Source organism: Lysobacter sp. SCRH-1R, from assembly GCF_057747855.1.
Genome location: NZ_CM173227.1, coordinates 2,325,983 through 2,380,740, shown reverse-complemented (window position 1 = coordinate 2,380,740; position 54,758 = coordinate 2,325,983). Strand labels below are relative to the sequence as shown.

The 54,758-nt window shown below is 68.4% G+C and carries 56 protein-coding genes and 1 tRNA gene (2 of these 57 running past the window's edge); 29 read left to right on the top strand and 28 right to left on the bottom strand.

Going from position 1 to position 54,758, the window contains the following annotated elements:
• Together AC3ANK_RS10750 and AC3ANK_RS10745 are read left to right on the top strand one after the other, a co-directional pair.
• A protein-coding gene (locus tag AC3ANK_RS10750) for a YadA-like family protein (RefSeq protein WP_484171131.1) crosses the window boundary here: on the top strand, positions 1-817 show its end. It extends 3,275 nt beyond the left edge of the window; the window shows 817 of its 4,092 coding nt (coding positions 3,276-4,092); the start codon falls outside the window, past its left edge; it ends in the stop codon at positions 815-817.
• A gap of 83 nt (positions 818-900) precedes the next feature.
• Positions 901-2,724 carry a S8 family peptidase gene (locus tag AC3ANK_RS10745; protein ID WP_484171130.1) on the top strand — a complete coding sequence of 608 codons (1,824 nt, stop codon included), beginning with the start codon at positions 901-903 and terminating at the stop codon, positions 2,722-2,724.
• 441 nt (positions 2,725-3,165) lie between these two features.
• Here the strand turns inward: AC3ANK_RS10745 and AC3ANK_RS10740 are convergent, their stop codons facing one another.
• Genes AC3ANK_RS10740 through AC3ANK_RS10730 form a run of 3 tightly spaced genes read right to left on the bottom strand, consistent with a single transcriptional unit; the run spans position 3,166 to position 6,140 of the window.
• Positions 3,166-4,059, bottom strand: coding sequence for an NAD(P)/FAD-dependent oxidoreductase (locus AC3ANK_RS10740; protein WP_484171129.1), 894 nt, complete (start codon positions 4,057-4,059; stop codon positions 3,166-3,168).
• A complete protein-coding gene (locus AC3ANK_RS10735; protein WP_484171128.1) occupies positions 4,056-4,844 on the bottom strand; it encodes a DUF72 domain-containing protein in 789 nt (262 codons plus the stop codon). The genes AC3ANK_RS10740 and AC3ANK_RS10735 overlap by 4 nt, the downstream gene beginning before the upstream one ends.
• A 27-nt stretch (positions 4,845-4,871) precedes the next feature.
• Positions 4,872-6,140 (bottom strand): patatin-like phospholipase family protein, encoded by a 1,269-nt coding sequence (locus AC3ANK_RS10730; protein ID WP_484171127.1) that lies wholly within the window; start codon positions 6,138-6,140, stop codon positions 4,872-4,874.
• Between the two features lie 102 nt (positions 6,141-6,242).
• Between AC3ANK_RS10730 and AC3ANK_RS10725 the strand changes: the two genes are divergently transcribed.
• Positions 6,243-7,028 carry a DUF8198 family protein gene (locus AC3ANK_RS10725; RefSeq protein ID WP_484171126.1) on the top strand — a complete coding sequence of 262 codons (786 nt, stop codon included), beginning with the start codon at positions 6,243-6,245 and terminating at the stop codon, positions 7,026-7,028.
• A gap of 9 nt (positions 7,029-7,037) precedes the next feature.
• Here the strand turns inward: AC3ANK_RS10725 and AC3ANK_RS10720 are convergent, their stop codons facing one another.
• Positions 7,038-7,313: a polyhydroxyalkanoic acid system family protein gene (locus AC3ANK_RS10720; protein ID WP_206860794.1), complete on the bottom strand. Its 276-nt coding sequence runs from the start codon at positions 7,311-7,313 to the stop codon at positions 7,038-7,040.
• Between the two features lie 105 nt (positions 7,314-7,418).
• Here AC3ANK_RS10720 and AC3ANK_RS10715 point away from each other — a divergent pair, with 105 nt between their 5' ends.
• Positions 7,419-8,213, top strand: a complete 795-nt coding sequence (locus AC3ANK_RS10715) for an FHA domain-containing protein (RefSeq protein ID WP_484171125.1) — start codon at positions 7,419-7,421, stop codon at positions 8,211-8,213.
• On the opposite strand, the gene msrQ is transcribed toward AC3ANK_RS10715, so the two are convergent.
• A complete protein-coding gene (msrQ, locus tag AC3ANK_RS10710; protein ID WP_206860792.1) occupies positions 8,182-8,829 on the bottom strand; it encodes a protein-methionine-sulfoxide reductase heme-binding subunit MsrQ in 648 nt (215 codons plus the stop codon). The genes AC3ANK_RS10715 and msrQ overlap by 32 nt on opposite strands.
• Before the next feature lie 155 nt (positions 8,830-8,984).
• The gene (gene msrP, locus AC3ANK_RS10705) at positions 8,985-9,953 is read right to left on the bottom strand and encodes a protein-methionine-sulfoxide reductase catalytic subunit MsrP (RefSeq protein ID WP_206860791.1); all 969 of its coding nucleotides are present in this window, start codon (positions 9,951-9,953) and stop codon (positions 8,985-8,987) included.
• Between the two features lie 184 nt (positions 9,954-10,137).
• Here msrP and serC point away from each other — a divergent pair, with 184 nt between their 5' ends.
• The 5 genes from serC (at position 10,138) to AC3ANK_RS10680 (ending at position 16,572) form a co-directional block, all read left to right on the top strand.
• Entirely contained in the window at positions 10,138-11,223 is a 1,086-nt protein-coding gene (gene serC, locus AC3ANK_RS10700) for a 3-phosphoserine/phosphohydroxythreonine transaminase (RefSeq protein WP_206860790.1), read from the top strand.
• A 106-nt stretch (positions 11,224-11,329) separates the two neighbouring features.
• Complete coding sequence (gene pheA / locus AC3ANK_RS10695) at positions 11,330-12,502, top strand: prephenate dehydratase (protein WP_206860789.1); 1,173 nt, start codon at positions 11,330-11,332, stop codon at positions 12,500-12,502.
• The gene (gene hisC, locus AC3ANK_RS10690) at positions 12,499-13,683 is read left to right on the top strand and encodes a histidinol-phosphate transaminase (protein ID WP_206860788.1); all 1,185 of its coding nucleotides are present in this window, start codon (positions 12,499-12,501) and stop codon (positions 13,681-13,683) included. The genes pheA and hisC overlap by 4 nt, the downstream gene beginning before the upstream one ends.
• A complete protein-coding gene (aroA, locus tag AC3ANK_RS10685) occupies positions 13,680-14,990 on the top strand; it encodes a 3-phosphoshikimate 1-carboxyvinyltransferase (RefSeq protein WP_484171124.1) in 1,311 nt (436 codons plus the stop codon). The genes hisC and aroA overlap by 4 nt, the downstream gene beginning before the upstream one ends.
• Before the next feature lie 97 nt (positions 14,991-15,087).
• A complete protein-coding gene (locus AC3ANK_RS10680) occupies positions 15,088-16,572 on the top strand; it encodes an O-antigen ligase family protein (protein ID WP_206860786.1) in 1,485 nt (494 codons plus the stop codon).
• A gap of 22 nt (positions 16,573-16,594) precedes the next feature.
• Here the strand turns inward: AC3ANK_RS10680 and AC3ANK_RS10675 are convergent, their stop codons facing one another.
• Positions 16,595-17,242, bottom strand: coding sequence for an energy transducer TonB (locus AC3ANK_RS10675; RefSeq protein WP_484171123.1), 648 nt, complete (start codon positions 17,240-17,242; stop codon positions 16,595-16,597).
• A gap of 135 nt (positions 17,243-17,377) precedes the next feature.
• Between AC3ANK_RS10675 and serS the strand changes: the two genes are divergently transcribed.
• Positions 17,378-18,670 (top strand): serine--tRNA ligase, encoded by a 1,293-nt coding sequence (serS, locus tag AC3ANK_RS10670; RefSeq protein WP_484171122.1) that lies wholly within the window; start codon positions 17,378-17,380, stop codon positions 18,668-18,670.
• A gap of 272 nt (positions 18,671-18,942) precedes the next feature.
• Here serS and AC3ANK_RS10665 read toward each other — a convergent pair whose 3' ends face one another.
• Positions 18,943-19,524: an FMN-dependent NADH-azoreductase gene (locus AC3ANK_RS10665; RefSeq protein WP_206860783.1), complete on the bottom strand. Its 582-nt coding sequence runs from the start codon at positions 19,522-19,524 to the stop codon at positions 18,943-18,945.
• Positions 19,525-19,628: 104 nt separating this feature from the next.
• Between AC3ANK_RS10665 and AC3ANK_RS10660 the strand changes: the two genes are divergently transcribed.
• Both AC3ANK_RS10660 and AC3ANK_RS10655 read left to right on the top strand, forming a co-directional pair.
• Positions 19,629-20,657, top strand: coding sequence for a LysR family transcriptional regulator (locus AC3ANK_RS10660; RefSeq protein WP_206861599.1), 1,029 nt, complete (start codon positions 19,629-19,631; stop codon positions 20,655-20,657).
• A 139-nt stretch (positions 20,658-20,796) separates the two neighbouring features.
• Positions 20,797-20,886: transfer RNA gene (locus AC3ANK_RS10655), tRNA-Ser, on the top strand.
• A gap of 122 nt (positions 20,887-21,008) precedes the next feature.
• Here the strand turns inward: AC3ANK_RS10655 and AC3ANK_RS10650 are convergent.
• The 4 genes from AC3ANK_RS10650 to AC3ANK_RS10635 form a co-directional block, all read right to left on the bottom strand.
• Positions 21,009-21,227 (bottom strand): hypothetical protein, encoded by a 219-nt coding sequence (locus AC3ANK_RS10650; RefSeq protein ID WP_484171121.1) that lies wholly within the window; start codon positions 21,225-21,227, stop codon positions 21,009-21,011.
• Positions 21,228-21,236: 9 nt separating this feature from the next.
• On the bottom strand, positions 21,237-21,590 hold the full coding sequence (locus AC3ANK_RS10645) for a hypothetical protein (RefSeq protein ID WP_484171120.1): 354 nt from the start codon (positions 21,588-21,590) through the stop codon (positions 21,237-21,239).
• A gap of 309 nt (positions 21,591-21,899) precedes the next feature.
• Positions 21,900-22,136 (bottom strand): RuvC family protein, encoded by a 237-nt coding sequence (locus AC3ANK_RS10640; RefSeq protein WP_206860781.1) that lies wholly within the window; start codon positions 22,134-22,136, stop codon positions 21,900-21,902.
• A gap of 209 nt (positions 22,137-22,345) precedes the next feature.
• Complete coding sequence (locus AC3ANK_RS10635; RefSeq protein WP_484171119.1) at positions 22,346-22,849, bottom strand: OB-fold protein; 504 nt, start codon at positions 22,847-22,849, stop codon at positions 22,346-22,348.
• A gap of 310 nt (positions 22,850-23,159) precedes the next feature.
• Here AC3ANK_RS10635 and AC3ANK_RS10630 point away from each other — a divergent pair, with 310 nt between their 5' ends.
• The 8 genes from AC3ANK_RS10630 (at position 23,160) to AC3ANK_RS10595 (ending at position 26,612) form a co-directional block, all read left to right on the top strand.
• Positions 23,160-23,360 carry a hypothetical protein gene (locus tag AC3ANK_RS10630; protein WP_484171118.1) on the top strand — a complete coding sequence of 67 codons (201 nt, stop codon included), beginning with the start codon at positions 23,160-23,162 and terminating at the stop codon, positions 23,358-23,360.
• Between the two features lie 64 nt (positions 23,361-23,424).
• On the top strand, positions 23,425-24,027 hold the full coding sequence (locus AC3ANK_RS10625; RefSeq protein WP_206860778.1) for an N-6 DNA methylase: 603 nt from the start codon (positions 23,425-23,427) through the stop codon (positions 24,025-24,027).
• Entirely contained in the window at positions 24,024-24,233 is a 210-nt protein-coding gene (locus AC3ANK_RS10620) for a helix-turn-helix transcriptional regulator (RefSeq protein WP_206860777.1), read from the top strand. The genes AC3ANK_RS10625 and AC3ANK_RS10620 overlap by 4 nt, the downstream gene beginning before the upstream one ends.
• A gap of 38 nt (positions 24,234-24,271) precedes the next feature.
• Positions 24,272-24,574 (top strand): type II toxin-antitoxin system HigB family toxin, encoded by a 303-nt coding sequence (locus AC3ANK_RS10615; protein WP_206860776.1) that lies wholly within the window; start codon positions 24,272-24,274, stop codon positions 24,572-24,574.
• Positions 24,571-24,930, top strand: coding sequence for a helix-turn-helix domain-containing protein (locus AC3ANK_RS10610; RefSeq protein WP_206860775.1), 360 nt, complete (start codon positions 24,571-24,573; stop codon positions 24,928-24,930). The genes AC3ANK_RS10615 and AC3ANK_RS10610 overlap by 4 nt, the downstream gene beginning before the upstream one ends.
• 553 nt (positions 24,931-25,483) lie before the next feature.
• Positions 25,484-25,984, top strand: a complete 501-nt coding sequence (locus AC3ANK_RS10605) for a glycoside hydrolase family 24 protein (RefSeq protein ID WP_206860774.1) — start codon at positions 25,484-25,486, stop codon at positions 25,982-25,984.
• The gene (locus tag AC3ANK_RS10600; protein ID WP_206860773.1) at positions 25,984-26,295 is read left to right on the top strand and encodes a hypothetical protein; all 312 of its coding nucleotides are present in this window, start codon (positions 25,984-25,986) and stop codon (positions 26,293-26,295) included. Before AC3ANK_RS10605 ends, AC3ANK_RS10600 begins: the two co-directional genes overlap by 1 nt.
• Positions 26,292-26,612, top strand: a complete 321-nt coding sequence (locus AC3ANK_RS10595) for a hypothetical protein (RefSeq protein WP_206860772.1) — start codon at positions 26,292-26,294, stop codon at positions 26,610-26,612. Before AC3ANK_RS10600 ends, AC3ANK_RS10595 begins: the two co-directional genes overlap by 4 nt.
• Here AC3ANK_RS10595 and AC3ANK_RS10590 read toward each other — a convergent pair.
• Both AC3ANK_RS10590 and AC3ANK_RS10585 read right to left on the bottom strand, forming a co-directional pair.
• A complete protein-coding gene (locus AC3ANK_RS10590) occupies positions 26,609-27,169 on the bottom strand; it encodes a hypothetical protein (RefSeq protein WP_484171117.1) in 561 nt (186 codons plus the stop codon). The genes AC3ANK_RS10595 and AC3ANK_RS10590 overlap by 4 nt on opposite strands.
• A gap of 112 nt (positions 27,170-27,281) precedes the next feature.
• Positions 27,282-27,584 (bottom strand): LysR family transcriptional regulator, encoded by a 303-nt coding sequence (locus AC3ANK_RS10585; RefSeq protein WP_484171116.1) that lies wholly within the window; start codon positions 27,582-27,584, stop codon positions 27,282-27,284.
• Positions 27,585-27,623: 39 nt separating this feature from the next.
• On the opposite strand from AC3ANK_RS10585, the gene AC3ANK_RS10580 reads away from it, so the two are divergent.
• The 3 genes from AC3ANK_RS10580 to AC3ANK_RS10570 all read left to right on the top strand — a co-directional run bounded on the left by AC3ANK_RS10580 (position 27,624) and on the right by AC3ANK_RS10570 (position 29,936).
• Complete coding sequence (locus tag AC3ANK_RS10580) at positions 27,624-28,319, top strand: FMN-dependent NADH-azoreductase (protein ID WP_484171115.1); 696 nt, start codon at positions 27,624-27,626, stop codon at positions 28,317-28,319.
• A gap of 144 nt (positions 28,320-28,463) precedes the next feature.
• Positions 28,464-28,673 carry a hypothetical protein gene (locus tag AC3ANK_RS10575; protein WP_206860770.1) on the top strand — a complete coding sequence of 70 codons (210 nt, stop codon included), beginning with the start codon at positions 28,464-28,466 and terminating at the stop codon, positions 28,671-28,673.
• 135 nt (positions 28,674-28,808) lie between these two features.
• Positions 28,809-29,936 carry a DUF1254 domain-containing protein gene (locus AC3ANK_RS10570; RefSeq protein WP_484171114.1) on the top strand — a complete coding sequence of 376 codons (1,128 nt, stop codon included), beginning with the start codon at positions 28,809-28,811 and terminating at the stop codon, positions 29,934-29,936.
• A 353-nt stretch (positions 29,937-30,289) separates the two neighbouring features.
• Here the strand turns inward: AC3ANK_RS10570 and bamE are convergent, their stop codons facing one another.
• The 11 genes from bamE to AC3ANK_RS10515 all read right to left on the bottom strand — a co-directional run bounded on the left by bamE (position 30,290) and on the right by AC3ANK_RS10515 (position 44,123).
• Entirely contained in the window at positions 30,290-30,676 is a 387-nt protein-coding gene (bamE, locus tag AC3ANK_RS10565; RefSeq protein WP_484171113.1) for an outer membrane protein assembly factor BamE domain-containing protein, read from the bottom strand.
• 407 nt (positions 30,677-31,083) lie between these two features.
• Positions 31,084-31,869, bottom strand: coding sequence for a TSUP family transporter (locus tag AC3ANK_RS10560; protein WP_484171112.1), 786 nt, complete (start codon positions 31,867-31,869; stop codon positions 31,084-31,086).
• A gap of 157 nt (positions 31,870-32,026) precedes the next feature.
• A complete protein-coding gene (locus AC3ANK_RS10555; RefSeq protein ID WP_206860767.1) occupies positions 32,027-32,503 on the bottom strand; it encodes a hypothetical protein in 477 nt (158 codons plus the stop codon).
• A gap of 51 nt (positions 32,504-32,554) precedes the next feature.
• On the bottom strand, positions 32,555-35,839 hold the full coding sequence (locus AC3ANK_RS10550) for an error-prone DNA polymerase (RefSeq protein ID WP_484171111.1): 3,285 nt from the start codon (positions 35,837-35,839) through the stop codon (positions 32,555-32,557).
• Entirely contained in the window at positions 35,836-37,290 is a 1,455-nt protein-coding gene (locus tag AC3ANK_RS10545) for a Y-family DNA polymerase (protein WP_484171110.1), read from the bottom strand. Before AC3ANK_RS10545 ends, AC3ANK_RS10550 begins: the two co-directional genes overlap by 4 nt.
• Positions 37,291-37,299: 9 nt before the next feature.
• Entirely contained in the window at positions 37,300-37,941 is a 642-nt protein-coding gene (gene imuA, locus AC3ANK_RS10540; protein ID WP_484171109.1) for a translesion DNA synthesis-associated protein ImuA, read from the bottom strand.
• Entirely contained in the window at positions 37,941-38,561 is a 621-nt protein-coding gene (gene lexA / locus AC3ANK_RS10535) for a transcriptional repressor LexA (protein WP_206860763.1), read from the bottom strand. The genes imuA and lexA overlap by 1 nt, the downstream gene beginning before the upstream one ends.
• Before the next feature lie 204 nt (positions 38,562-38,765).
• On the bottom strand, positions 38,766-39,773 hold the full coding sequence (locus AC3ANK_RS10530) for a hypothetical protein (protein ID WP_484171108.1): 1,008 nt from the start codon (positions 39,771-39,773) through the stop codon (positions 38,766-38,768).
• 2 nt (positions 39,774-39,775) lie between these two features.
• Positions 39,776-42,046: a type VI secretion system Vgr family protein gene (locus tag AC3ANK_RS10525; protein WP_484171107.1), complete on the bottom strand. Its 2,271-nt coding sequence runs from the start codon at positions 42,044-42,046 to the stop codon at positions 39,776-39,778.
• 285 nt (positions 42,047-42,331) lie between these two features.
• A complete protein-coding gene (locus AC3ANK_RS10520; RefSeq protein WP_206860758.1) occupies positions 42,332-43,141 on the bottom strand; it encodes an isocitrate lyase/PEP mutase family protein in 810 nt (269 codons plus the stop codon).
• A gap of 52 nt (positions 43,142-43,193) precedes the next feature.
• Entirely contained in the window at positions 43,194-44,123 is a 930-nt protein-coding gene (locus AC3ANK_RS10515; RefSeq protein ID WP_206860757.1) for a M28 family metallopeptidase, read from the bottom strand.
• Between the two features lie 118 nt (positions 44,124-44,241).
• Here AC3ANK_RS10515 and AC3ANK_RS10510 point away from each other — a divergent pair, with 118 nt between their 5' ends.
• Complete coding sequence (locus AC3ANK_RS10510; protein WP_206860756.1) at positions 44,242-44,889, top strand: response regulator; 648 nt, start codon at positions 44,242-44,244, stop codon at positions 44,887-44,889.
• 139 nt (positions 44,890-45,028) lie between these two features.
• On the opposite strand, the gene rne is transcribed toward AC3ANK_RS10510, so the two are convergent.
• Positions 45,029-48,277, bottom strand: coding sequence for a ribonuclease E (gene rne, locus AC3ANK_RS10505; protein ID WP_484171106.1), 3,249 nt, complete (start codon positions 48,275-48,277; stop codon positions 45,029-45,031).
• A gap of 441 nt (positions 48,278-48,718) precedes the next feature.
• On the opposite strand from rne, the gene AC3ANK_RS10500 reads away from it, so the two are divergent.
• Positions 48,719-49,717 carry an RluA family pseudouridine synthase gene (locus AC3ANK_RS10500; RefSeq protein WP_206860754.1) on the top strand — a complete coding sequence of 333 codons (999 nt, stop codon included), beginning with the start codon at positions 48,719-48,721 and terminating at the stop codon, positions 49,715-49,717.
• Positions 49,718-49,750: 33 nt separating this feature from the next.
• On the top strand, positions 49,751-50,050 hold the full coding sequence (locus AC3ANK_RS10495; protein ID WP_484171105.1) for a HigA family addiction module antitoxin: 300 nt from the start codon (positions 49,751-49,753) through the stop codon (positions 50,048-50,050).
• A gap of 3 nt (positions 50,051-50,053) precedes the next feature.
• On the opposite strand, the gene AC3ANK_RS10490 is transcribed toward AC3ANK_RS10495, so the two are convergent.
• Positions 50,054-50,482 (bottom strand): energy transducer TonB, encoded by a 429-nt coding sequence (locus AC3ANK_RS10490; RefSeq protein WP_484171104.1) that lies wholly within the window; start codon positions 50,480-50,482, stop codon positions 50,054-50,056.
• Positions 50,483-50,506: 24 nt separating this feature from the next.
• Complete coding sequence (locus tag AC3ANK_RS10485) at positions 50,507-50,848, bottom strand: 4a-hydroxytetrahydrobiopterin dehydratase (protein WP_206860751.1); 342 nt, start codon at positions 50,846-50,848, stop codon at positions 50,507-50,509.
• A 121-nt stretch (positions 50,849-50,969) separates the two neighbouring features.
• Here AC3ANK_RS10485 and AC3ANK_RS10480 point away from each other — a divergent pair, with 121 nt between their 5' ends.
• The 3 genes from AC3ANK_RS10480 to AC3ANK_RS10470 form a co-directional block, all read left to right on the top strand.
• Complete coding sequence (locus AC3ANK_RS10480; protein WP_206860750.1) at positions 50,970-51,566, top strand: NfuA family Fe-S biogenesis protein; 597 nt, start codon at positions 50,970-50,972, stop codon at positions 51,564-51,566.
• 19 nt (positions 51,567-51,585) lie between these two features.
• Complete coding sequence (locus AC3ANK_RS10475) at positions 51,586-53,385, top strand: transmembrane repetitive protein (RefSeq protein ID WP_484171103.1); 1,800 nt, start codon at positions 51,586-51,588, stop codon at positions 53,383-53,385.
• A 585-nt stretch (positions 53,386-53,970) separates the two neighbouring features.
• Positions 53,971-54,758, top strand: partial view of a BON domain-containing protein gene (locus tag AC3ANK_RS10470; RefSeq protein ID WP_484171102.1) — the 5' portion only. 517 nt of this gene lie beyond the right edge of the window; only the first 788 of its 1,305 coding nucleotides appear in the window; the start codon lies at positions 53,971-53,973; its stop codon lies beyond the right edge, outside the window.

Here is a 54,758-nt window from a genome sequence, read left to right as displayed (position 1 = left end):
CGCCGGCGGCGAACGCCAGATCGCCAACGTCGCCGCGGGCACGCGCGACACCGACGCGGTGAATCTCGCGCAGCTGCGCGCGCTGGGCAGCGAGTCGTTCGCCACCACGCAGGCGGTCGCGAACGCGCTCGGCGGCGGCGCGACGTTCGGCGCCAACGGGCAGTTCATCGCGCCGAGCTTCAACGTGATGGGCTCGTCGTTCGGCAATGTCGCCGACGCACTCGGCGCGCTCGACGACGGCATCGCCGCGCTGGATGCACGCGTGGACGGACTGGAAGCAGGCAGCGCATCGCCGGAATCGAGCGCACGCACGCTGCGCGCGAACGCGACGGCGGCGACGCTCGAAGAGACCCCGGATGCGAAGCAGGCGGTGCAGGGCACGCCGACGGCGTCGCGCGAACGCGTCGCCGCCGCCAAGTCCGACGCCGATGCCAGCGCGCGCGAGGTGCAGGCCGCCAATGCGAAGACGCTGACGGATGCGAAGGCCTACGCCGACGCGCGCGTGCAGGAAGCCCTCGCCGTGCCGATGGCCGCCGTCGACGACCTGCGCGCCGAAGTCGGCGAACGCTTCCACGAGCAGGAACGCCGCATCGACCGCATGGGCGCGATGAACGCCGCGATGGTGAACATGGCGACCAGCGCCGCGGGCGTGCGCACGGCAAACCGCATCGGCGTCGGCGCCGGCTATTCCGGCGGCGAATCGGCGCTGTCGGTCGGCTACCAGCGCTCGTTCGACGACAAGGCCACGCTGACCTTCGGCGGCGCCTTCAGCAGCGACGAAAGCTCGGTCGGCGTCGGTCTCGGCTTCGGCTGGTGACGCACGACGGTTTCCCGACCGGGCGCGCATTTTCGCGGATCCACCACCGCCCGGCCTTTTTCTTCCTCCAGGAGGTTCGAACGATGCATCCCCGTTTCCGTGTCACGCTCCGCCCGCTCGCGGCGTTCGTCGCGCTCGCGCTGGCCGCGCCGTTCGCGCATGCCGACGGCGACGACTGCCGCCACGACCGGCTGATCGTGCGCTATCGCGACGACACCGCCGCGCGTTTCGACGCACGATCGCACGCGCAGCCGCTGCACGATGCGATCCGTCGCGCCGGTCTGTCCAACGCGCGCAGCGCGGCACCACTGAGCGCGCGCACGCTGCGTCGCACGGCCGGCGGCGCCGAAGTGGTGAAGCTCTCGCGCCGGCTCGATCGCGTCGAAACCGCGGCGCTGCTGCGCAGCCTGCAGGCCGATCCGTCGGTCGCGCATGCCGAAGTCGACGACGTGCTGCGCCACACCGGCGTGGAGCGTCGCAGCGTCGCGCTTGCGTCGCCTCGCATGGCCGTGCGGGCCACGCCGGACGACCCGTACTACGCGCAATACCAGTGGCATTTCCACAATCCCACCGGCGGCATCCGCGCGCCGGCCGCGTGGGACGTGGCCACCGGCGAGGGCGTCGTCGTCGCGGTGCTCGACACCGGCATCACCGCGCACAGCGACCTCGACGACAACGTGCTGGAAGGCTACGACTTCATCACCGACGCCTTCATCTCGCGCCGCGACAGCGACGAACGCGCGCCCGGCGCGCACGACCTGGGCGACTGGAACGACGACGCGTCGCAATGCCCCGTCTCCGACAGCAGCTGGCACGGCACGCACGTGGCCGGCACGGTTGCCGAGAAGACCGGCAACGGCGTCGGCATGGCCGGCGTGGCGCACGGCGCGAAGGTGCTGCCGGTGCGCGTGCTCGGCCGTTGCGGCGGGTACGAGTCGGACATCGCCGATGCGATCGTGTGGGCGTCCGGCGGCCATGTGGACGGCGTGCCCGACAACACCACGCCCGCCGAAGTGATCAACCTCAGCCTCGGCGGCGCGGGCGTGTGCGACGCGCAGTCGCCGATGCAACTGGCGATCAACGACGCGATCTCGCGCGGTACCACCGTCGTGGTCGCGGCGGGCAACGACAACGCGAACGCGGCGAACTTCACGCCGGCCAGCTGCACCGGTTCGATCACGGTCGGTGCCACGCGTATCACCGGCGCTCGCGCGTCGTATTCGAACTTCGGCGCGCGCATCGACCTGGCAGCGCCCGGCGGTGGCGGCGCGGTGGACGGCAACCCCGGCGGCTACATCTGGCAGGCGTGGCACGACAGCCCCACCGCACCGGTGGAGGGCGCGGAAACCTACGTCGGCTACACCGGCACGTCGATGGCGGCGCCGCACGTCGCGGGCGCGGTCGCGCTGCTGCAGAGCGTCGCCGAAACGCCGCTCACGCCGGCGCAGGTGAGGACGCTGCTGGTCGACACCGTGCGCGCGTTCCCCGCCGGCATGCCGTCGGCGACGCCGCTGGGCGCGGGCATCCTCGATGCGGCGGCAGCGATCGAGCAGGTCGCCAATCCCTGCGAAGGCGACGACTGCGGCCCGCCGGACGCCGCGCCGATCAGCAACGGCGTCCCGATCACCGGCCTCGGCGGTGCGGCGGGCGAGGGCGTCCTTCTGGCACTGACCGTGCCGGCCGGGGCGAGCGGCCTGAGCATCCTGTCGTACGGCGGCATGGGCGACGTCACGCTGCTCGCCAGCTTCGAGGAGGAACCGACGGTGGAGAACGCCGATTTCCGCTCCGCCCGCCCGGGCAACAATGAAACCCTGCGCATCCCGACGCCGCAGGCGGGCGTGTACTACATCAAGGTGGTGGGATCGAAGACGTTCAGCGGGGTGAGCGTGCTGGCGAAGCACCAGTAAACGCGAGCGAACCCTCACCACGAATGCGGCTCCTGTAGCCCGGGTAAGCGAAGCGCACCCGGGGCGCTTCGCCCCCGCCCCCGCGAATGCGGGGGGGGCGTTTGCGCGCCAATGGCGCGTATCCCGCCGCCGTCACCCCGGGTGCGGCCTTCGGCCTTGCCCGGGCTACAAACGCTCGCTGCGGACGACGCTTCGGCTCAGGCGAAAGTCGCCCCCAAACCGGTGGTGCACGGCCGTCGCCGCGACCGTCGCGTGCCCGGCCGCGACGAATGCGGCTCCGGTAGCCCGGTAAGCGAAGCGCACCCGGGGCGCTTCGCCCCCGCCCCCGCGAATGCAGGGGGATGTTTGCGCGCCAATGGCGCGCACCCCGCCGCCGTCACCCCGGGTGCGGCCTTCGGCCTTGCCCGGGCTACAAACGCTCGCTGCGGACGACGCTCCGGCTCAGGCGAAATTCGCCCCCAACCGGTTGTGCACGTCCGTCGCCGCGATCGCCGCATGGCCCGTCGCGACGGAAATCTGGTTCAGCGCGCTCACCACGTCGCCGATGGCGTACAGGCCTTCGATCGAGGTCATCTGGTGCGCATCGACGATCAGCGCGCCTTCCTCGTCGCAGTCGGCACCGGCGCCCACCGCGAGCGACGAGCGCGAGATCAGCCCCAGCGTCGGATACAGCACGTCGAACGCACGCGTGCGGCCGTCGAATTCGAACACGCAGCGCTGTCCGTCGAACGACAGCGACGAAGGCACCGGCGTCAGCTCGACGCCATCGCGCGCCAGCCCGGCGCGGATGTTGTCGTCGATGCCGTCCGTGGTCGAAGGCACCAGCGCCACGTTCGACGAGTACGTACGCAGGAAGCGTGCGTGCGACGCCGACTTGTCGGCCGGGCCGTGCACGGCGATGGTCGTGTCGATGGCCTCGAACGCGTCGCAGATCGGGCACATGCGGATCGCGCCGCAGTCGATCGCCTGTTCCAGCCCGTCGACGTCCGGTGCCACGTCCTCGCAACCGGTGGCGAGGATGACGCAGCGCGCACGCAGCTCGTCGTCGCCATGGCGGATGAGGAAGCCGTCGCCGTCGCGATGCAGCGCTGTCACTTCGGCGGCGATGGTGTCCACGCCGAATTTGCGCGCCTGGTCGCGCATGCGTTGCAGCAGTTCGTCGCCGCCGACGCCCTGCGGGAAGCCGGGGCAGTTGCGGCTGCGCGGGATCCAGCCCGCGCGCGTGAGGCCGTTGTCGAACACGCGGACGCGGCGGCGATAGCGCGCCAGGTACGTCGCCGCGGTCAGTCCGCCCGGTCCGCCGCCGACCACGATGCAGTCCAGCACGTCGCTCATGCGCGTCTCCGTTTCGTCGCCGGATCGGCGAGCAATGCCTGCAAACGCGCCGCGTCCGTCACCGCATGCCCGTGCGCGGTGTTGTCGAAGATCGCCCAGCGCGTGCCGCGTCCTGCGCGCAACGCGTCGGCCAGCGTGCGCAGCGCGGCGTCGTCGTAGGCGCTGTAGTAGACACGCGGGGCACCGTGCCAGCGCCAGTAGCGCAGGCGCGCATCGCCGCCGGGTTCGCGTGATGCGCCGTCGGGAACCGGCGGATCAGCCGCCACGCGCGCGATGCCGTGCCGCTGCCACAGCGCGTCCGCGCGGGGCGTGAACCACGACGCATGGCGCGCCTCGCACGCGATGCCGACGTCGAAACGCCGCCGCAGCATCGCGAAGAACGTCGTCGCGATGCGTGCATCGAACATCAGGCTCGGCGGCAGCTGCACGAGCAGGACGGCGAGCTTGCGGCCGAGGCCGTCGACTTCGCCGGCGAAGCGGTCGAGTTCGCGCGCGACGCCGCGCAGCCGTGCGTCGTGGGTGATCGTGCGCGGCAGCTTCACCCCGAAGCGGAAGCCGGCCGGCACGGTTGCCGCCCAGCGCGCATAGGTCTGGCGCCGGTGCGGGCGGTGGAAGGAGGAGTTGATCTCCGCCGCATTGAAGCGCGTGGCGTAGCGGGCGAGCATCGAATCACCCGCGCCGAACAGCGACCGGGAAGCCGCCGGCAGCGACCAGCCGGCGCAACCGATGTAGACGTTGCGGGATGCCGCACGCATGGAGGTCCGCCGCGATGCACATGTGGCCATCGCACCATCGGACGCGTCGAAGCGGTGTCAGGGCGCGCGGCGGCGTGCGTTCGCGCCGCGTGCGGCGGGGCGGCGGGGCTCGAGGCGACGATCGACGTCGTCCAGTGCGCGGCGCAGGCGGGCGGTGGCGTCGTTGTCGCGCGGCGGCGGGGCGAGGCCGTCGAGCAGCGTGCGCGCCTCGTCGTTCACCACCTCCATGCGCAGGGCCAGCCCGTTGGCTTCGAGCACGGGCGCCAGTTCGTCCGCGCGGCGACGCAGGTCGGCCATGGTGTTGCGCCAGGCGATCTCGCAGATGCGCTGGCGGGCCGAGAAACTGAAGGCGTTGGTGAAGAACAGCTCGGCGTCGCCGGCGTTGGGTTCGAAGATCAGCTGGTCGGTGTCCGGATACTGCTGCGCGTAACGCGCCAGCCCGACCTGCATGCGCGATTGCAGCAGCGTGCGGAAGGTCTGCGAGAGCACCGCCGGCAGGCCGCCGGCGGCGAGGCTGCGGTCGTGGCTCACCGGCCGGCCGCTTTCGTCGTGGGTGAAGGGCACCAGCGGATTCAGGCCGATCATCAGGTCGACCCCGCGATCGAGCAGCACCGAGGCGTGCATCGTCCGCCGCAGCGCGCCGTCGACGAAGTGCCGGCCGCCGATCTCCACCGGCGGATACAGGCCGGGCAGGGCGGCGCTGGCCTGCACGGCGACGGAGATCGGCACCTCGTCCCAGCCGGGCGTGCCGAATTTCACCGCCTCGCCGCTGTCCAGGTCCACCGCGACCACGCACAGCTGCGTGTCGAGTTCGCGGAAATCGTTGCTGCGGCCGCGGCGCGAGAACACGTCCTGCAGGAACAGCTCGACGCGGCGGTTGTCGAACAGTCCGGTCGGCACCAGCGCGCCGAAGTGCATCAGCAGGTCCGACCAGCGCGCCTCGTTGCGCGAGAACAGCAGCTCCTGCCACCACTGCGCCGCCAGCCGGGGCAGCCGGACGGCGCGGCGCAGGTATTCGAAGATCGCCGGGCGCAGGAAGGTTTCCGGGCGGAACTGCACGTCGGTGCTGTCGCCGGTGATGAAGATGCGGCACATCTGCGCGGTGTCGATGCGGTTGGCGAGCCCGGCGGCGAGGAACGCGCCGCTGCTCACGCCGACGTAGCCGTCCAGGCGGGTGAGGTCCAGGCCGTCGATGGCCTCGTCCAGGGCGCGCAGGGCGCCGAGCTCGTACATCCCGCCGATGGGCCCGCCGCCGGCGATCGCCAGGCCGATGCGGGCCTGGCGGCCGGTGCGCGCGCGTTGCCGGGCCGGGTGGAGTGACAGCATGCGGGCGAGAGCGTCGGAGGTCGGCCGAGTGTAGCCGTCCGCCGCGCAGGCCGCGTCGCGACGGCTTGCGGGCGGGGCGCGGGCCGCCGATCATCGGCCGGGATGCCGCCGCGCCCGAGCCCCGTCCGCCGTCAGTCGCGCGCCGTCCCATCGCGGCGCCGCCCGCTGCGGGAGCGGCCCCTGCGCGAGCGGCTCGACCGGCTCCTGCGCGAGCACCAGGCGCTGCACGATCCGGCCGTCGAACCGCGCAACCGCCTGCCGTGGCTGCCGGAACTCCGCCGCTGGCAGGCGCGCCGGCTGGAGGCGAGCTTCGACCGCTTCCTCCGTGATCCGCAGCGCCGGCCCGCCGCACGGTTCTTCCTGAGCGACGTCTACAACGAACACGACTTCGCCCGGCGCGACGCCGACATCGCCCGCGTCCTGCCGATGATGCAGCGCCTGCTGCCGGAGACCCTGCTGTCCACCGTGGCCGACGCGATCGAACTGGGCCTGCTCACCCACGCGCTGGACCTGCGCATGGCGCAGGTGCTGGGCCGGATCGCGGAGCCGCACGGGCGCCTGGACGCGGCGCTGTACGCGCACGCCTACCGCATCGCCGGGCTGCCGCGGTTGCGCGCCTGGCAGATCGACCTGATCGCCCGCGTCGGCACCGGCCTGGAGCATGCGTTGCGCATGCCGGGCGTGTCGATGCTGCTGCGCCTGTCGCGCGCGCCGGCGCGTGCGGCCGGGCTGTCGGAACTGCAGGGCTTCCTGGAGCGCGGCTTCGAGGCCTTCGACCGCCTTGGCGACGCGCGCCGTTTCATCATTGAGATCGAGCGCGACGAACGCGAGGTCTCGCGCCGGCTGTTCGCGGGCGATCCGGATCCGTTCGACGGGACGATGGGGTAGCGGTGAGCGTCAGGTGAAGCGTTCGTCGAGCACGCGGCGGATCTCCGCCTCGATCGGCCCCTTCATCGCGCTCAGCAGGAAGCCGAGCTTGGCCGTGACGTGCAGTTCGCTCGGCGCCACGGCGATGTGGCCGTCCACGCCGCTGCGGCTGAAATTGAGCGTGTCGCCGCTCCAGCCGTAGATCATGCCGAAGCGGTCGGCCAGTTTGTCGGCCACGTCCTGCACGGCCTGGCGCGCCTGTTCCGGCGGCAGCGAATGCGCGTGGCGGATATCGATGTTCGACATGTGGGCTCTCCGGAAGTGGCCGGTATTGTGCGCGCCGCACGCGATGCATTCCAAGTGTGCGGGCCCCTGCCGAAGGTGCGCGGGCTTCTGCTAGATTGCGCGGACGTGACTGCCCTCCGCCTGCGCTTCCAGAACCGCGAACATGCCGACCTGTCCCTCGGGCCGGGCGTGCATGCCATTGGCTACGACCGCAACGGTCAACTGGCGCAGGTCGCGCCCGATGCCGCCGTCGCGCAGTTCTGCGTGGACCGTCGCGGCGTCTGGCTGCAGGTGCGCGAAGGCGCGCCCGGCCTGCACGTCAACGGCCGTCCGGTGAAGCGCATGGCGATGCTGCGCGTCGGCGACGCGATCTTCATCGACGGCGTGGAGCTGGTGCTGCTGGGCGGCGATCCGCTGCCGGCGCCGGCCGACTATGGATTCGCTGGCGGCACCGACTCGCGCATGCTGCTGCGCGGCGTCGCCGGTCCGCACCACGGCCGCAGTTTCACACTGGACGCGCCGCGACTGGTGGGCCGCGCCGGCGAGTGCGACATCCGCGTCGGCGATCCCGATTTCGCCGACCGCCACGCCCGCCTGGAAGCGCATGCCGATGGCGTGATCCTGCGCGACATGGGCTCGGTCGAAGGCAGCCTGGTCAACGGCCGGCCGGTGCGGCATGCGCTGCTGCAGGCGGGCGACCAGGTGGTGTTCGGCAGCCAGCACCGGTTCGTGGTCGAGGCGCCGATGCAGCGCAGCGTCGCGCCCGACGCGCCGGCGCCCAAGCCGCGCGTGCCGGTCGTGGAGGAGACGCGCGCGGCGCCGACGATCCAGCGCTCGGCGCGGCGCATTCCGTGGCTGCTGCTGGCGGCGATCCTGCTGTCGGCGGCGCTCAGCCTGCTGCTGCTTTACGGCGCGCGCTGAGCCTGCGCTTGTTCAGCGCGTTCCAGCCGCGCCAGCCCAGCAGCACCGCGAGGATCCCCGCGTACAGCGCGGGCTCGCGGACGTCGGATTTCACCAGCCACCAGAAGTGCAGCACCGCCAGCACGCCGATGGCGTAGACCAGCTTGTGCAGCCGCGCCCAGTTGCGGCCCAGCCGGCGGATCGCCGCCTGCGTCGAGGTCAGCGCCAGCGGCACCAGCAGCAGCCATGCGGCGAATCCGACGGTGATGTACGGCCGCTTGGCGATCTCCTCGAAGATCTGCGTCCAGTAGCCGCGCAGGTCGAGCACCAGGTAGGCGCTGAAGTGCAGCGTCGCGTAGGCGAACGCATACAGCCCCAGCAGGCGGCGGAAGCGCAGCAGCACCGGTTGTCCGGTGATCTGCCGCAGCGGCGTGATCGCCAGCGTCATCATCAGAAAGCGCAGCGCCCACAGGCCCAGGCGGTGCTCGATCTCGGCCACTGGATCGGCGCCGAGGCCGCCGCTGCCGGTCAGGAACTCCGCGCGGATCTGCCAGGCGAGGATCGCGGCCGGGGTGAGCGCGAGGGCGTGGACGAGGGTTTTGGTGGCGATGAGCGGGTTCGAGGCGCGTGGCGGCATGTGCTTTTTCTCCCTCCCGTTCAAGGGGAGGGCCGGGGTGGGGAGGGTGTCAGTCGGTGGGAGTGCAGCACGAAGGTGGAGAGCGGACACCATCCCCACCCAACCTCCCCGTGAAGGGGAGGGCTTCAAAGCGCCGCGCTTTCAGGACCACTGCGTCAGAACCACTTCTTCAGATCCAGCCCGCGATACATCCCGCCGACCTGCTCCGCGTACCCGTTGAACATCCGCGTGGGAATGCGTTCGGCAAACAGCTTGCTCGCGGTGCCGGCGATGCGGCGTTCGGTCTTCTGGCTCCAGCGCGGATGGTCGACGCTCGGATTGACGTTGGAGAAGAACCCGTACTCGCTCGGCTGTGCCTGGTGCCAGGCGGTCTCGGGCATCTTCTCGACGAAATCGATCGCGACGATCGACTTGATGCTCTTGAAGCCGTACTTCCACGGCACCACCAGCCGCAGCGGCGCGCCGTTCTGCTGCAGCAGCGGCTTGCCGTAGATGCCGGTGGCCAGCAGCGTCAACGGGTGCATGGCCTCGTCGATGCGCAGGCCCTCGCGGTACGGCCAGTCCAGCGACGGCCAGACCACGCCCGGCGTCTGCTTCGGATCGGCGATCGTGGTGAAGGCGACGTACTTCGCCTGCGCGGTCGGTTCGAAGCGCTTGAGCACGCCCGCCAGCGGCACGCCGAGCCACGGGATCACCATCGACCAGCCCTCGACGCAGCGCAGCCGGTACACGCGCTCTTCGGGCGTGAAGCCCTTCAGCAGGTCCTCCAGCGACACCTTGCCGGGTTTGGCGCAATGACCGCCGACGGCGACCGTCCACGGACTCGTGCGCAGGGTGCGCTTCGCCTTCGACGGGTCGGCCTTGCCAGTGCCGAATTCGTAGAAGTTGTTGTAGGTGGTGATGTCCTCGTAGCGCGTGGGCGTCTCGTCGGTACGGAAGCCCGAACGCGCCTGTCCGGGCGTGATCGCCACCTTCGGCGGCGCCGGCGGTTCCGCCTGGCCGCAGCCGGACAGCGTCATCGCCGGGGCGATGGAGAGCGCCGCGAGCAGCCGTCGGCGTTCGCGATAGACCGATTCGTCGGTGATTTCGGAAGCGGGAATCTTCAATGCATCGCGCAGTGACATGGCGGTTCCGGTTTTCGCGTTGTGGGATCGCGGGGAGGGCGGTTGCGTGGCCAACCATGCGCCCCGTCCACTATAGAGGGGCCGGATGCGCAAAAAGTTGCCTCCGAAACCATGAATCCGCAGGCTGCTGCAGTGCGGCATACTGCGTCGCTCACCCCTTCTTCGCCTTGCTGACCGGAGCCCCATGTCCCGCGCCTTCAATTTCGCCGCCGGCCCCGCGACCCTGCCCGAACCGGTGCTGCGCCAGGCGCAGGAGGAAATGCTGGAGTGGAACGGCGTCGGCGCCTCGATCGTCGAGATCAGCCATCGCGGCACGGAATTCATGGAAGTCGCGCGCCAGGCCGAGGCCGACCTGCGCACGCTCATGTCGATTCCCGACGACTACGCCGTGCTCTTCCTCGCCGGCGGCGCGACGTTGCAGCAGGCGCTGATCCCGCTGAATTTCGCCGAACCCGGGCAGGCCGCCGACTACGTCGTCACCGGCCACTGGGGCAGGACCGCGATCAAGCAGGCGCGAACCTACGTCGATGCGCGCATCGCCGCGGATGGCGAGGCGAACGGCTTCCACGACATTCCGCCGCGCAGCGAATGGCGCCTGACGCCCGGCGCGGCCTACGTGCACTACACGGCGAACGAAACCATCCACGGCGTGGAATTCCGCGATATTCCCGACGTCGGCGACGCGCCGCTGTTCGCCGATTTCAGTTCCTCGATCGCCGCCGAAGCGCTGGACGTTTCGCGCTTCGGCCTGATCTACGGCGGCGCGCAGAAGAACCTCGGGCCGGTCGGCGTCACGGTGGTGATCGTGCGGCGCGACCTGCTCGAACGCGCGGGGCAGCCGCGCGCGGACATCCTCAACTACCGCTCTCACGCGGCGGGCGAATCGATGCTCAACACGCCGCCGACGTGGAACTGGTACCTCGCAGGGCTCGTGTTCAAGTGGATGCTGTCCGAAGGCGGCGTCGAGGAATTCGCACGTCGCAACGCGCGCAAGTCGGCGATGCTGTACGACGGCATCGACGGCTCCGGCGGTTTCTATCGCAACGACGTGGCGCCTGCCGCGCGCTCGCGCATGAACGTGCCGTTCTTCCTGCACGATGCCGCGCTCGATGCGACGTTCTTGAAGGAATCCAAGGCCGCGGGGCTGCTGGCGCTGAAGGGCCATCGCGTCCTCGGCGGCATGCGCGCGTCGATCTACAACGCGATGCCGGAAGCGGGCGTGCGCGCGCTCGTGGATTTCATGCGCGATTTCCAGTCGCGATACGGATAAGGCTCTTCTAGCCCGGGTAAGGCCGCAGGCCGCACCCGGGCCAGGTGCCGGATCCCGGGTGCGCTTCGCTTACCCGGGCTACAGAAGCAAGAACACGGACAACCCCATGAAGAAGACCGGCAAGGCCGCACCGAAGAAGCAGGCCACGAAGAGCGCCTCCACCCGGGCCGCCGCTGCGGTTGTGCAGGCGAGCGACGCCGCACCGCTCGACCTCGCCACCCTGCGCGAACGCATCGACGGCATCGATCGCCACATCCAGTCGCTGATCGCCGAGCGCGCGCAGTTCGCCAACCAGGTCGGCAAGGCCAAGGGCAAGCTCGCCGCGGCGGTCGATTACTACCGTCCCGAACGCGAGGCGCAGGTGCTGCGCCGCGTGGTCGATCGCAACGACGGTCCGCTCAACGACGAAGTGCTGGTGCGGCTGTTCCGCGAGATCATGTCCGCGTGCCTGGCGCAGCAGGAGCCGCTGAAGATCGGTTACCTCGGCCCGGAAGGCACGCATTCGCAGCAGGCGGTCTACAAGCATTTCGGCCATTCGATCCACGGCCTGCCGCTGGCGAGCATCGAGGAGGTGTTCCAGGAAGTGGAGGCAGGGCACGCCGATTTCGGCGTCGTGCCGGTGGAGAACTCCACGCAGGGCACGATCCAGTCGACGCTCGACATGTTCCTGACCTCGAAGCTGAAGATCTGCGGCGAAGTCGAACTGCGCGTGCATCAGCACCTGTTGTCGCGCAACGGGCAGATCGAAGGCATCGAACGCGTGTATTCGCATCCGCAGTCGTTCGCGCAGTGCAAGGCGTGGCTGCGCCAGTACCTGCCGAAGGCGGAGAAGATCCCGGTGTCGAGCAACGCCGAGGCCGCGCGTCGTGCGCGCAGCTCCGATGATGCGGCCGCCATCGCCGGCATCAGCGCGGCGAATGTCTACGGCCTGAAATCCATCGCCGGCCCGATCGAGGATCGTCCCGACAACACCACGCGCTTCCTGGTGATCGGCCGGGAACTGTTCCCGACGTCGGGCAACGACCGTACCTCGCTGCTGGTGTTCATCAAGGACCAGCCCGGCGCGCTGTACCACGTGCTGGCGCCGTTCGCGAAACACGGCCTGAGCATGAACCGCATCGAATCGCGCCCCGGACACACCGGGCTGTGGCAGTACGCGTTCTTCATCGACATCGGCGGCCACGTGCACGAGGAAGCGATGCGCTGCGCGCTCGATGAACTCGCCGAATACGCGCAGGAAGTGAAGGTGCTGGGTTCCTACCCGGTCGCCATCGCATGAACGCCGTACGCGATCCCCAAGCCGACGCGATGCAGGTCACGCGCGACGAAGCATGGTTCGCGGCGCGTGCCTCGCGAGGCGTGCAGGGGTTGAAGGCGTACGATCCGGGGCACGATCTGGTGGCGTTCCGGAAGCGGTTCGGCGAGGCGAATCTCGTCGAGTTGGGGTCGAACGAGAATCCCTATGGCCCATCGCCCGATGCGCGCGCCGCGATCCTCGACCAGCTGCATGCGCTGCATCGTTATCCCGATCCGCTCGGCGCCGACCTGAAGCGCGCGCTCGCGGTGAAGCACGGCGTCGATACGCAACAGATCCTGCTCGGCAATGGTTCGCACGAACTGCTGATGCAGCTCGCGCAGGTGTTCGCGGGGTCCGATGACGAGGTCGTGTTCTCGCGTTACGGCTTCGCCGTGTTCGCGCTCGCGACGCAGGCCGCCGGCGCCACGCTGCGCATCGTGCCGGCCTTGCCCGACGATCATCCGGCGATGCCGCTGGGCCACGACCTGGACGCCATCGCGGCGGCGATTTCCGATCGCACCAAGCTGGTCTATCTCGCCAACCCGAACAATCCGACCGGCACCTGGTTCGGCCGCGAGGCGTTCGCCGCCTTCATGGCGAAGGTGCCGGCGCACGCGATCGTGGTGATGGACGAGGCCTACGCGGAAATGGCCGACGCGGACGCCGACGCGGCGACCGCGCTGCCGTTGCTCGCGACCTGTTCGAACCTCGCGCTGACGCGCACCTTCAGCAAGGCATACGGGCTGGCGGGGCTGCGCGTGGGCTATCTGATCGGCGCGCCGGGTCTCGTCGCGGTGATGGAACGCCTGCGCGAAAGCTTCAACGTCAACGGCCCCGCGCTCGCCGCGTGCGAGGCCGCGCTGGGCGACACCGCGCATCTGCAATGGGCGCGCGATCGCAATGCCGAACAGCGCGCCGCGCTCGCCGAGGCGTTCGAACGGCGCGGCCTGCGCGTGTATCCGTCGCAGACGAACTTCGTGCTGGTGCGCTTCGGGCCGCAGACGGTGCGCATCGAAGCGGAGCTTGCGAAGCGTGGCGTCGTGCTGCGACCGATGGGCGGTTACGGCCTGCCGGAATGCCTGCGCGTCACCGTCGGTACGATCGACGAGAACCGCCGCCTGCTCGCGGCCGTCGACGACGTGCTCGCGCAGGTGAACGCATGAGCCGGCAGCACTGGATCGCGCGCCGGGGCGAGCCGTTGCGCGGGACGATCCGCGTGCCCGGCGACAAGTCGGTGTCGCATCGCGCGGTGATGCTCGGCGCGCTCGCCGAAGGCACCACGCATGTTCGCGGGTTCCTCGAAGGCGAGGACACGCGCGCGACCGCACGCGTGTTCGAACAGCTCGGCGTCCGCATCGAAACGCCCAGCGCGAGCGAGCGCATCGTGCACGGCGTCGGCCTGCACGGCCTGCGGGCGAGTGCGGCGCCGCTGGACTGCGGCAACGCCGGCACCGGCATGCGGCTGCTCGCCGGCGTGCTCGCGGGGCAGGCGTTCGACAGCACGCTGGTCGGCGATGCATCGCTGTCTAAGCGGCCGATGCGCCGCGTGATCGATCCGCTCTCGCGCATGGGCGCGCGCATCGATGCGGAGGAGGGCGGGCTTCCGCCGCTGCGCATCCACGGCGCGCAACCGCTGGTCGGCATCGACTACACCCTGCCGGTCGCCAGCGCGCAGGTGAAATCCGCGCTGCTGCTGGCTGGGCTGTATGCGAAGGGCGACACGGTGGTGCGCGAGCCGCATCCCACGCGCGATTACACCGAACGCATGCTCGCGGCGTTCGGCTGGCCGATCGCGTTCTCGCCGGGATACGCGAAGCTCGCCGGCGGCGCGCGCCTGCGCGCGACCGACGTCAACGTCCCGGCGGATTTTTCCTCGGCCGCGTTCTTCCTCGTCGCGGCGAGCATCGTGCCGGGTTCCGAGCTGCGGCTCGAAGCGGTCGGCATGAACCCGCGCCGCACCGGCCTGCTCACCGCGCTGCGCCGCATGGGCGCGGACATCCGCGAGGAGAACGCGACCGAGCAGGGCGGCGAACCGGTCGCCGACCTGGTCGTCCGCCACGCGCCGCTGCACGGCATCGAAGTGGACGGCGAACTGGCGCCGGACATGATCGACGAGTTCCCCGCATTGTTCATCGCCGCCGCCTGCGCCGACGGCGCGACCACGATCCGCGACGCGGCGGAACTTCGGGTCAAGGAATCCGACCGCATCGCCACCATGGCGCAGGGACTGCGGACGCTGGGCCTGGAGGTGGACGAGCATCCCGACGGCGCGACCATCGTGCCCGGGCCGCTGGGCGCGGGCACGGTCGACAGCCACGGCGACCACCGCATCGCGATGAGTTTCGCGGTCGCCGCGCAGCGGGCGTCCGGCGAGGTGCGGATCGAGGACGTCGCCAACGTCGCGACCTCGTTCCCGGGGTTCGATGCGCTGGCCCGTGATAGCGGTATCTGGCTGGCCGCGGGCGCGTGACTTAGACTCACCGCGTCCCCTGCTCAGCCGCATTCCGCCGACCCAAGTGCAACGATCCGCCGACCCCGACGCAAGCGATTCCTTCGGCGGTCGAGCTTTGGCCCTCGCAAGTCCCGACACGCTGGGCGTGTCGCGCGCGCTGGCGTGGATCGCGCTGGCGGGCATCGCGTTCCAGGCGTTCTTCGCGATCAACGACCTGGGCCGGCACATCCCGAACATGCACCCGGAGTACGGCACGCTGGTGGCGCTGGTCGCCATGGCGTTCGCCGGCAAGCGGCCGTGGCGGGAACTGGCGGCGCATCCGGCGGTGAAACTGCTGGGCGTGCTGGCGGTCTTCATGATCCTGCACGCCGGCTACATGGCCTGGACGCTGGAGCTGCGCTGGTCGAACCAGCTCACCGTGGTCGCCAAGATGCTGCGCCTGGGGCTGCAGGCCTGCGTCATCGGCTGGTGGATGTCGGTGAGCCCGCAGGCGATCCCGAAGCTGCTGGGGGTGCTGATCCTGGGCCTGCTCGCGGCGGTGCTGTACCACATGCCCTGGGCGGAGATGCCCGCGATCTGGTCGGGCGAGATGCGCCCGCGCTTCGGCATCTCGCAGAACCTCAGCGGCATGATCGCCGCGGTCGGTGGCTGGCTCACGTTGTGCCTGCTGATCGGCATCTGGCGCGATTACCCGCGCGGCCGGCGGCGGACATGGCTGCTGGTGCTGGCGGTGCTCGCGTACGCGGGCTGCTTCTGCGTGCTGCTGTTCTCGCAGTCGCGCGGCGCGTGGCTGTCGTTCATGATCGCGGCGCCGTTGGCGATCGTCGGGTATGCGCTCACCCGTGGTCCGCGCAAGCGGCCCTTGCCGTGGCAGCCGATCCTGCTCGCGGTGCTGGTCGCGTTGCTGCTGCTGGTGGCGGCGCATCGCATCTTCGCATTGCGTTTCGACGGGGCGGACCAGTTGCTGCCGGCCTGGGCGGAAGCGCTGCTGGAGGACGCACCGGAGCCGGACGGGGAGAGGCTTGCGCCCGTTGCCGCACCGGCGCCCGCAGCGGACACGCCTGCCGATCAGTCGATCGCGTCACCGGAAACACCGGCAGCGAACGTCGATCCGCTCGCGCTCCCGCGCGACATCGAAGGACTGGACACCGCCATCCCCGGCAACAAGGCGGTGGGCATCCGCATGCTGCTGTACCGGATGGGCGTGGACCGCTTCCTGGAACGGCCATGGTTCGGCTGGGGGCTCGACACGATCCCGGTGCTGATCGACCGCGCCCAGCTGCCCACCGGCCCCGAGCACTTCGTTCACCTGCACAACGCCTATCTCGACATGCTGGTCGGACTGGGCGTGGTCGGTACCGCGCTGTTGTTCGGCGTGTTCGCGCTGCTCATGCGTGAGCTGTGGCTCGCCTGGCGAACGGGCATCGTGTCGACCGCCAGCTTCTGGGGGCTCGCGGGGTGCGTCGGCATCGTGCTGATCGCCAACAACTTCGATTCGCTGCTGTGGCGGTTCGAATACGCGCGTGCGCCGCTCGGCCTGCTGTTGGGCTGCTGCATGGCCTACGGGTTGATCCGCGAACGCCGCGCCCGCGAGGGTTGAAGGCGGCGTCCGCTGCGTAGCCTCAGCGCTGCGCCTGGAACTCGATCGGCACCATCACCGTTCCCGTGGTCGGCTGGCCGCCCTGCATCGCCGGGCGGAAGCGCCAGCGCTTCACCGCATCGACCGCCGCGCGATCGAGGTACCGCGAGCCGCTGCCGTTGGCGACTTCGACCTCGCCCGGCACGCCGTCCGGACCGATCTGCGCCCGCACCATCACCGTGCCGCTCTCGCCCCGGCGCAGCGACTGCGTGGGATAGCGCGGCGCCGGCGTGCGGCCGGCCAGCGGTTCCGGGCGCGAAGCGGCGGCGGTCGGTGCCGGAGCGGCCGGCTGGGGCAGCGACGGCGGAGGCGCCGCCGGGCGCGTTTCGACCAGGCGCGGGCGTTCTTCCTCGCCGGCCGGTGTCTGCTCGGGCGCCTCGCCCATGCCGCTGGCGTTGTCGCGCGCGGCCGGCAACGGTGCGGGGAGCGGGGCGTAATCCGGCGCGTCGGCGGTCGGTGGCGTGCCGACGCGGAACAGATCGTCGTCCTTGCGGCCGGCCGACAGCACCAGCGCGAACAGCACCAGCCCCACGACGAAAGCGAGCAGGACCCACAGGAACGAGCGCCCCGCGGGCAGCCAGCGGGTGAAGTCGAAGACGGGGCGGTGCGGCGCGGGAGCAGGAGTCGACATGCGTGAACCGGTGGGAAACCTTCCCCGATTCTGCCTTCACGCACGATCCAGGTCGTGAACATTTCGGCAATCCGTCGCGCTGAACGGCGCTTACACGCGATAATCGCGACTTCGATCACTCGTTCGACCGCTCCCATGCTCGATCCCAACCTGCTGCGCCACAACCCCGCCGAACTCGCCGCGCGCCTGCGCCAGAGCCGGGGGTACGACCTCGATGCCGGCGCGCTGGAGTCGCTGGAGTCCGAGCGCAAGCAGATCCAGGTCCGCACGCAGGAGCTGCAGAACCTGCGCAACACGCGTTCCAAGGCGATCGGGCAGGCCAAGGCGAAGGGCGAGGACGTGAGCGCGCTGATGGCCGAGGTCGCCGGCTTCGGCGACGAACTCAAGGCCAGCGAAGCGCGGCTGGAAGCCATCCGCGGCGAGATCGAGGCGATCGCGCTGACCATGCCGAACCTGCCGCACGAGTCCGTGCCGCAGGGCAATGACGAGAACGACAACGTCGAGCAGCACCGCTGGGGCACGCCGCGGACGTTCGAATTCCCGGTGAAGGACCACGTCGAGCTCGGCGCGCGCAACGGCTGGCTCGACGGCGACACCGCCGCCAAGCTCAGCGGCGCGCGCTTCACCGTGCTGCGCGGACCGCTGGCGCGCCTGCATCGCGCGCTCGCGCAGTTCATGCTCGACCTGCACACCGGCGAGCACGGCTACCAGGAAACCAGCGTCCCGCTGCTGGTCAACGCCGACAGCATGCGCGGCACCGGCCAGCTGCCGAAGTTCGAGGACGACCTGTTCGCCACGTCGATCGGCGATGGCGAAACGGCGCACAAGCGCTATCTCATCCCGACCTCGGAAGTGCCGCTGACCAACATCGTGCGCGACGAGATCGTCGAGGCCGACGCGCTGCCGCTGCGCATGACCGCGCATTCGATGTGCTTCCGCGCCGAGGCCGGCAGCCACGGCCGCGACACGCGCGGCATGATCCGCCAGCACCAGTTCGAGAAGGTCGAGCTGGTCACCATCGCCAAGCCCGAGGAAAGCTACGTCGAGCACGAGCGCATGACGCGTTGCGCCGAAGTCGTGCTGGAAAAGCTCGGCCTGCCGTACCGCCGCGTGCTGCTGTGCACGGGCGACATGGGCTTCGCCGCGACCAAGACGTTCGACCTGGAAGTCTGGCTGCCGTCGCAGGACACGTATCGCGAGATCTCGTCGTGCTCGAACTGCGAGAGCTTCCAGGCCCGTCGCATGCAGGCCCGCTGGCGCAATCCGGCGACCGGCAAGCCGGAGCTGGTGCATACGCTCAACGGCTCGGGCACGGCGGTGGGCCGCGCGCTGATCGCGGTGATGGAGAACTACCAGAACGCCGACGGCTCGATCACGGTGCCGGAGGTGCTGCGGCCGTATATGGGTGGGGTTGATCGGTTGGTGTGACGGCTCGGGCGCACTGAGCTTTTCCCTTCTCCTTCGGGAGAAGGTGCCCGAAGGGCGAACGACCGGCCAGGATGGCCGGGCAGGACATTCCGAAAGCCAGTTCCGCACCGCCATGGATGGCTGGCGTGATTGATCAGCGCCATTACTTCGCCGCTCAAGCGCTCTCAGCCCTCACAGGGAGAGGGGTTCAGGCAAAAAAAACGGGCCCGCGCTGCGGGCCCGTTAGCGTTTGCCGGCTCAAGCGGGGAGGGGTGAGCCGGCGATCGCGTTCCTCAGGCAGCTTCTGCCAGAGGCGAACGGATCGACGCGTGCGCGGCGGCCAGCGCGTCCGCGCGGTGCTGCGGCGAGTAGGCCACGCCTTCGGCGCGGACGATCTCCAGGTCGGTCACGCCCAGGAAACCGAACACCTGGCGCAGGTAGGCCTCCTGGAAATCCGCCGGGCTCGCATCGCCGTACAGGCCGCCGCGACCGCTGACGACGATCACGCGCTTGCCGCCCGCCAGGCCTTCCGGACCGGCTTCGGTGTAGCGGAACGTGCGGCCGGAGACGGCCACGCGGTCGATCCACGCCTTCAAGGTCGACGGAATGCTGAAGTTGTAAAACGGCGCGCCGATCACCACTACATCGGCAGCAAGGAACTGCTGCAGCGTCGCCTCATCGGCCTCGGCCTGGGCCGGATCGGCCTTGGCCAGCGTGCGGCCGGTCAGGTGGGGCAGCGGATCGGCGTCGAGGTCGCGGTATTCGACGGTGAGGTCGGGGGTGGCGTCCTGCCAGCGGGCCACGACGGCCGCGGTCAGTTCGCGTGTGACCGAATTGGTGCCAAGGGCACTGGTATCCAGATGCAGGAGCTTCATGATGGGCCTCTAATGGAACGATCGGCGGGGTGCCGGCTCGGAGACCAAGGTAGATCGTTGCTGTAATGGAATAAATCTGGTCAAATATCACTAACTGTTCTGGAATTGGAATTATGGCCATGCAGGACCTGAACGACCTGTACTACTTCGCGATGGTGGTCGAGCACGGAGGCTTCGCTGCCGCGGAGCGTGCGCTCGGCATCCCCAAATCGCGCCTGAGCCGCCGCATCAGCCAGCTCGAAACCGACCTGGGCGTCCGCCTGCTGCAGCGTTCCACGCGCCGCTTCGCGGTCACCGACGTCGGCAACAGCGTCTACCGGCATGCGCAATCCATGCTGGCCGAAGCGCAGGCGGCGCACGAAGTCGTCGACCGCCTCAGCGCCGAACCGCGCGGCGTCATCCGCGTCAGCGTGCCGGTGGGCATGGCGCAGCAGCAGATGCCGAAGCTGCTGCCGGAATTCCTGGCGCGCTTCCCGCAGGTGCGCGTGCAGCTGCTGGTGAGTAACCGCCGCGTCGACATCATCAACGAAGGCATCGACGTCGCCCTGCGCGTGCGTTCCAAGTTGGACGACGACGGCAGCCTGGTGATGCGCAGCTTCGGCCAGATCCAGGAACTGCTGGTCGCCAGCCCCGATTACCTCAAGCGCATGGGCCGTCCGAAGAACCCGGACGAACTGGCCGAGCACGTCACCCTCAGCATGAGCGAGGACGACGCGCGCCAGCGCTGGGAACTGCACGGTCCCGATGGCGACGTGCGCCGCGTCGAACTCAAGCCGCGCGTGATGGGCTTCGATTTCCCGATGCTGATGCAGCTGGCGCAGCAGGGCGTGGGCATCACGCTGCTGCCGGAAACCATCTGCGCCGAGGCCGTGCGTCGCGGCGAACTGGAAGTCGTACTGCCCGACTGGCGCCTGCCTCAGGGCATCTTCCACGCCGTGTTCGCCTCGCGTCGCGGCCTGCTGCCAGCGGTGCGCGTGTTCATCGACTTCATCGCCGAAAAGGCCCCCGCGCTGGTCGAGGCCGCGCGCCTGCAGTGCAGCGAGATCAAGGGCAAGCCGTGCCCCGAGGACGTGGCGAAGCTTTCTACGCCCGCGATCCCCACGCCGGCCCCCCGCATCGTCACCGAGGCATGAGAGAATGCGGCCCGCACCACGCGGGCCGCTTCCTTTGAGGGCCCGGACGAACGATCCCGGGCAAGCCGGAATCGCGGGCGCCGGGCAACGTGGCGACCATGTGGACGATGCGATCGATGTAAGGAAGCGATGCCGAACCGGAGAGATGGCCGAGTGGTTTAAGGCAGCGGTCTTGAAAACCGCCGAAGGGTCAAACCTTCCGTGGGTTCGAATCCCACTCTCTCCGCCATATCTGTTAAAAAAATCCCCTTTATAAACAATTGCTTATGCTAGGCGGCCGTGCGACGGGTCCCGTCTTGGGCCCCGTTTCGATTCTCCATCAACGCGGCGATGTAGGAGTCGATTTCGTCCTCACCCAGCGCGATGCACCACCGTCGGCCACGGGTTGCCGACGAGCTGGGCGCGCGTGCGATCGCTGAGCGACATACGGCCACGGCCTTCGCACTCGTCGCACTGCTGGACCAGGTTCTCGACCACCAGCGAACCGTGACCCTCGCACTTACCGCAGATGTCGGGCCAGCACAGCTCATGCAACGCGGCGCGTCCGATCGCCGGCAGCATCTCCGGCATTTCGCGCGGTCACGCCGCCGCCTTCGCCGCATCCCATCGCGACTGAGTGCGCGTGAGCTCGCGCTGCAGCACCGGCGTCACCACTTCGTGCCAGCCCGCGCAGGTCTGTGCGATCGACAACTCCATCCGGGCCTCCTCAAGCTCGTGGCCCTGCCGTTGCCACTCGGTACCGATGACGGCCAGCAGATGGCGCGCGAGCGATGCGCCATCGAGCTTAGATCCGTCCGGCCACCAGCATGCGATGAGCACTTCCCGGCCGAGGCCGGGCGTCACCATGCCCAACGCAGCGGCGATGTCCTGCGCCGTGAGTGCCGGCGCGCCGCCACAGCGGCCGATGTCGAAGCGCACGTTGGTGGGGTTCAATCGAGCCATCATTTCGCGAACGTTTGACATCACGCAGCCCTCCGCATCTGCTCGCCAACGAAAAACACGTCCTCGCGCAGGCTGGTCAGCGTCGCCGCGCGCGTGTAGGTGCCGACTTCGACGCGGGCTTGCAGCATCCGACCGCGCTGCTTGCCCTGTCACGTGATGCGGCGCGCCTCGGTGAGGTACAGCGTCCGGCCCTCGCCTTCCGGCAGCTTCGCCAGTGCGAACCAGGCATTCTCGATTTCGATTTCCAGCGGGGTCATTTCCATCACGCGGCCCTCGTGCGACCGCTTCGGTTAGATGCGCTCAGAGGGCGATGAGCAGCGCGTCGGCGCGGCCGATGTCCTTCTTCCGCGCGAGCTGGTCGGCGATGGCCGGGAAGCGCTGAATCGCGTAGCTGCGTGCCACGTCCTTCTCCGCACCGTCCAACCGCAGGTGCTTCTTCCACGTCGCCGGCGGCACTTCCACGAACGCAATGCGCAACGCACCAAGCACGCCGCGCACGATGCCGTCGGCCTGGCCGAAGCGGAACGTGGACGCCAAGCCCTGCCCCGGCATCGAGCCAACCTGTTCGATTACGGCGCATACATTCGCGCCGGGATGGCCGGCGATCACCCGGCGGCAGCCGGAATGCCTGCCGCCGGAGGCAGTGTCGAAGCCTGCCCGCGACAGCCAAAGCCATCGCGAGCAGGCACGCGCGAGCTGGTCAGCGCGGCGTGAGAGCGGAGGGGCGAATGAAGGCCTCTAACGCCTCAGAGCAGCGAGCACTCGTCCGACATTGCAGTCTTCGCGATGTCGCCCTTGCCCGTGCAGATCAACGTGACGCGCTCCCCCCTTTTCAGGGCGCCGAGGGCGCTGAGGTTGGCCTTGCTGAAACCGAACTGCGGGCTCGAGAACTCGTTCGTGCCGCGGAGCGTCAGGTACGGATCACCCATGAAGTCCGTGTTGATGTCCTCGATGGTGCCCGTCACCTTGAACTGCTTGCCCTTATAGAGCGCGTCGGCCGCGACGGTGTTCTCTTCGTACGCGCTCGCGTACTCGGCCGCCGTGATCGCCGGCAGCGAATCGGCGACGCGCTGCGCCTCGGCCGTCTTGTCGGCCGCTGCCGCCGCTTCCTTAGCCGCCTGCTCCGCCTGCCGCTCCGCGCGGCTGGCCTCAGCTTTCGCCACTTCGGCGGCCCTCGTGTGGATATGCGCCAGAAATGCCGTCGGAGGATATGGACCGTTCGCGCGCCGGTATCCATGCGAAAAATCCATGGGTGCGGGTCATTGGGTTCAGGCAACTGGTGGCCTAATGCGCGCTACTCGCCAAATCAGTTCTGCCTAGCCGTATCAGCGCGACCTGCCTCTGCCGGGCGGCGGGCTGATCGCCCGCGGCGAAGGTCGCGAAGTGGTCCTGAACGAGTACGGCGTCGTCGTGAATGGCGCTGAGGTCCTCTTCTGTCCGCACCCTCGAAAGTCGTGGCAGGGATGTAAGGCAGCCGAGATTGAGCTGTGCTGCGTTCCTGGAGGGTGGGCCTGGGCGGTTTCCTACCAGTTCACCAACCAAGGGATGGGGAGCCCCCTAATGCCGTTCAGCGACCGGCAAGTCCTCAAGCAGACACGAGGCGACGCGATTGCGGCGGCCGTCGAGCAGCTCGAACTCGGGATCGAGAGCTATCACAAGGTGCATCGCCCCTGCGCCGAGAGCCGCGCGGCCGTGAACTGGCTGCGATCGCTGATCGCGGCCACATCGGCGAATCGTCAGGCCGGAGGGTTGTTCGGATGAGCCAACACCAGAAGGACTCGCGAAGCTCCTGCAGGCGAACGCGTACCGGCATCACCTCTGGGACGTGTTCGCCGACTTCGTCGAAATGGCGGCGTTGGCCGTCAGCGACAGCGTTGACTGGACGCAGCGTGATGCGCGCGAGGAGCGCTACAAGCAGATCATCGCAAAATACGACGCCGCAGAGCGGAAGCGCTTTCCAGAGATGCTCTCACGCCTGGTGCTGGCGCTGGAGGACGGACCGACCGACGTGCTCGGCGGCGTGTTCGGCGAATTGGACCTGGGCAACGCCGCGCGCGGTCAGTTCTTCACGCCGTACGAGGTCTGCCGCTTGATGGCGCGCATCACGATTGGCGACGGCGCATACCTCCGCGACAGGGTCGAGGAGGTCGGATTCGTTTCGGTGAGCGAGCCGGCATGTGGTGCCGGCGCGATGGTGATCGCGTTCGCCGAGGCGGTACGGGAGTCCGGCGTGAACTACCAGCAGCACCTGCATGTGCCCGCGCCGGGCGGCACCGCGCATTGGCGCGACGTGCTCGATCCGGCCGACCCGGAAGGCAGCTACCGGCGCCTTCGCAAAATTCATCATCCAGACCACGGCGGCAACGCCGACGAGTTCCATGCCGTGCAGCACGCGTGGAACGCATACCAGCAGGAGCAACAGCTATGACCGACGTCCTTCTCCGTCTTCCCGAAGTGATGCGCCGCGTGGGCCTCAAGAAGACCGCCATCTACGAACGAATCAACGCGGGCAAGTTTCCGAAAGCCGGAGCGACCTATCGGCGGTCGTGGCGCCACTGCTACGAGTTCACGCTGACGGCCATGCGGCAGGCCGAGCAGCGGGCGGCGGCGCTGGGGCGGCGGGCGGCGCCGTAGGGTTGCAATAGTCCCAAAATGGGACTAAGCTGCAACCCATGAAAGTTATCGCCCTCGGCACCCTCCGGAGCTTCTGGGAAGCCCACGCCGACGCAGAGCAGCCGCTGAAGGCGTGGTACGACGAAGCGAAGGAAGCGAAGTGGGCGACGCCGCAGGACATCAAGGCGCGCTATGCGAGCGCGAGCTTCGTGGCTCGCAATCGCGTGGTGTTCAACATCAAGGGCAACGACTACCGCCTTGTCGTCGCCGTCGCTTACAACGTCGGCGTCGTCTACATCAAATTCATCGGCACGCATGCCGAATACGACAAGGTGGATGCAGCCACCGTGGAGCACACATGAACATCAATCCCATCCGCAGCGAGAAGGACTACCGCGACGCGCTGGCCGAGGTGTCGCGCCTCGTCGACCTCGATCCCGAGGTGGAGAGCGAGGACGGCGCGCGCCTGGAGGTGCTCGCGACGCTCGTCGAGGCGTACGAACAGCGCCGCTTCCCCATGGAAGCCCCGGATCCCATCGCGGCGATCAAGTTCCGCATGGAGCAAGGCGGGCTCAGCGTGAAGGACCTGGAGCCGTCCATCGGCGCCACGAACCGCGTCTACGAGGTGCTGAGCGGTAAGCGCGACCTGTCCATCAACATGATCCGGAACCTGCACCGTAACCTCGGCATCCCGGCAGAAAGTCTCATCGGCGACTGAAGGTGCGTCATTGCGTTGACGCAGAAACAGGCGTAGATTCGCCATCGTCGCAGAGTTGTGACCCGAAGCCCCGCCCAGTGCGGGGCTTCTGCATTCCGGGCACGGCATTTTCGCAAGGTGCTTGCTGCATGCACTCAGTACGGTGGGACTCCCCCCGAGCGAGTGCCCGCCATGTACGTTTCAATCTGCCCCGCTGTTGACTGGTACTACGTCTTCGATAGCCCCGCGACGGAGGGGCCGACGGTTATCCCGATTGCGGCATGGGCAGCGCGCCATGGTGGTGGCGTCGTGGGCTTGATAGGTGCCACATGGGACGTGGACCGGGCACCGCAGTTGGTCGAGTTGCCCGTAGTACATGGTCAGTACCTGCACCGCTCCCAGCTGAGCGAAGAGGAGCTAGCGGCTACGTCGAAGCGCTGAAGCTCACGCAACACAAAAATCGCAGCCTCGGCCTGAAAAGGCCGGGGCTTTTCCATTTGGTCCACCGGCGCGGTGGATGGCTCGGGGGAGTTGGGGCCGTGCCGGTGGACCAAGCCATTTGAGGTGTGAACGCATGGCCCGGATCACAGCTGCCAGTCTCGGAACCGGCGGCGCGAACATCCGCGCGTTCCTGGACATGATCGCTTTCAGCGAGGGAACCGCCGGGCGCGGCGACGACGGGTACAACGTGCTCGTCGGCGGCGCCCTGTTCACCAGCTACGTCAGCCACCCGAACAAGTCGGTCTGGCTGCCACGCTACGCGGTGAACAGCACGGCGGCCGGTCGCTATCAGTTCCTCAACAAGACGTGGAAGAACCTCGCGAAGCAGCTGAAGCTGCGCGACTTCTCGCCCGTTTTGCAGGACCTCGGCGCCGTCGAGTTGATCCGTGGCCGCGATGCGTTGGAAGACGTGCGCGCCGGCCGCATCGACGCGGCGATCGCGAAGTGCGCGAAGGAATGGGCGAGCCTGCCCGGCGCCGGTTACGGCCAGCGCGAAGTGTCCATGGCGAAGCTGGCGCCGACCTATGTCGCCGCCGGCGGCCGCGTCACCGGCAAACCTGGAGCAACCACGTGATGGAACCGACATCGAGCAGCATCGTCGCCTTCCTGACCGCAAAGGCTTGGGTGGCGATCGCTGGATTCGCTGGCGCCGTGCTCTCGCTCGGCAGGCTGAAAGGCCTCAACCGGCTTATGACCGTCGTTGCGGTGATGACGGGCTTTCTCTCTGCCGTCTTCCTCACGCCGCTGGTCATGCACTACCTGCTGCCTGCTAAATCGCCGCAAGACCTGGGCGGTGGCGTCGCCCACCTTATCGGCTTGTTCGCAACGCGCCTGATCCCGGCTTTGGAGGCGCGTTTCAAGCGGAAGATCGGAGCGGACACATGAACGCTTGGCAGGTCGGAGCAACGGTGGTGCACATGCTGCTGTGCGCAGCGATTGTCGTCTTCACCATCGACGTCATCAGGATCCGGCGTAATGCCGGCGATTCGGTGCGCGAGGCGCTGCTGAACCGTGGTGTAGACCGCCGCATCATCGTCGGCATTCGGCCCTTCGGCCGGCGTGAACGGCATGCCGTCGTCGACGATGACGGCCAGGCCGCGGAACGTCTGGATGAAGCCGCCGTCCGACTGCCGCACGGTCTCGATCAGGTCGTTCTTGAGCGCGTGCTCGTACGTGTCGCTGTGCATCGCGATCGCGACTAGGTCGCATCGCATCGCCGAGGGTGCCGGTGGCCTCGATCACGCCCCGTCGCGTTGAAGCGCGTGTTCGCAGTGATGGCACCGACCATGTCGGCAGCGATGCTGCGCACCATGTCGCCGCCGTCGTTGGCGATGTTGTCCGCAAGGATGCCGTTGAGGCTCGCCACGAGGCGGCGCTGCATCTGGCGGTCCCAGTAGGCGGTCACGCGCTCTTGGATGCGGGGCAGGGCGTTGTCGCCAGACAGCTCGCTGGCGAGGTTCATCGCCGACCAGCTGTTGTGCAGGAAGCTCTTGCGGACGATCTGCTTGCCGGCGTTGATCTTGTAGGGCGTGGACTCGTCAGCGGGGTTGTCGTTGACGATGTTGGCTTCTTCGTTGCCCAGGTCGTTCCAGTGCGGAACGGTGAGCATGTCCGCGCCGGCGGAAAGCAGGGCCTCGATTTCGCCGTTGCGAACGGCGACACCGGACTGGAAGAGGGCGGTTCGTTCCATCGTGTTCTGCACGACGTAAGAGGTGAATTCTGCGGGGACGACGACGTCCGCGATCTGGGTGACAGCCATGAGGGTGGCTCCCAAGGGAACGGATGGATTCACGTTCGCTTGCGGCCACCAGCCGGTTGCGATGCCCCACCAGGGCTTTGGAGGAGTAGGGCACCACCCACCAGGTGATGCCCTACTTGTGCTCAGGATTACAGCTCTGAGCGGCGAACAGCCCCTGGCCGGCGGGCGTGAGATCCACGCGCCGCGCGCCGCGCGCGAACAGCCGCACGCCGAGGTGGTCTTCCAGTTGGCGGACCTGGTGGCTGATGGCAGTCGGCGTCAGCGACAGCTCGTTGGCGGCATGCTTGAAACTCAGGTGCCGCGCGGCGGCTTCGAATGCCCGCAGTGCGGTCAGCGGCGGCAATCGGCGTGCATTCATGGATGAACTGGATGCAGCTGGTGGATGCGAAATGATCGTTTTACGAGCGGGTTTCATGCGTTGAACCTGTGCGCACCCTACCGACACAGGTGAATCATGCTCAGGTTACTCCATATCGACTCCAGCGCCCGTCCCGGCCGTTCGGGCGAGCAGGCGCACGGCTCGCACACGCGCCACCTTTCGGCCCGTTTCGTCCGCCAGTGGCGGGCGCGGCGGCCGCAGGATGCGGTCGTCTACCGCGACCTCGCGCTGGCGCCGCCCGCGCCGGTCACCGGGGAATGGGTGCACGCCGCGTTCACCGCGCCGGAGCGCCGCGAGCCGTGGATGCATGCCGCGCTGGGCGAAAGCGACCGCCTGGTCGACGAACTCGTGGGTGCGGATCTCATCGTCATCGGCGTGCCCATGTACAACTTCGGCATGCCTTCCACGCTCAAGGCGTGGATCGACAACATCGTTCGCGTCGGGCGCACGTTCGGCTTCGATCGCAGCCGCATCGGCGAGCCGTACTGGCCGCTGCTGGCGAATCAGGGAAAGCGCCTGGTGCTGCTGGGCTCGCGTGGCGACCACGGTTACGACCCCGGCGGGCGCCTTGCCGGGAGCAACCACGTCGAGGACGGTGTCGCCACGCCGCTGCGGTACATCGGCATCGACGCGGTCGATCGGGTCGCGATCGAGTACGACGAGTTCGCCGACGAACGCCTGCACGCGTCCATCGCGGCCGCCGAAGCGCAGGTGGATGCGCTCGCGATGCGGTTGGCGGATGAGGTGGCGGGGGAGCGCGTGATTGCGTGATATCCCGTGGGGATGTCGCGGGAGTCCAGGCTCCTCCCCCCCGGGATGAGGGCCCGCGACGTTGCCCCGGGTGCGCTTCGCTTGCCCGGGCTACAAGTCCCGCGGGAGGCGGCCGATATCTCCCAGTGAATAAGGAGGTGGCCAATGCCCGATGCATTCCCGAGCCGACGTCAGCTCATCCTGGGCGTCGTGGCGACGACATTGCTGGTGATGACGGGATCGATCGCGGTCGAGTGGCGCGCGGTCGAGGAGTGCCGGTCGGCGATGTCGCACGCCACGACGTCGTACAAGATCGAAAAGGTGCTTCGCAGCGAGCCATGTCTGGAGGCGCGCCGCGACGGTCTTCGTCGTTGACTTCGCCATGGCGGAATCGGACTTGGACCCGGGCGGACGGGCGTCGATCAACCGCGCCTCTTCACACGTCCTTATCAGGTCGCGGCGTTCACTCCCTCGCGCCGGTTGAGCCCGGTAGCCACGAGGAGCGTTCGCATGAGCCGATCGATTGGGGGTCTCCTGGCGTTGGGGTTCGTGCTGGCGTGCGCGGGATGTGGGCCGAAGGAAACCACCGACGCTCCGGCATCGCAGCCGGCGACAGCCACGGCGCCGACGACGCCGACCACGCCGACGATGCAGCCAGCGCAGGCGGCTTCGACACCGGCCGCTGCGCCAGGCGCAACCATCGTCACCCCCGACAACTTCGTGCGCGCCGAATCCGACACCTACATGGCGGGCATGGCGAAGGAAGCGGGCGGCGTCGGGAAGCTGCACCATCGCCGTGAACCGGCGTCCATCGACGAGCAGACGGTCATCCGTCTGAATCGCGACACGCTCTACAGCTCCGGCGTGTTCGATCTGGACGCGGGGCCGCTGACGATCACGCTGCCTGATACCGGCAAGCGGTTCCAGTCGTTGCAGGTGATCAACCAGGATCATTACGCGTGGACCGAGTACGGCGCGGGCCCGCACACCATCACGCGGGACAAGGCCGGCACGCGCTACGTCGTCGTGGGCATCCGCACGTTGGCCGATCCCAACGATCCGAAGGATCTGGAGCAGGTGCGTGCGCTGCAGGACGCGATCGGCGTCGCGCAGGAGAGCGCGGGAACGCTTGAATTGCCGAGCTGGGACGCGGCCAGCCAGGCCAAGGTGCGCGAGGCGCTGCTCGCACTGGGCGCGACCACGCCGGACTTCAGGAAGGCATTCGGCACGAAGCAGGAAGTCGATCCCGTGCGCCATCTCATCGGCACGGCCGCCGGGTTCGGCGGCAATCCGGACAAGGACGCGACGTATCTGAACATCACGCCCGAACGCAACGACGGAAAGACGGTCTATCGCCTGGACGTGAAGGACGTGCCGGTCGATGCCTTCTGGTCGGTCAGCGTGTACGACGCGAAGGGGTATTACGAGAAGAACGCGCTCAACGCCTATTCCATCAACAACCTGACCGCCAGGCGGGAGGCCGACGGGTCGGTCCGCATCCAGTTCGGCGGATGCGACGGCGCGGTTCCGAATTGCATCCCGGTCATGCCGGGCTGGAACTACACGGTGCGGCTGTATCGCCCACGTGCGGCGATTCTCGACGGGTCGTGGAAATTCCCGGAGCCACAGCCGATCTGATTGCCGTGGCGCATCGCATCACGCGTGCGCCATCACGAACAGCCGCAGCGGATTCGCCGGGTCCGACAGCAGCTTCGTCGTCAGCAGCAGCGACATCGTCACCAGCAGCGGGCGGATGACCGTGACGCCGACGCGCATCGCCAGGTGCGCGCCATGGATGCTCGGAACCCATTTGCATTTGCTGCACGGCGTACTGGCGACCGATGGATTGTGCTTCGCAAATGACCGCGAAGGGCTTGGCGGGCAGGTGGGACGTGCCACTAATGCAGACTGCCTTGCCTGCTTGCACGCTTGCGGTCGAGTCGAGCCCGGGTGCGTTTCGCATGCCCGGGCTACGAAGCTTTGATGCCGCGTTACTGGCGCAGGATGCCCTGCTTGACCTGCGACTTGCTCTGCTCCATCGAGTAGTTCTGCACGACGCCGTCCTTGTCGAAGAAGATCACCAGTTCCTTCGATTCCACGTTCGCGCCGGAGCTGAAAAGGTTGGCGTACGGAATGAAGTTGCGGCCCATCGCCTTGGACTCGCTACGAGAATAGCGCCAGATCTGGTTGCCGCTGTCGGTGAAGTTCGTCGAATCGGGCGAGCCGAGGAGCGCGCGGACGTCCGCCTGCGTGGTCTGCCCCTTGGTGATCTTGGTGGAGATCGTCTCGGAGGTCTCGTTCTTCAACGCGACATTGCCGACGCTGGCGCAGGCGGTGAGAAGGCAGGCCGCGAGCGCGACGAAGTACAGCTTTTTCATGGTGCAACTTCCTGGTTTGGGGAGTGAAGCGAGAGCCACGGACAAGCGTCGCCGTCGCGACGGTGCGTTCGTCGCGGCAGATGGCTTGTTCGATGACGAAACGCATGCGGCTTGATGGCGCGCACGCGTTGCGATCGCAACGGGCGCGACCGCGACCACCCTTGGTGCCCGCCTTGGCGGATCAACGTCCGGCCTGTGGCGTCAGGGCTCTCGATGGTGCAAATGGTGGGCGAGCCACCCCCTTTCGAACCATGAGAAATGTCTGAAAGTGTCGGAAGAATTTACGCCTTTTGTTCGACGCGATTCCGTGGTGCCTTCGGCGGAAGGTCTCGCGGCGACCTGCCGATATCGCGCACGAGTCGAACGCTCGCAGGTACAGCCGGGAAAGCGTTGGAGCCGTTCAACCCTCAGGCATGCGCCATCACGAACATCCGCAGCGGATTCGCCGGGTCCGACAGCAGCTTCGCCGTCAGCAGCAGCGACATCGTCACCAGCAGCGGGCGGATGACCTTGCCGCCGACGCGCATCGCCAGGTGCGCGCCGAGCTGGCCGCCGGCGATGCTGGAGGCGGCCATCAGCAGGCCGACGGTCCACAGCACGTGGCCGCCGATGATCAGCGTGATCAGCGCGGCGATGTTGCTCGACAGGTTGAGGAACTTGGTGTGCGCGGTGGCCGAGACCAGGCCGAGGCCGAACAGCGCGACCAGCGCGGTGGTCAGGAACGAGCCCGTGCCCGGGCCGAAGAAGCCGTCGTAGAAACCGATCGCCGAGACGATCGCCAGCAACGCGACGGAGCCGAGGCGGCCCTGGCGGTCTTCCTCGCTCGCTTTCGGTGCGAACAGGAAGTAGATGACCATCAGCATCAGCAGCATGGGAATCAGGCCCGACAGGAACGCCGGGTTCAATCGCTGCAACGTCCACGCGCCGAGCGCGGAACCGAGGAAGGCGCCGAGGGCGGGTTTCAGGAACCGGCGGAAATCGATGCGCCCCTTGCGGGCGAAAGCGAGGACCGCGCTCGCGGTGCCGAAGCTGCTTTGCAGTTTGTTGGTGGCGATGGCGTTGACGGGCGGGAGGCCGGCTGCCATCAGGGCCGGGATGGTCAGCAATCCGCCGCCGCCCGCGATGGCGTCGATGAGACCGGCCACGAAGGCGACCGCCATGAGGAGGGCGATCGTGTCGGTGGCGAGTTCCATCGGGTGTCCGCGTGCGGGGAAGGGTCGGGCATTGTAAGGCGGCATTGCGGCGTTGAGCGGTCGCTTCGCGCCGGGCGATGCGGCGCTGTGCTCGTCCCCCCTCCCCAACCTCCCCTTCGCGCAGGGGAGGGAGCCTGCACTGCGATCGGGTGGGCTTTCACCGCCCGTGATACGGCCCCCCGCCGAACGCGATGTCCCAGCAGAACACCAGCGCCGCGATCATCAGCACGCCGTGGAAGCCGAAGGTCAGCAGCATGCCCAGCGTGAGGCGGCCCAGTGGGACGTCGCTGATGCGCGGGCCGGCGCGAAGGAACAGCGCGTGATAGGCCAGCAGGCCCAGGCCCGTCGCCAACGCGATGCGCAGCGTGCGCGTGACGAAGCGCGAGACGCGGTGGTGCAGCGCTTCGGTCGGCGTTTCCGCGCGCACCTCGTGCACGTCGCAGCCGGCCTCGCCCAGTTGTGCGCGGGCGATGCGTTCGGCCAGGGGCGCGTCGGGGAAGCGCCCGAACACGCGCGTGGTCGTCGCGCCGTCGTGCGGATGCCGGTAGGTCACGAAATAGCGGGGTGCGTCCACGGCCAGCCTCGCCTGCGGGGGAATGCCGGCGCGTTCCATCGGGCCGCTGTCGGATGTCACGTCGGAAGCGCGCCCGACCGGTCATCCGCATGACGTCATCGCGATGGCTCGCTAACGGAAATCCCGCGACGGCGATTGCAGTTCGCCCAGCAGTCCGCTCAGATCGGTCAGCTGGCCGGCGATGAGGTGTTCCACGCCGTCCACGCGTTCCCAGCGACCGCGCACGGCCAGCAGTGTGGAATCCAGCAGCGGCTTGCGCTGGCGCGCGGCGAGGTCGGGCCAGACGATCACGTTGATCATTCCGTGTTCGTCTTCCAGCGTGACGAAGATCGTTCCCTTCGCGGTGGCCGGGCGCTGCCGCTGCGTGACCAGCCCGGCGACGTGCACGCCGCGGCCGTGGCGCGTTTCGCGCAGGTCGCGCGAACCCTTGATGCGGCGCGCATCCAGCTGCGGTCGCAGCAGCGCCATCGGATGCGACGACAGACTGAGCCCGGTGGCGCGGTAATCGGACAGGATTTCCTCGCCGATGCGTGGCGCGGGCAGGGCGATGCCGTTTTCCTCCGGACTGCCGGGCAGCAGCGGGCGGCGGCGTTCCAGTCCGGCGACCGACCAGCGCGCCTGATGACGATGGCCGACCAGGCTTCGCAGCGCATCGGCTTCGGCGAGCGCCTTGCAAATCTTTTCGTCCAGTCCGGCGCGCAGGCGCAGGTCCTGCAGATCGGCGAACGCGCGACGCGCACGCGCGGCGACGATCGCATTCGCGGCGGCTTCGGACAGCCCCTTCACTTCACGCAGGCCCAGACGGATCGCCGGCTGCGTGCGCGCATCGCCGCCGACCAGCGTGCAGTCCCAGTCGCTGTGCATCACGTCCACCGGCAACACGTCCACGGCTTCGCGCATCGCGAGCGTGCGTTCGGCTTCATTGGCGAATTCGTCCGCCGCGCGTTTTGGCGCGCCGCGGCGCGCATCCTGCACGATCTGGCTGGGCGAATAGAAACCCATCGGCTGCGAATTCAGCAGCGCGCACGCGAACGCCGCCGGTTCGTGCCGCTTGAGCCAGCAGCTCACGTAGACGAGTTTGGCGAACGACGCGGCGTGGCTCTGCGGGAAACCGTACGAACCGAAACCCTTGATCTGTTCGAAGATCTGGTCGATGAACTCGGGCTTGTAGTGGTTGGCGAGCATGCGCTCGCGGATCAGCTGCCGATGCGGTTCCATGTCGCCGTCCACGCCCCAGGCGGCCATCGAACGCCGCAGCTTGTCCGCTTCGCCGGGCGAGTAGTCCGCCGCCGCGATGACGAGTTCCATCACCTGTTCCTGGAACAGCGGGACGCCGAGCGTGGGCTTGAGGATTTCCTCCAGCTCGGGCGAGGGATAGTCCACCTGTTCCTGTTTCATCCGCCGCTTGAGGTAGGGATGCACCATGCCGCCCTGGATCGGACCGGGCCGCACGATCGCCACCTCGATGACGAGGTCGTAGAACTTCTCCGGCTTCAGGCGCGGCAGCATCGTCATCTGCGCGCGCGATTCGATCTGGAACACGCCCACGGTGTCGGCGCGCTGGATCATCGCGTAGGTGGGCTTGTCGTCGGGGGGGATCGTGGCGATGTCGAGCGTGCGGCCGCGATGCTTCTCCACCAGCGCGATCGCCTTGCGGATGCAGGTCAGCATGCCCAGCGCGAGGCAGTCGACCTTGAGCAGCTTCATCGTTTCCAGGTCGTCCTTGTCCCACTGGATGATGGTGCGGTCGTCCATGGCCGCGTTCTCCACGGGCACGACGGTGGACAGCGGCGCTTCGGAAATGACGAAGCCGCCGACGTGCTGCGAAAGATGGCGCGGGTGGTTTTCCAGTTGTCCGGTGACTTTCAGCACGCGGCGGATCAGCGGGTTGTCCGGATCGAAACCGGCTTCGGTCAGGCGCTGTTCCATCTCGGTGCCGGCGTTGCCCCAGCCGTAACAACTGGCCAGCAGCGCGATCTGGTCCGGCGGCAGGCCGAAGGCTTTCGCGACGTCGCGCACCGCGCTCTTGCCGCGATAGCGGATCACCGTGGCGGCCAGCGCGGCGCGATCGCGACCGTACTTCGCGTAGACGTACTGCAGCACTTCCTCGCGGCGTTCGTGTTCGAAATCCACGTCGATGTCCGGCGGCTCGTCGCGTTCCTCCGAAATGAACCGCGCCATCAGCAGGCGGCTTTCGTCGGGATTCACCGCGGTGATGCCCAGTGTGTAGCACACCGCCGAATTGGCTGAAGATCCGCGCCCCTGGCAAAGGATGTTCCGGCTATTGGCGAAGCGGACGATGTCCTCGACGGTCAGGAAGAACGCTTCGTACTTCTTGAAGGCGATCAGTTCCAGTTCTTTTTCGATCTGCTCGGCGACCTTGGCGGGCGCGCCACCGGGCCAGCGTCTGCGCATGCCGGCCAGCGTCAGCTTGCGAAGGTGCGAACTCGGTGTTTCGCCCTCGGGCACGAGTTCCTTCGGGTAGTCGTAGGGCAATCCCTTGTCGAGGTCGAAGGTGCAGCGCGCCGCCAGTTCGACCGACGCCTGCAACAGTTCGTGCGGATAGATGTTGCCCAGCGTCGCGCGCGCGCGAAGGTGGCGTTCGCCATTGCGGAACAGGTGCGCGCCGCATTCGCTCAAGGAAAGATTGTGGCGGATCGCGGTCATCGTGTCCTGCAGCATGCGCTGGCTGCGCCAGGCCATGTGCACGTCGCCGCACGCGACGGCAGTCATGCCCAGCGACGACGACAGCGAACGCAACGTCTGCAGGCGTGCGTCGTCGTCCTGTTCGCGATGCAGTTCCACCGCGAGGCATGCGCGTTCGCCGAACACGTTGCGCAGCCAGCGGCCGGGGCCGTCGTCGGCTTCGCCTTCGGGCGAAACCTCCGGCAACCAAAGCGCGAACACGCCCGGTGTGGCGTTGGCGAAGATGGATTCGACGTCGGCGCGATCGAGCCGGTACGTGCCTTTGCTCGCGGCACGGCGACCGCGCGTGATCAGTTCGCACAGGCGCGTGTAACCCGTGGCGTTTTCGACCAGCAATACGAAACGCGTGCCATCGACGAGGCGGAATTCGCTGCCCACGATGAGCCGGAGCCCGGTGGCCCGCGAGGCTTCCAGCGCGCGCACGATGCCCGCCAGCGAACATTCGTCGGTGATCGCCAGCGCCTGGTAGCCGCACAGCCGGGCACGCGCGAACAACGCCTCCGCGCTCGCCGCGCCGCGCAGGAAGCTGAAATTCGAGAGGCAATGCAGTTCCGCGTAGGCCGGGGCGTCATCGTCCAGGCGATCGTCGTTGGCCGCGTTGCGCAGACGCAGGCTGACCTGCAACGCGCGCGGGATGTGATCGCCGGGCGTCTCGCGGTCCACGCCACCGATGGCGTCGTCCCAGCTCATGCGAACCAGCCGTGCAGCATCCATTCGCCGCGTTTTCCCGGAGCGGCGAATGCCCAGGCGCGCTGGCCCTGCGGAGTTTCCAGCACGTAGTAATCGCGTCGCACGTCGCCGTCGTCCCACCAGCCGCTTTCCAGGCGTTCCGGGCCGGAAACGATGCGCAACCCGCTCTGGCGCAGCGGCACCGGTTGCGGCAGCAGCCATGTGGGGCGGGGCGGGCGTTCAGGCGCAGGAGTGACGCAGACGCTGTCGTCCTCCACGCCGGCGACGCGCCACGCACGTTCGGGTCGCGGATCGCCCGTCGGCGCGATGCGGTAGACCGCATCATCGCCCAGTCGCGCGCGCAGGCGTTCGCGCAACTGCGGCCACGGCATCGCCTGCGAGGGGCGCGTGTCGAACAGGTCGCGCGCGGCCGGCACGAACGGCGGCAGTTCGCGCGCGAGCAGGCGCAGGCCGACGACGGGTTTGTCGATCGACGCCTGTTCCAGCCGGTTGCGCGCGATGTCCATCAGCAGCGTCGTGTCGCGTTCGGCGGCGAGCATGCCGACGGCGACATCGGAGTGGCTCTTCTCGCGTACGCCGGCTTCGCGCTTCAGCACCTCGTGTTCGAGACGGATCACGAACCGCTGCACGCCGCCGTCGCGCGCGGACAGGTACACGGCGAGGTCGTTCACGAGGCGGCGCAGCGGGAACAGCAACGCCTGGTGGCTTTCGACCTCGTAGCCCAGCTCGACGCGCGAATCGAAATGATCGGGCGGCTGGTAGCAGTCGAGCGGATCGTCGGCGATGCCGTAGAGGCGGTCGAGGTGATCGAGCAGCGGCAGGCCGAAGCGGCGCCGGATGCCGTCGCGTGGCAACTCGCGCAGGTCCTTCAGCGAACGGATGCCCATGCGGTGCAGGCGCATGCCGGCGTCGTCGGGCAATGCGGCGCGGCGGATCGGCACGCGATCCAGCGTCGGCGCGAGCGCATCGCGATCGTGCAGCGCATAGCCGTCGCGCAGGCCGGCGAATACCTGCGCCGCGCGCGGCGTCGGCGCGAGCGCGATGCGGTGCTGGTAGCCGAGCGCCTCGAGTTCGCGGCGCAGTTTCGCTTCCAGCTGCGGCCATGGACCGAAGAGGCGGAAGCTCGCGCTGGCTTCCAGCACGATCGCGCCCGGCCATTGCGCGCTCACCAGCGAGCTGTGCCGGTACGCCCACGCGGCGAGGAAGCGGTGCGCGCGGGCATCGCGCTCGGGTTCGTGATCGTGCAGCGCGGTTTGCGCGCACACCGCATGGGCGGCAGTCAGGCGCATGCCGGGGCGAAGCCCGGCTTCGGACGCCGCCGCGTTGACCGCAAGCAGCGTGCGCAATTGCGCGGGGCCGGTGACCAGCGCGAGCGGACGCGCGGGGTTTTCGACGTCGCGAAGGACGGCGTCGAGCGCCAGGTGCGGCAGGCGGATGCAGGCCCAGAGCATGGCGCGGCCTCAGCCCGGCAGTGCGTGATGCGAGGGTGGCGCGAATCCTTGCGAAGGCACCTGGCCACCGCGGCATTTGCGGATGCGCCAGTCGGCCTGCACGCGCTCGATGCGCAGCGCGGCAGGGGAGGGATTGTCGGCGTGCCGGCTGTCGCGCACGGCGAAGCCGAGGCACTCGCCGGTGTCGGCGGCCACCTGCAGTCGCCGCAGCGCCGGGCCGTCGGCATTCGACGGCCAACCCAGCACCGCCGAAAACGCCGCGCTGCGCAGGCATTGCTCGAATGCCCACAACGCGCCCTTCGAACCGGCCTGCGCGTTCGTGTCGACGATTTCCAGGTAACGCAGATCCACGCCCGCGCGTTGCCATGCCGGCGCGTACGGGCAGAACGGCGGAGCGATCAGCGCGACCAGCCGCCCGGCCTGCGTCATGCGTGCGATCGTCGGCATCAGCAGGGTGAGTTCGCCGACGCCTTCGACCGGAATCAGCAGTTCGCTCAGCGCGCCCTGCGGCCAGCCGCCGTGCGGCAGCAGTGCATCGAGCGCGGCGAAGCCGGTGGATTCGCCCAATGGCGCCGGCGCGGCCTGGCGCCCGGCGCGCCAGACGGTGCGCGCGGACAGCAGCGATTCCAGGGGGACGACGTGCGCAGCCATCAGTCGGTGCGGACCAGGCCGCAGTAGAGCCCTTCGATGGCGAAATCGCTGCCGGGCGGGACGTCGATGGGCGGGTAATCGGGATTGCGCGGCAGCAGGCGGATGCCGCGCGCCGAGCGTTCCAGGCGCTTGATGGTGATCTCATCGTCGATGCGCGCGATCACGATCTGCCCGTCGCGGGCATCGCGCGTGCGTTTCACCGCGACGAGGTCGCCGTCGAAGATGCCTTCCCCGCGCATCGAATCGCCCTGCACGCGCAACAGGTAATCGGGCGTGGTGGAGAACAGCGCGCGATCGATATGCACCTCGCGTTCGACGCCGGCATCGGCGCCGATGGGCGCACCGGCGGCGACCCTGCCGAGGACGGCGAGGGTCAGGCGATCGTCGTCGCGCCGGGATTTCGGCCCGCGCGAGGCCAACCGGATTCCGCGCGCCTGGTTCGGCCGCACCTGCAGACGGCCGGCCTGTTCCAGCCGCTTGACGTGCTTGTGCGCCGCACAGGCCTGGCGGAAGCCGAACGCATCGGCGATCTGCTGCAACGTCGGCGGCAAGCCTTCGGCGTCGGTGTGATCCTGGATGAAGGCGAGGATCTGCGCCTGGCGGGCGGTGAGGTCGGACATCGGTACGGGCCTGGCTGAGGTAAAAATCTATTTACCTTCATCGCCGCGGGCAAGCCCGGGCGCGGGCCGATGGAACCGCACCGGAGTATCACTGGGTGCGACTTCTTCTCAATCAGTGGCTTACGTTGATGAGCTGAAGCTGGTTGGAGCTGCGGGGCGCCCGGGGTGCCCGCTGGAGCAACTGCCATCGGCCTTCAGTGCGTCTCAACGCTCGCCGAGTGACGCGTTGACCTCCGATCTCAGCGGCGCAGGCCATGCACAGGCTTGCCGTTGGCGTCGACGAAGACGATGCCCTGGTCCATCCCGCGATAGACGTAGTACACGTCGGTGCGGGATTTCACCGGTGTGGTGTCGTAGCCCGACAGGTCCGCATCGGGAGCGCACAGGCGTCCCCGCACGCCTGCGGTAGTCCGCAAGCTCCGATTCGTAACGGTCATGAGCGTTCTTGTATTGCTTCTTCTTCACCAGAACCTCCGCGCCCACGCGTCGATCTTCGGCAGTGCCGTATGTCTGGTCGTACAAGCTGCGGCGTGGAAAAGCGTGCACCTCCACATCCGCGCTGTCGGCGAGAAGCTGCGCCAGACTGTGCTCGTACTGCGGGTCTTCGTCTTCGCCCAGCTTGTTTCCGATATCGATCCCGAGTCCGGTCCGGCAGGCGTAAGAACATATCTTCGCGTCCCATTCGAAAGCCTTCGGGTCCAGCATGCGGGCCTGAGCTTCGCGCAAGCGGTAGCTCTCTTCCTTGTCCGTGTGGTAACCGAACTCCACTTGCATGACCACGCCATGCGAGTAGAAGTCCATTTGTCTGATCAGCCGTTTCTTGCGGCGGCGGGCCGCGACGAAATCAACCAGGTCGGCAATCGAGGCTAGTTCGCGATACTTCGCGCCGTATCGTCCTTCGACAATCTGCTTCACTTCTCCGAGTAATGGCGTGGAATAATCTTCCGTGAATATCAGGAACACGCGCTGCACCGAATCGTCCGGCTTGGCTAGGGGGTATTCGCGTATTTGCCGGATGCCTTGGTTGATGAACATGACCTTGTCGCCGTTCTGACCATTCCAGAGATTGCTGGCGACTTCCCGCGGGCTGATGGAATCGAATGCGCTTGGATTCGAGCACCCGACTACGGTGACGTAATCGAAATCCGCGATTGCTTCGACGGGAGTGGTCGGTTCTCCCGGTGCGGTACTGCTCTGCTTCAACTGTTCCATGTTCAGCCCTCGATACCTTGCTGGCGCAGGTACACAACCGCCTCACGTCCCCAACGAAGAACGACCTGTTGAGGCTGCGTAGTATGGATACGTGCGGTGAGCCCGTTTTCGTCCGTGCGCCCGACGAAGCGCTCGCCCTCGGCTGTCTCAGCCACATAGGGCACGTGCGCAAGCGGTTGTCCCGTCCGCTGATGACGAACGAGGAACTGCTCGCTGTAGTCGCAATCGGCTTCCAGCGGCGCATGCACCTGTTGATCCAGCAGGGAAAGCAGGTTGCCGCTGCCTTTGGTTTCCGCCGCTATCGGCCCCTTGAACCGGATCTCGATCGCCTCGATCGTGATGCCGTCATCGTCGATGATGATCGAGCCGCCGGGGCCGCGGAACGTCAGGCTGTCGCCTGCATTCAGTTCGACCACGCGCGTGCGCTGGGTGATGCGCTCGCCGGCTTCGATGTCGAGGCGCCCCGCAACCTTGTGTTCGTAATGGCCGCCGGTCTCAACCTTGCGGTCGGAGGCGGTCTTCTCGATGCGAACGTTGCCGACGTCCTCGATCAGGTCCTTGCCAATGGTGAGCTGCCGCATTCGGCCGATCTCCAGCGTGTGATCGCGGCCCAGCGTTTCGCGGCGATCCTGGCCGATGCTCAGGGTTTCATCGTTGCCGACGGTTTCCTTGCGGTCGTGGCCGATCTGGATGGTCTCGTCGTTGCCGACGTCCTCGCTGCGGTCGTGGCCGATGCGCGTGGTCTCGTCGTTCTCCACGACGATGTTCTGGTCCTTCTGCGCATGGACGAAAATTTCTTCCTGGCCGGCTTCGTCCTCGAAACGCAGTTCGTTGTAGCCCTTGCCCTTGTGGGTCTGGGTTTTGAACGTCGTTCGCGTCTTGTGCAGCGGCAGCTCGTAGGGCGGCTTGTTCGCGGCGTGATAGGTGCGTCCCGTGACGATCGGTTGATCGGGGTCGCCCTCCATGAAGCTCACGATCACTTCATGGCCGATACGCGGGATCGCCATGAAGCCGTACATCGGCCCCGCCCAGCCTTGCGACACGCGGATCCAGCAGGTGCTGTTCTCCGACCAGTTGCCCTCGCGGTCCCACGGGAAGTACACCTGCACTCGCCCGTGGACATCGGTGTGGATCTCCTCACCCGGCGGCCCCACGACGTGGGCGATCTGCGGCCCTTCGATCACCGGGCGCGGGGCGGGCTCGGGCTTCCAGTCGTAGTGCGCGGGCACCACGGTGGCTTCGTAGCGATAGCGGGTGCCGTGTTCGGCGCCAGCGGCGTCGGCTTCCTGCGAGGTCGCCTGTTCGCCGCGGTGACGCATCGTGATCACGCGCCAGCGGGCATTGAGAGCCTCGGTCGGGTGTCCGGTCAGCTCGAATGCCAGGCCGGGCCACAGGCGCGCGTCGTCGCCTTCGATGGTCGCGTGCTCGGCGAGGTTACGAAGTCCGGAAAGCTTCGTTCGCGTAAAGGGCTTGCCCGCGACGTCGGCCTTGTAGCGGCCGGGGTAGTCGTAGTGCTCATAGTCGCCGATGGCCTTGTCGTGGCTCCAGGGCCTCGCTTCGTGCTGCAGGTCATACCGAGGGTTGTGAAATGTCGCGTCCCGCTGCGTCACGCGAGTGGGCGCAAGTTGGCGGCGGTGCGCGAAGTGCCACAGGTGCGGTCGTGGTGCGTCGCCAGCCGGTGCAGGCTGGTACAGCACTTCGCCGTCGAGCGTCGGCGCGGTGTCGATGCGATCGGTCAACACCAGCCGCGAATGGGTGGCCCCTTCGGCCTGGTGCCAGTAGACGATGCCTTCCTCGGTCGCCAAACGGTGCAGGAACTCCGCATCGAATTCCCGGTATTGCACGGCGTACTCGCGCGGCTCGTGATGGCCGAGGAACGTCGTCTTCGAGCCCTGCAGGCGGTGTTCCTGCAGGATCGTCGCCAGGATCTCCGGCGCGTTGACCTGCTGGAAGATGCGGCTGTTGTGACGCAGTGCCAGACGCGCCAGCGGCGACTCGACGACGGCACGATATCGAGTGAGCCGGAAGCCGGTCTCGCACTGCTCGAACGCGGTGCAGATGCCGACCACTGTGCGCTCGGCAGCGCCATCGCGTTCGATCGTGAACACCGCTTCGCGATCCAGCAGCTCCGCCGCATCGATCGCGTCATCGGCGCTGGAAAGATCCAGCTCCAGCCGGAACGCTTGCGAAACACCTTCGGTCAGCTCGAAACGGACCACATCCAGCGCCGGTCCTTCGCCCAACGCGAAGGAGAAGGCTACATCGGACTTCATACTTCTTATCCATGAAGTGAGCGAGCATCCTTGTAGCGGCTGCTGCAAATGGCTCGCAATCGGAAGAAGTCGTAAGTCCGTACTCGTCGTGCTTCCGGCGTTGACGCTGAGGCGCCTGATCGGCCGGGCATCGCAACGGGCGGGATCGGGCGTCGGCCGATGTGCCGCACCGGCATCGGATGGCCGGCCGTCTTCTAAACCGGCCTTGTGTCTACCGGTTCAAGCGGATTGGAATTCCGCGAAAAGGCGACCGCTGGAACAACCGCAGCTGCCCTTCAGTGCGTCTCAGTGCTCGCCGAACAGCGCATTGACCTCGCCATATGCCATGCGCTCTCCCGGCGCGGCGTGACCGTCCTGCAGGAATGCGCCCGCGAGTGCGCCCACATGCGCGAACGCGGCCTGCGCCAGGTCGGAGCCGGCGCTGAGGCGGCGCACGCCGAGGGCCTCCAGTTCCTCCAGTGTGGGCAGTCCGGGGCGCAGCATCACGTTGAGCGGCAGTCCGGCACCGGCGGCGACGTCGCGGATCGCGCCGGCGTCGGTCAGACCGGGAATGAAGAGGCCGTCGGCGCCGGCCTCGCGATAAAGCGCGGCGCGTTCGAGCACCATCGCCACGCGTTCCTCCGGCGGCGCGAGGCCGCGCAGGTACACGTCGGTACGCGCGTTGACGTAGACGTCCAGTCCGCGTGCGGCCAGCGTTTCGCGGATGCGCGCGAGCTTCGCGCACAACGCTTCGGGCGAGCCGCCGCCGTCCTCGATGTTGATGCCGACCGCGCCCGCTTCGGCCGCACGCACGACATTGTTCGCGACGACCGCGGGGTCGTCCGAATAGCCGCCTTCGATGTCCATGCTCAGCGGCACGCGGATCACCCGCGCGATTTCCTTCGTCGTCGCGAGCAGGTGTTCGATCGGCAACGTATCGCCGTCGGCGTAGCCGTGCGCCCACGCCACGCCCGCGCTGGTGGTGGCGATGGCGGGGGCGCCGAGGCTTTCGATCAGTCGGGCGCTGCCGGCATCCCATGCGTTGGCCAGTCGCAACACGCCCTGCGTGTGCAGCGTGCGGAAACGGGCGGCGTGTTCGGCGTTGCGTTCGTGCATGGGAGGCCTCGTGCGTGTGGGGACGGACGATAGTGCGGCAGCCGGGGGATGCTTACCGGCCGGTTTCGGACGTTATGGTGGACGCGCTTGCGGCGGCCTTCGCGTCCCAGTCGCGCAGCGCGCGTTCGACCGCGTCGACGCCGCGCACGGCGGCCTGCGCGTCGATCTGGCCGAGCACGTCCTGGTCGGTGTGGATCACCTGCATGACCTTCGCCGGCGTCGGCGATTTCTTGCCGGCGTAGGCGTCGAGCACCTGGGTGATCTCGGTCGCGCCCACCAGCGAATACGACACCGCCGGCCAGCCGGCGCGCAGGAAGGGCAGGTGATCGGTCGGCGGGTACTTCTCGCCCGGCGAGAAGCCCAGCCGCAGCGCCTGCGTCGCCGTGCGGCTGCTGTCCACCAGCGCCTGCTGGCCCTGCGCGGGCGCCATCATCCACAGCGTGTCGCCCCAGCCGAACACGTCGAAGTTCACGTACAGCGCGGGCTTGGTGGAACCGTCGGCGACGTACGCCTTCGAGCCGAGCAGGCCTTCCTCTTCGAGATCCCAGAACGCGATGGCGACGCGGTGATGCTTCAGCGGCTGGCGCTGGAAGCGCTCGGCCAGCGCGAGCACGGACGCGCTGCCGGACGCGTTGTCGGTCGCGCCGTGGCCGACGGCGACGCGGTCGGAATGCGCGCCGATCAGCAGGATCGGGGCGTCTGCGGGGCCGGCGACGTCGGCGATCAGGTTCTCGCCGGCCTTGCCGTTGGCTTCGAACGGCGCCTTGCGCCACGACAGGTTCAGGGCGTCCAGGCGGGCGGCGATCGCCTCACGGCGCTGGGCGTTCGGGCCTGCGTCGCTGATCGCGCGTACGTCGGAGAGCCATTGCGTGTCCGGCGATCGCGCGGCTTGCGCGGCCGTCGCGGGGCGGCTTCCGGTGTCCGCCGTGGCGCAGGCGCTGAGAAAAAGGATCGGAAGTGTCGCAACTAACAATCGGTGCATCGGTGGGGTCCCCCATTAGAATCCGGTTCAGTGTGCCCGAGGGCAGGGGACTTGGGATGGGCCGGAAGGCCATCCCCGTGCAGCCCCGGGCGACACGCAACGGTAACGGAGAGTAGGAATGGAGATCCGGGTTTTCATCATCGACGACCACGCCCTGGTGCGGACCGGGTTGAACCTGATCCTGTCGGGCGAGAACGACATCGAAGTGGTCGGCGACGCGGAGAGCGGCGAGGAAGCGCTGCCGCTGATCCGCAAGCTCAAGCCGGACGTGGTGCTGTGCGACCTGCACCTGCCGGGGCTGAGCGGTCTGGAAGTGACCGAGCGCATCGTCAAGGGCGAACAGGGCTCGCGCGTGATCATCGTGTCGGTGCTGCAGGACGGGCCGATGCCCAAGCGCCTGCTGGAAGCCGGCGCGTCGGGCTACGTCGGCAAGGGCGGCGATGCGGCCGAACTGCTGCGGGCGATCCGCGAAGTCGCGCGCGGCAAGCGTTACCTCGCCAGCGGCATCGCGCAGAACCTCGCACTGGCGGGCATCGACGGCGGCGCTTCGCCGTTCGACAGCCTGTCGCCGCGCGAGATGGAGATCGCGCTGATGCTGATCCAGGGGTTGCGCCAGGACGCCATCGCCAAGCGTTTGAGCCTGAGCGCGAAGACAGTCAACACGCACAAGGCGCGGTTGTTCGAAAAGCTCGACATCGCCGACAGCATTGCGCTGGCACGGCTTGCGAGCCGGTACGGGATCATGGATCCGACGCGGGCGATCTGAGGGCGGTGCCTTCATTCCCCAGGCGGGAATGAAGGTGGTGCTGCGAACAAGGGCACGCTTTCGCCGGATGAGGGCTCAAAAAAACACCGGCTGCCCGAAGGCAGCCGGTGTCTGATACCAGCGTGGAAACCGGGCGCGATCAGACGTGCCCGGATTCCTGCTTGCGCTCGGCTTCGTCCTTCACCGCGTGGACGTGTTCGGCGGCAGCCTCGGCGGGCGAGGGCGCGACTACTTCATCGGCCGCCTCGACGACCGCCTCCGACGCAGCGGATTCCGCACGCGTTTCATCGGCCTGCGCTTCGCCCGCCACCGAGGCTTCCACCGGCGCCGGAACGGGTGCGGTCTCGGCAGCGGCCGGCGCGCGCGTGTCGTGCGGCAGCGAATCGAACAGCCCCGCGGTGCGCGGAAAGCCGCCGTTGGTTTCGATCGATGCAGCGGCCGGCTCGGCCACCTGCGGACGCGAGTCGGTCACTTCCGCCTCGGACTGCTTCGGCGGACGCGCATCCTCGGCCGGCGCGACCGGGGCGGGATCGATCACGACCGGTTCCTCGACCTTTTCCGGTTCCGGGACGGGCTCGGGCATCACGGCCGGCGGCTCGACGACCACCGCCGGTGCGGCCGGGGTGTCCTTCGGCGCGTCCAGTTCCGGGCTGGCCGCGACCGGCGCGGTCGGCTCGTGCTTCGGAGTGGCGGTTTCTTCGATCGCCACCGTGGCGACGGCCGCGACGGTGGCGACTGCGGCCTGAGCCGGCGTCGCAACCGGGCTCGACGCCGCTGCCTTCGGCGCCGGCGCGGCAGGCGCCTGCGTCACGGACGACGGCACGGATGCAGCCGGCGTGGACGGTTCGTCGTCGAAGTCGAACTCCGGCTGCGAGCGCTGCGCGACGGGTGCCTGGGTCGCGTCGGCGGCGGCCGGCGTTTCGATCGCGTCGTCCTCGTCGTCGAGGAGCGACACGTCGTCGTGATCGTCGTGCAGCTGCGCCTCGTCGTTCGCCGAGGCGGCTTCACCGCCACCCCCACGACGGCGACGGCGGCCGCCACGACGGCCACGGCGACGACGCGCACCGCCTTCGCCCGTGCCTTCGCCCTGCGGCGCCTGGCCTTCGGCGTTGGCGACGGTGTCGGCGGACTGTGCGGCGGTCGTCGGCGCGGTGTCGGTCGCGTCGGACGCCACGGCGGCGGCGACCACGGCCGGAGCGACCAGCGCCACGTCCGCAGCGGTGGTGGCCGGCGTTTCCGGCTTCACGGCCTCGGTACGGGCGACGTCCTGCTTCGCTTCGGCCTTCACCGGTGCGGGCTTGGGCTCGTTGCGCGGCGGACGCGGCTCGGCGGCCTGCTGCGCCTGGACGCGCTCGTCCACCTGCGCCTGCTGGGCCTGCTGCGGCTTCGGCTGTTTCTGCTGCTTGGGCTGCTGCTGGCCCTGCGGCTGCTTGGGCTGCTTCTGCTGCTGGGGCTGCTGCGCCTTGTTCTCGCGGCGCGGCTCGTCGCGACGCTGTTCCTCGCGACGCGACTGCTGCTCGTCGCGACGACCGTCGCGACCCTGCTTGCCGTTGCGACCGTCGCGACGCTGCGCGTTGCGGTCATTGCGGTCGTTACGGCCACCGCGGTTGTCCTGCGAACGCGCGGCCGGGGCCGGTTCGACCGCGATCGGCGCGCTGGAACCACGGAAGAAACGCAGGATGCGTTCGACCACGCCGATCGAATGCGTCGGCGCGGCGACCGGCGCGGGCGCCTGTGCGGGCATCGGCGCGGCGGGCGGCTGCTCGCGCGGCTCGCGCAGCGGCGCCGGCTGGGCCGGCTTGACGTTGGTGACCGCCGGCGCGGCCGGAATGTTCAGATGGGCCTTGGTCAGTGCGTGCGTCGGCAGCTTGCGCGGGGTGCCGCGCTGGTAGCTCGGCTTGCTCGATTCCTCGCCCAGCTCGTTCTCGCGGATGCGCGTGACTTCGTAGTGGGGGGTGTGCAGCTGCTCGTCGGCGACGATGACGATCGGCGCGTCGTGGCGCTTCTCGATCTCGCTCAGCGCGCGGCGCTTCTCGTTCAGCAGGTAATTGGCGATCTCCGTCGGCGCCTGCACCAGCACCTGGCCGGTGTTTTCCTTCATCGCGTGTTCCTCGGCCAGGCGCAGGATCGACAGCGACAGCGACTCCACGCTGCGCATGCGGCCGTGGCCTTCGCAGCGCGGGCAGACCAGCTGGCTGGATTCGCCCAGCGAGGGACGCAGGCGCTGGCGGCTCAGTTCGAGCAGGCCGAAACGCGAGATGCGGCCGATCTGCACGCGCGCGCGGTCCTGCCTGAGCGCATGCGCCAGACGGTTCTCGACCTCGCGCTGGTGCTTGTTCGAGGCCATGTCGATGAAGTCGATCACCACCAGTCCACCGAGGTCGCGCAGGCGCATCTGGCGCGCGACTTCCTCGGCCGCCTCAAGGTTGGTGTTGAACGCGGTTTCCTCGATGTCGCCGCCCTTGGTGGCGCGCGCCGAGTTCACGTCGATCGCGGTCAGCGCCTCGGTCTGGTCGATGACCAGCGCGCCGCCGGAGGGCAGGCGCACTTCACGCTCGTAGGCGTTCTCGATCTGCGATTCGATCTGGAAGCGGTTGAACAGCGGCGTGTCGTCGGTGTAGTGCTTGAGCTTGCGCAGGTTGTGCGGCATCACCTGCTCGACGAAATCGCGCGCCTCGGCGTACATCTCGGGCGTGTCGACGAGGATCTCCCCGATGTCGGGGCGCATGTAGTCGCGCAGGGCGCGGATGATCAGGCGCGATTCCTGGTAGATCAGGAACGGGCCGGGCTTGCTCAGCGCGGCCTCGGCGACGGACTTCCACACCTGCAGCAGGTAGTCGAGGTCCCACTGGAGCTCTTCGGCATCGCGACCGACGCCGGCGGTGCGGATGATCACGCCCATGTCGTCGGGGATGTTCAGCGCGTCCATGGCGCGCTTGAGCTCCGCGCGGTCCTCGCCCTCGATGCGGCGCGACACGCCGCCGGCGGTGGGCGAATTGGGCATCAGCACCATGTAGCGGCCGGCCAGCGAGATGAACGTGGTCAGCGCCGCGCCCTTGTTGCCGCGTTCTTCCTTGTCCACCTGGACGACGATTTCCTGGCCTTCGCGCAGCAGTTCGCGCAGGCCGGCCTTGTTGTGGTCGACGCCGGCCTGGAAATAGTCGCGGGAGATTTCCTTCAGCGGCAGGAAGCCGTGGCGCTCGGCGCCGTAATCGACGAAGGCGGCTTCGAGGGAGGGTTCGAGCCGGGTGATGCGGCCCTTGTAGATGTTGGACTTCTTCTGTTCCTTGGCCGGCTGTTCGATGTCGATGTCGTACAGGGTCTGGCCATCGACGATGGCAACGCGCAGTTCTTCCGCCTGCGTCGCGTTGATCAGCATTCGCTTCATTGTTGCGTTCCTCGCGCGCTCCTGCGCGTGGTCGGCGCAGGACGCATGCGTCCTGCAGCCGCGGAACGCCGTGGGGCGTTTCGCCTCTGGATACCGCAAGCCGCGCGCCGGTCGCATTGGATGCGGGGCCTGGCGCTGCGGCCTCAAGTTTTCCAGCGCTACGACACCACGGCACGCCGCGGGAGCGCTTAATTGTTTCTTCCGGACAACTTAGGGACCGGCGGCGCGAAGGCCGCGCGGGACGTGTTCATCACGGGCGGTTTGACCCGCGCCGGCGAGGTCGGGTTCCGCCGGGCCATCGCTGCTAACATGGCTGCCCCGGGGGCAGTGGCTAGGCGCGGACCGGAATCGCAGGAAAGGGCTTTCGGCCTTTGGAGTGCAACTTCCTGCGAAATCAAAACCTTATCTCGCGTCGCGAGTGTAACAGATAACCCCCGCAGGATGACCCATTCAGACCCGAAGAACCGGCCGGGCCGGACTGCCGCCGAGCCACGCCCGGCCAACGATGCCGCCCAGGTGCGTACGGTGCGCGTGCCGGACGACCGCGCCGGGCAGCGCCTGGACAACTTCCTTTTGGGCCAGCTGAAGGGCGCCCCGCGCTCGCTGGTCTACAAGATCGTGCGGTCCGGACAGGTCCGCGTGAACGGCGGCCGTGCCAAGGCCGAACGCAAGCTCGAGGGCGGGGACGAAGTGCGCATCCCGCCGGTCCGGCTGGGCGACACCGGCGACCGCCCGGCGCCTCCGAAGGGCCTGCTGGACGCGTTGGAAGCGGCGATCGTCTACGAGGACGCCCGCCTGCTCGCGCTCAACAAGCCCTCCGGCCTGGCCAGCCATGGGGGCAGCGGGATCAGCCACGGCGCGATCGAATCGCTGCGTGCGCTGCGACCGGGGCAGACGCTGGAGTTGGTCCACCGGCTCGATCGCGACACCTCGGGCCTGCTCGTCATCGCCAAGAAGCGCTCCGCGCTGACCGAGCTGCAGGCGCTGATGCGCGAGGACGGCGGCATCTCCAAGCGCTATCTGGCGCTGCTCACCGGCCGCATGCCCGACGGCGTGATGGCCGTCGACGCCCCGCTTCACATCGGCCTGCGCCAGGGTGGCGAGCGGCACGTCCAGGTGAACCCGGCCGGCAAGCCGTCGCTGAGCCACTTCAAGGTGCTCGAACGTCGCGGCGGGCAGTCCTATTGCGAGGTGCGGATCGAGACCGGCCGCACCCACCAGATCCGCGTCCACGCCCAGCACATCGGCCACCCCATCGCGGGCGACGACAAGTACGGCGAGGTGGACGCCAACAAGCGCCTGCGCGAGCAGGTGGGCCTCAAGCGGCTGTTCCTGCACGCCTCCACGCTGGAGTTCGCGCTGGACGACGGCAAGACCCCGTATCTGCTCAACGCCCCGCTGGCGCCGGAGCTGATCGACGTGCTCGACCGGCTGGCGTGAGCCACCACTGGCCTGCTGAGCAAGAGGAACGCCATGCGTACGGTTCCCTATCCCCATCCGGGCGAAGTGCTCAGGGAGGAATTCCTCGAGCCGTGGAGGTCACCGCCTAACGGCTCGCGCGCGACATTGGCGTGCCCGCAGACGCGCATCGGCGAGATCCTCGCGGGGCGTCGCGTCATTTCGGTCGATACCGCGCTGCGGCTGTCGCGTTACTTCCGGCAGTCGGATGCGTTCTGGATCAACCTGCAGCGCGATTACGAAATCGGCGTCGAGCGCGACCTGCACGGCGCCGAGATCGCGAAGATCAGGCCCGGGTCGAACCAGGCGGCGTGAGGCTCAGCCGCCGCGGCGGCGCTGCTCGTCCAGCACGAAGCACGACTGCGGACGCACCTGCGGCGGATTGAAGTTCACCGGCACCTGCAGGCGCGTGGGTTGCGGCTGGCCGCCGCGGGTGGCGGGCTTGAACGTCCAGCCGCGCACGCCCTCCAGCGCCGCCTTGTCGAGCGCGACGTTGCCGCTGCCGCGGAAGACTTCGACCGAACTCGGCTTGCCGTCGATGCCCACCGTCATCGCCAGCACCACCTGGCCGCCGACGTTGTCGCAGGCCAGTTCTTCGGGATAACCCGGCGGCGGGGTGTCGACGGCCAGCAGTTCGGTCGTCGGCACCGGCGGCGCGGGCGGCTGTTGCGGCTGGCACGCGGCCAGCGAAACGAGCGAAAACGCGAAGCCGGCGACGAGCGCGATGTGAATGCGGGAAACGTCCATGCAGGCAACCTCGGGCGTGTGCGGTCAGTCGACCAGGGCTTCGGCCTTGGCCGCGCAGATGAAGTCGTTCTCGCTCAGGCCGCCGACGTCGTGCGTCGAATAGCGCACGACGCAGCGGTCGTAATGCACGCCAAGGTCGGGATGGTGGTCCTCGCGATGGGCCACGAAGGCCAGCGCGTTCACGAAGGCCATCGTTTCGTGGTAGTTGCCGAATCGGAACGTCTTGGCGATGGCGTGGCCGTCCTCGACGATCTCCCAACCCGGGATCTGCGGCAGCAGTTCGCGCACCCTCGCTTCGCTGAGGCGGTGCTCGGAGCCGCGCCGGGCGATGCAGTGGGCCTGGGCGAGGGGAATCAGGTCGTTCACGGCGTAAGGCTCCTTGCGGGACGGGCCGATCGAATGCAGGCCGACTGAATGGAACGCATCGTCGGCGATCGCGGGTGACGACCGCGCCATCTGAATGCGTGGACCCCGGTAGAATACCGCCATGATCAATATTTCCGAATCCGCCCAGCGTCACTTCCGCAAGCTGATCGAGCGCGAGTCCTTGCCCGGCCTTGGCGTTCGTCTCTCCGCGGTCCACGCCGGAACGCCGCGCGCCGACGTGCGGCTGGAGTTCGCCGAGCCCGGCGACCTGCAGGGCGACGAATGGGCGGTGGACTGCGAAGGCTTCACGATGTGGCTCGACGCGGCCAGCGTGAAGTTCCTCGACGGCGCGGAGATCGATTACGAAACCCAGTCCACCGGCGGCCAGCTGCAGATCCGCGCGCCGAAGATCAAGGGCGAGGCGCCGGCCGAGTCGGCCTCGCTGGTCGAGCGCGTGCACTGGATCGTCGAACAGGAAATCAATCCGCAGCTCGCCTCGCATCGCGGCCACGTGTCGGTGCAGGAAGTCACCGCCGAGGGCGTCGTGGTGCTGCGCTTCGGCGGCGGTTGCCACGGTTGCGGCATGGCCGACGTGACGTTGAAGCAGGGCATCGAGAAGACGCTGCTGAGCAAGGTGCCCGGCGTGACGGCGGTGCGCGACGCGACCGACCACGCCACCGGCGACGCACCCTACATCCGCCGCGACAGCGCGGCCTGACGCGGAACCGGCGACGTAGATGTTCTCCGCCGCCGATCTGATCCACGCACTGCAGCGAAGACTGCAGCTCATCGCGCCGCACCTGCGCCGCAAGCCGGGCGACTTCCCGCCGGGCTGGCAGGCGTGGTTCGACGGCATGGCACAGCGCATGGGCGAGGTGCGCGGCGCGACCGCGGACGCCATCATCGCCGTGTTCCTGCAGCGACCGCTGGCCGAACGCCCGCGGCGCCTGCGCGACCTCACGCGCTGGCAGGCATTCACCACGCTGATGCGCCAGGACTGGTCGCGCGATGCCGACCGCTGGGACAAGTACGATCGCCGCACGCACTGGTTCGCGGCGACGTTCACGATCTTCTGGCACATCTTCTTCGGCGCGCTGCTGCTGTACCTGATGTACCTGCGCTTCATGGCCGCCAGCGCGCCGCCGCCGCAGGGCGAGGAGGTGACGATGATCGAGTACATCGGCACCGGCACGCCGGAGGAACCGGGCGGCGGCGCGAACGAACCCACGCAGCAGCCCGAGGCGACGCAGGCGCCCGCGCAACCTGCGCCCGCGCAACAGCCCACGCCCGCCGAACAGACGGCCGCCGCCGAACCCGCGCCGCAGCCACCGCCCGCGCCGTCGGTGCCGACGCCCCCCGTGCCGACGCCGACGATCGACGCGCCGCTGCCCGACGTCGCGCAACGCGAAGTGCCCGAGCCGCAACTCCCGCCGCCGGTGCCGCAGGTCGAGCAGGCCGTGACCGTGAGCGAGCCGGTGCCGGACGCGCCGCAGGTCTTCGTGCTGCCGCCCACGCGTCGCCAGCCGGCCGAGCCGACGCTCGCCGCGCCGGAGCTGACCACGCCGGTGCCGCCGGTGCGGACGGCGGAGGTCGCCGAACCGGTGCAGCCGGTGCGCCCGCAGATCGCGCCGCGCGACATCGCCGCGCCGGCCATCGAACAGCGCACGCGCGACATCGCGGTTCGCGAAATCCCGGCGCCGGTCGCGCGCGTGCCGACGCCCACGTTGCCCGAACCCACCGTGCCGACGCCGCAGGTGCGCGCGGCCGAGCAGACCGTGCGGACACGCGAAGTGCCCACGCCACCGACGCCTGCACCGCCCGCGCCAGCTCCGGCGCCGTCGGCTCCGGCGCCGTCCGCCGCCGCCCCGGCGAGCACCGCCGCGACCACGCCGGCGCCTTCGGCGAGCCAATCGCCGGCCGCACCGAGCACTGCCGCGCCGTCCGCCGCACCCGGTGCGGCGGCGCCTTCGGGTACCGCACCGCCCACCGCCGGTCGCGGCACGCAGCCCGCGACGGCGGGGGCGGGTCCGCGGCCCACGCCATCGCCGGGCACCTGGTCCACGCCGCGTCGCGGCGATGACTGGGGTGAGAGCACGCGCAACGCGCCGGGCGGACAGCGCGGCCTTACCCCGGGCCTGTACAACCGCGACGGCAGCCTGCGCGTGCCGGAACCCACCGGTTCCGCCTCGCCGGGCCAGCCGCCGGGCGCGATCACCCAGGAAATCCGCGACCTCGACCGCTCCGGCACCTGGCTCAAGCGCAAGCCGACCGATTTCGAACCCACATCGTTCGACAAGTACTGGGTGCCGGACGAAACCCTGCTCGCCGAATGGGTGCGCAAGGGCATCCAGAAGGTGGCGATCCCGATTCCCGGCACGAACAAGCGCATCGAGTGCGTGGTGTCGATGCTCGGCCTGGGCGGCGCCTGCGGCCTGAGCGATCCGAACCTCAACGACCAGGAAGCGCAAGCGCGCCCGCCGCCGGATATTCCCTTCAAGCCGGAACTGCAGGAAGACAACGGCAGCGTGAGGCCGTAACCGGCGGCGACATGCGATGACGCGCATTCAGCGCGTTCATCGCGCACGCGAAGTCTCGCACCCCTCACGAAGCGGCACCGGTCGCCAATCGCACGCGCCCCGACGATCGCACGCGCGTGCAGCGCCTCGCGCAAACCTCGACGGCAAGAATTTCGGCGCCGGAAAGATTTCTCGGCACTCGCACCCGCGCACGCCGTGCTGAAGCGTGCGCGCGCTGGCATGCGTTTTGCGGCGCGTTTTCGTAGCCGTCTCACGCTTCGAACCGTCACGCATGAATCCGCCTTCGCATCCACGGCTTGTTACGTCGTGGCTGAACGATGTCCGCGCAGTCTTTACATGCCGCGCGGCACAGTCCGCCTGCGAGCGCTTGCCGCTTCAAGCGCGCGAGATCCGCGACGCACGCAGCGCATCCGCGGTGCGGCGATACATCCATCTGCAGGGCATGCATCCACACAGGAGGGTAGTCCAGTGCCTGACGAGCGATCGGGAACCGGTGAATTGAAGGCCGTTGCGCAAGACGCGATGCGGCTCGGCGCGCGTGCCCTGGAAACGGGACGTGCTTGGTTGAGTGGAAGGAGAGGAACGATGAACGAACGTGATGTTTCCACGCGCTACGAAGAACGGCTGCGCCAGCAGCGCCATGAATCGGGGATGGGCGGCCGTTCCGATTACGGGCAGGGCGCGCGCCGCTGGGGCGCCGGCGAAGACTGGGACGACACCAGCTACGGCCGCACGCAGGGGCGTTATGCCGGCGATTACGAGACCGGCTCGGCCGCACGCATGGGCCGCCAGTACGGCAGCGGCATGGGCCGCGATGAACAGGACTGGTCGCAGGGCCGGCGCGAATCGCAGCGCTGGGGCGAGCAGGGCACCTACGGCGCGCAGGGCAGCAACGAATTCGAACGCTACGGCAGCAGCGAGTACGGACGCGACCGCGACTTCAGCGGCCAGTTCGGCGAGCGCGGACGCGGCGATTACGGCAGCAACCGCGAATACGGCAACCAGGGCTACACCAGCCAGGGTTATGGCGGGCAGAGCTACGGCCAGGGTTACGGCTCGCAGCAGTACGGCGACGACTACGGCGGCCAGGGCCGTAATCGCGCGTACGGCACCGAATACGGCAGCCAGCGCCGCTACGAAGGCCAGCAGGATTACAGCAACCAGCGCGGCTCCGGCACGCAGGCCTACGGGCAGGGCGAACGCAGCTTCGGCTCGCACGGCTATGGCAGCGGGCGCGAATATCGCGGTTACGAAGGCGGCGAATCGGGCCGTCGCGCCGGCAGCCGCAACTGGGAGCGCGGCTATGGCGAAGGCTACGGCATGTCGTCCGGTTACGCCGACGAACAGGCGTATGGCGGGCAGTACGGCACGAG

Excerpts from the sequence above, each read along its gene's own strand:
- AC3ANK_RS10745 (WP_484171130.1), top strand. The coding sequence starts at position 901 with ATGCATCCCCGTTTCCGTGTCACGCTCCGCCCGCTCGCGGCGTTCGTC.
- AC3ANK_RS10740 (WP_484171129.1), bottom strand. The coding sequence starts at position 4,059 with ATGAGCGACGTGCTGGACTGCATCGTGGTCGGCGGCGGACCGGGCGGA.
- AC3ANK_RS10735 (WP_484171128.1), bottom strand. The coding sequence starts at position 4,844 with ATGGCCACATGTGCATCGCGGCGGACCTCCATGCGTGCGGCATCCCGC.
- AC3ANK_RS10730 (WP_484171127.1), bottom strand. The coding sequence starts at position 6,140 with ATGCTGTCACTCCACCCGGCCCGGCAACGCGCGCGCACCGGCCGCCAG.
- AC3ANK_RS10725 (WP_484171126.1), top strand. The coding sequence starts at position 6,243 with ATGCCGCCGCGCCCGAGCCCCGTCCGCCGTCAGTCGCGCGCCGTCCCA.
- AC3ANK_RS10720 (WP_206860794.1), bottom strand. The coding sequence starts at position 7,313 with ATGTCGAACATCGATATCCGCCACGCGCATTCGCTGCCGCCGGAACAG.
- msrQ (WP_206860792.1), bottom strand. The coding sequence starts at position 8,829 with ATGCCGCCACGCGCCTCGAACCCGCTCATCGCCACCAAAACCCTCGTC.
- msrP (WP_206860791.1), bottom strand. The coding sequence starts at position 9,953 with ATGTCACTGCGCGATGCATTGAAGATTCCCGCTTCCGAAATCACCGAC.
- serC (WP_206860790.1), top strand. The coding sequence starts at position 10,138 with ATGTCCCGCGCCTTCAATTTCGCCGCCGGCCCCGCGACCCTGCCCGAA.
- pheA (WP_206860789.1), top strand. The coding sequence starts at position 11,330 with ATGAAGAAGACCGGCAAGGCCGCACCGAAGAAGCAGGCCACGAAGAGC.
- hisC (WP_206860788.1), top strand. The coding sequence starts at position 12,499 with ATGAACGCCGTACGCGATCCCCAAGCCGACGCGATGCAGGTCACGCGC.
- aroA (WP_484171124.1), top strand. The coding sequence starts at position 13,680 with ATGAGCCGGCAGCACTGGATCGCGCGCCGGGGCGAGCCGTTGCGCGGG.
- AC3ANK_RS10675 (WP_484171123.1), bottom strand. The coding sequence starts at position 17,242 with ATGTCGACTCCTGCTCCCGCGCCGCACCGCCCCGTCTTCGACTTCACC.
- serS (WP_484171122.1), top strand. The coding sequence starts at position 17,378 with ATGCTCGATCCCAACCTGCTGCGCCACAACCCCGCCGAACTCGCCGCG.
- AC3ANK_RS10665 (WP_206860783.1), bottom strand. The coding sequence starts at position 19,524 with ATGAAGCTCCTGCATCTGGATACCAGTGCCCTTGGCACCAATTCGGTC.
- AC3ANK_RS10650 (WP_484171121.1), bottom strand. The coding sequence starts at position 21,227 with ATGCCGGAGATGCTGCCGGCGATCGGACGCGCCGCGTTGCATGAGCTG.
- AC3ANK_RS10635 (WP_484171119.1), bottom strand. The coding sequence starts at position 22,849 with ATGGATTTTTCGCATGGATACCGGCGCGCGAACGGTCCATATCCTCCG.
- AC3ANK_RS10630 (WP_484171118.1), top strand. The coding sequence starts at position 23,160 with ATGCCGTTCAGCGACCGGCAAGTCCTCAAGCAGACACGAGGCGACGCG.
- AC3ANK_RS10620 (WP_206860777.1), top strand. The coding sequence starts at position 24,024 with ATGACCGACGTCCTTCTCCGTCTTCCCGAAGTGATGCGCCGCGTGGGC.
- AC3ANK_RS10615 (WP_206860776.1), top strand. The coding sequence starts at position 24,272 with ATGAAAGTTATCGCCCTCGGCACCCTCCGGAGCTTCTGGGAAGCCCAC.
- AC3ANK_RS10610 (WP_206860775.1), top strand. The coding sequence starts at position 24,571 with ATGAACATCAATCCCATCCGCAGCGAGAAGGACTACCGCGACGCGCTG.
- AC3ANK_RS10605 (WP_206860774.1), top strand. The coding sequence starts at position 25,484 with ATGGCCCGGATCACAGCTGCCAGTCTCGGAACCGGCGGCGCGAACATC.
- AC3ANK_RS10600 (WP_206860773.1), top strand. The coding sequence starts at position 25,984 with ATGGAACCGACATCGAGCAGCATCGTCGCCTTCCTGACCGCAAAGGCT.
- AC3ANK_RS10595 (WP_206860772.1), top strand. The coding sequence starts at position 26,292 with ATGAACGCTTGGCAGGTCGGAGCAACGGTGGTGCACATGCTGCTGTGC.
- AC3ANK_RS10590 (WP_484171117.1), bottom strand. The coding sequence starts at position 27,169 with ATGGCTGTCACCCAGATCGCGGACGTCGTCGTCCCCGCAGAATTCACC.
- AC3ANK_RS10585 (WP_484171116.1), bottom strand. The coding sequence starts at position 27,584 with ATGAAACCCGCTCGTAAAACGATCATTTCGCATCCACCAGCTGCATCC.
- AC3ANK_RS10580 (WP_484171115.1), top strand. The coding sequence starts at position 27,624 with ATGCTCAGGTTACTCCATATCGACTCCAGCGCCCGTCCCGGCCGTTCG.
- AC3ANK_RS10575 (WP_206860770.1), top strand. The coding sequence starts at position 28,464 with ATGCCCGATGCATTCCCGAGCCGACGTCAGCTCATCCTGGGCGTCGTG.
- AC3ANK_RS10570 (WP_484171114.1), top strand. The coding sequence starts at position 28,809 with ATGAGCCGATCGATTGGGGGTCTCCTGGCGTTGGGGTTCGTGCTGGCG.
- bamE (WP_484171113.1), bottom strand. The coding sequence starts at position 30,676 with ATGAAAAAGCTGTACTTCGTCGCGCTCGCGGCCTGCCTTCTCACCGCC.
- AC3ANK_RS10560 (WP_484171112.1), bottom strand. The coding sequence starts at position 31,869 with ATGGAACTCGCCACCGACACGATCGCCCTCCTCATGGCGGTCGCCTTC.
- AC3ANK_RS10550 (WP_484171111.1), bottom strand. The coding sequence starts at position 35,839 with ATGAGCTGGGACGACGCCATCGGTGGCGTGGACCGCGAGACGCCCGGC.
- AC3ANK_RS10545 (WP_484171110.1), bottom strand. The coding sequence starts at position 37,290 with ATGCTCTGGGCCTGCATCCGCCTGCCGCACCTGGCGCTCGACGCCGTC.
- imuA (WP_484171109.1), bottom strand. The coding sequence starts at position 37,941 with ATGGCTGCGCACGTCGTCCCCCTGGAATCGCTGCTGTCCGCGCGCACC.
- lexA (WP_206860763.1), bottom strand. The coding sequence starts at position 38,561 with ATGTCCGACCTCACCGCCCGCCAGGCGCAGATCCTCGCCTTCATCCAG.
- AC3ANK_RS10530 (WP_484171108.1), bottom strand. The coding sequence starts at position 39,773 with ATGGAACAGTTGAAGCAGAGCAGTACCGCACCGGGAGAACCGACCACT.
- AC3ANK_RS10525 (WP_484171107.1), bottom strand. The coding sequence starts at position 42,046 with ATGAAGTCCGATGTAGCCTTCTCCTTCGCGTTGGGCGAAGGACCGGCG.
- AC3ANK_RS10520 (WP_206860758.1), bottom strand. The coding sequence starts at position 43,141 with ATGCACGAACGCAACGCCGAACACGCCGCCCGTTTCCGCACGCTGCAC.
- AC3ANK_RS10515 (WP_206860757.1), bottom strand. The coding sequence starts at position 44,123 with ATGCACCGATTGTTAGTTGCGACACTTCCGATCCTTTTTCTCAGCGCC.
- AC3ANK_RS10510 (WP_206860756.1), top strand. The coding sequence starts at position 44,242 with ATGGAGATCCGGGTTTTCATCATCGACGACCACGCCCTGGTGCGGACC.
- rne (WP_484171106.1), bottom strand. The coding sequence starts at position 48,277 with ATGAAGCGAATGCTGATCAACGCGACGCAGGCGGAAGAACTGCGCGTT.
- AC3ANK_RS10500 (WP_206860754.1), top strand. The coding sequence starts at position 48,719 with ATGACCCATTCAGACCCGAAGAACCGGCCGGGCCGGACTGCCGCCGAG.
- AC3ANK_RS10495 (WP_484171105.1), top strand. The coding sequence starts at position 49,751 with ATGCGTACGGTTCCCTATCCCCATCCGGGCGAAGTGCTCAGGGAGGAA.
- AC3ANK_RS10490 (WP_484171104.1), bottom strand. The coding sequence starts at position 50,482 with ATGGACGTTTCCCGCATTCACATCGCGCTCGTCGCCGGCTTCGCGTTT.
- AC3ANK_RS10480 (WP_206860750.1), top strand. The coding sequence starts at position 50,970 with ATGATCAATATTTCCGAATCCGCCCAGCGTCACTTCCGCAAGCTGATC.
- AC3ANK_RS10475 (WP_484171103.1), top strand. The coding sequence starts at position 51,586 with ATGTTCTCCGCCGCCGATCTGATCCACGCACTGCAGCGAAGACTGCAG.